Raw genomic sequence first — 55,714 nt, forward strand, 5'->3', positions numbered from 1 at the left:
CCTCGCCCGCGACGGCGCCTTCACGCTGACCGTCACGGCCGCGACGCAGCGCCCCTCCGTCCTGCGCTTCGACGCCCTGCCCACCGAGGCCGAGCTGCGCGACGCGATCGGCGCGATCGACGACTGGTACGACGATCCACACGGGACCCCGGACTGGCGGGAGCACGTCTCGACGCTGTTCGCGGGCGAGATCCTGCGCGAGCTCAGCGACTCAGAGCTCAGCGACCCGGAGGAGGCACGATGAGGTTCGAGATCAACGGCGAGCAGGTCGAGGCGGAGGCTGCTCCGGGTCAGGTGCTGCGGACGATCCTGCGCCAGAACGACCACTTCGAGGTGAAGAAGGGCTGCGACGCGGGCGACTGCGGGGCCTGCTCGGTGCTGGTCGACGGCGATGCCGTCCACTCCTGCATCTATCCGGCGCACCGCCTCGACGGCAAGCGCGTCACCACCGTCGCCGGGCTCGGCACCCCCGAAGCGCCGCACCCCCTGCAGCAGGGCTTCGTCGACGCGGCCGGCCTGCAGTGCGGCTTCTGCACGGCGGGAATGGTCGTCACCGCCTCCACCTTCGGCGACGAGGAGCTCGCCGACCTGCCGCGCGCACTCAAGGGCAATCTCTGCCGCTGCACCGGCTACCGCGCCATCCGCGACGCGATCCAGGGCGTCAGCAACACGGTGACCGCCGAGGCCGGGGATGCCGCGGGCCGCTCCGTGAAGGCCCCGGCCGGGATGCGCGTCGTGACCGGCCGCGAGGAGTACACCCTCGACTTCCGGTCGCCGACGAGGCTGCTGCACCTCGCCGTGCTGAAGAGCCCGCACGCGCACGCCAGGATCACGGCCATCGACACCTCCGAGGCCGAGGCCCTGCCCGGCGTCGAGTGCGTCTTCACCCACCGCGAATCGCCCGCGACCCTGTTCTCGACCGGGCGCCACGAGAACCGCGAGGACGACCCCGACGACACGCTGGTGCTCGATCCGGTGCTACGGTTCCGCGGCCAGCGGGTGGCCGCGGTCGTCGCCGACAGCGTGCGCACGGCCCAGCTCGCGCTCGACCTCATCCGCGTGGAGTACGAGATCCTGCCTGCCGTCTTCGACCCCGACCTCGCCCGGTCGACCGCCGACGACGTGCCGCGGCTGCACGCGGAGAAGGGCCCCGCGTCGCGGATCTCCGACCCGTCGCGCAACGTGGTCGCGCAGATGCACGGCGAGATGGGGGACGTCGACGCGGCCCTGGCCGAGGCCGCCGTCACCGTCGAGGGCGCCTGGCAGACGCAGCGCATCTCGCACGCCGCGCTCGAGACGCACGCGACGCGCGGCTGGATCGACGACGACGGGCGGCTGGTCCTGCGGACCAGCACGCAGGTGCCGTACCTCGTGCGCCACGAGATCTGCCACGTGTTCGGTCTGCCCGAAGACCGGGTGCGCGTCTACGCCGCGCGGGTCGGCGGCGGGTTCGGGGGCAAGCAGGAGCTCCTCACCGAGGACCTCGTCACGCTCGCCGTGCTGCGGACCGGCGCGTCGGTCCAGTACGAGTACGCGCGCGAGGACGAGTTCGTCATCGCGCCGCTCCGCCACCCGATGCGCGTCGGCGTGAAGCTCGGCGCCACCGCCGACGGCCTCCTCACCGCCATCGCGGTCGACGAGCTGATGGACACCGGCGCCTACGGCAACCACGGGATCGGCGTCATGTTCCACAGCGTGCACGAGTCGATCTCGGTCTACCGTGCGCCGAACAAGCGGGTCGACGCCGAGTCGGTCTACACGAACAACCCGCCGTCGGGCGCGTTCCGCGGCTACGGGCTCGGACAGGTCATCTTCGCCGTCGAGTCGGCGATGGACGAGCTCGCCCGGAAGCTCGGGATCACGCCGTTTGAACTGCGGCGCCGCAACGTCGTCGTGCCCGGCGACCACATGACCGTCGTCGACCCCGACGAGGAGAGCGACCTCCTGTTCGGCAGCTACGGACTCGACCAGTGCCTCGACCTCGTCGAGCAGGCGCTCGAGGGGCCGCCGCCCGCCGACTCCGGGTCGCTGACCGGTCCGACCGAGGTGCCCACCGGCGACTCGTGGACCTTCGGCACCGGCATGGCGCTCGCGATGATCGCCACGATGCCGCCCCGGGGCCACTTCGCCGACACCACCGTCTCGCTCGGAACCTCCGGCGACTACACGATCAGCGTCGGCACGGCGGAGTTCGGCAACGGCACGACCACCGTCCACGCGCAGCTCACCGCCACCGCGCTCGGCACGACCACCGACCGCGTGGTCATCCGGCAGTCCGACACCGACGTCGCGCGCTACGACACCGGAGCCTTCGGGTCGGCCGGGGTCGTGGTGGCGGGCAAGGCCCTGCACGCGGCGGCGCTCAAGCTCAAGGCCGCGATGCTGGCGCGAGCGAGCGCGATCGTGACCGGCGCGGGTGACGAGGCGCAGGATCCTGCGGTCCCCTCGTCGACCGCCATCGCCGTGGGCACGCTCACTCCCGACGGGGTGCTGGTGCCCTCGGGCACGTGGGGAGACGGCCGGCTGGTGACCGCGGCCGAACTCCTGGCGCACGGACCGCTCGAGGCCGACGGCAGCCACGACGGCACACCGCGGTCGGTGGCGTTCAATGTGCACGCCTTCTCGGTCGCGGTCGATCGCGAGACCGGGGAGGTGCGGATCCTGCGCTCCATCCAGGCCGCCGACGCCGGAACCGTGCTCAACCCGGAGCAGCTGCGCGGCCAGATCGAGGGCGGCACGGCGCAGGCCATCGGCACGGCGCTCTACGAGGAGGTCATGCTCGACGGCGAGGGCGGCGTGACGACGGCGGCTTTCCGGAACTACCGCCTGCCGAAGTTCTCCGACCTGCCGGTCACCGAGGTGCTGTTCGCGTCGACGCACGACGACCTCGGGCCCCTCGGCGCCAAGAGCATGAGCGAGGCGCCGTACAACCCCGTGGCGCCCGCGCTCGCGAACGCGGTGCGCGACGCGCTCGGGGTGCGGCCGCACGAGCTGCCGATGTCGCGGGACCGGGTGTGGCGGATGGCGCGCGGGTAGGACTGCGGGGGGCGGGCTGGCGGCGGGTCGGCAGGTCGGCGGGGCTCCGGGGGCCCGCCCACTGCTGCTCGAGCCCGCCCACGCGCCTCAGGCCCGAGGCACAGCGGGCGCAGCAGGCGCAGCAGGCGCAGCCACAGCACGCCGATGCACGGGCCCAGACATCGCGGCGAGCGGCACGGCCGTGGCAGCGGAGCGCGAAGCGAGCACCTCGGCCAGGATCGAGACCGCGGTCTCTTCGGGCGTGGAGGCGCCGAGGTCGAGGCCGATCGGCGAGTGGAGCCTGGCGATCGAGGCCGCGGGGACGCCGCGTTCGCGGAGGGACGCGATCCTGCGCTCGTGGGTCCGCCTCGAGCCCATCGCACCGACGTAGAACGCCGGCGACGCGAGGGCCAGGTCGAGTGCGACCGCGTCGAAGCGGGCGTCGTGCGACAGGACGCAGAAGACGCTCCGCTGGTCGAGGTCGAGGTTCGGCAGGATCCGCTGCGGCCAGCCGACCACGACGGAGGCGCCGGGGAAGCGCTCGGCCGTGGTGAAGAGCTCCCGCGGGTCGGTCACGGTGACGCGGTAACCGAGCACCTGCGCGGCGGCGGCGAGGGCGGTGGAGAACTCCATCGCGCCGATGATCACGAAGTGGGGCCGGGTGCCCTTCACCTCGAAGAAGACGTCGACGAGCGAGCCGCCGCAGTCGACGGTGCCGAGGGCCGACTCGCCGAGACCGACTCGGGCGAGACGCTCGGCTTCGATGCGGGGTTCCCACTCGGGGCGGACGGGCCCGAGCGCGATCGCGGCGCCGGCCGCGCGACCGGCGGCAGCCTCGCGGAGCTGCGCGACGACGGGGTGCGACGAGTCGACCCGCTCGACTCGAATGCGCAGCTGCCCGCCGCAGGTGAGCCCCACCGAGAACGCGGTCTCGTCGTCGACGCCGTACTCGACCGTGCGGGCGACGCCGTCAGCGAGGACCTCCTCGGCGACCCCGACCACGGCAGCCTCGACGCAGCCGCCGGCGATCGAGCCGAGTACGACCGAGCCGTCGTAGGCCATCGAGGTGCCGACGGTGCGCGGGGCGCTGCCCTCGATCGACACGGCCGTCGCGACCGCCAGGACCGCGCCCGCGTCGAGCGCGGCGAGCAGGCGGTCGGCGATCTCGAACATGCTCCTAGGGTCGCACGCCCGGATGACACCGGTGTTACGGGGCGGCGACCGGCGCGACACACGCCCGTCACACGCGACTGACACGATTGCAGGATGCTCCAGATCACCGGCGCCGCGCGCCTCCTCGTCGACGAGACCACCGAGATCGACGGCGGGGCGGTGGTCGTCGACGGCGGGCGCGTGGTCGCGTCGGGCACCGGCGGCCGCGAGCTCCTCGACAGCCCCGAGACCCGCGAGCCCCTCGAGACCCTCGAGACCCTCGAGACCCTCGACGCCACCGGCTGCATCGTCACGCCGGGCCTCGTCAACGCCCATCACCACCTGCTGCAGAGCGTGTTCCGCACCCTGCCCGGGACCCGCGGCGTGCCGATGGCCGAGTGGCTGCCGACCATGGCCAGGGCGTACGGCGAAGCCAGGATCGACGCCTCCCTCTTGGCCGCATCGGCCGCGGTCGGCATCGCCGAGGGCCTCCTCTGCGGCGTGACGACGGTCGCCGACCACCAGCTGAACTGGCCGGCCGACGCCTCGGTCGCCGACCGCACGGCCATCGCCGAGGCGACCGCCGCCGCGGCCTCCCGGCTCGGAGGCCGGCTGGTCTTTGTGCGCGGCTCGGCCCGTGACGCGCCCGAGGACGCCGCCGAGTCGGCCGAGGCCATCGTGCAGGCGCTCGTCCCGAGAGCACCGGGCGGAGTCAGCGCCGACGGGATGCTGCAGGTCGCCGTCGGCCCGGCCGGCGTCCACAGCGACAGCCGCGAGACGTTCGAGCTGCTCGGGGAGGTCGCCGCGCGGCACGGCCTCCGCCGCCGGACGCAGGCCAACGAGCAGGTCGACACCGCGATCGCTCTCGAGCGCTACGGGAAGCGGCCCCTCGACCTGCTCGAGGAGTGGGGCTGGCTCGCCCCCGACGTGACGATCGCGCACCTGTGCGACGTCACCCCTGACGAGATCGACCGGCTGGCCGCCGCAGGAGTGACGGCGACGCACGCCCCCGGCTGCGACCTGCCGATGGGCTGGGGCATCTCGCCGATCGCTGCCCTCCGCGCGGCCGGCATCACGGTCGGGCTGGGCACCTCGGGCGGCGGCTCGAACGACGCTGGGCACCTGCTCGCCGACGCCCGGCTGGCGATGCAGGTGGCGCCGCTGGTCGGTCCGCCGGTGTCGGCGCGCGCGATCCTGGGCATGAGCACGAGGGGTGGAGCGACGGGACTCGGACGCGACGAGCTCGGGCACCTGCGGCCGGGGGCGGCGGGCGACCTGTGCGTCTGGGACGTGTCGGGGGTGGCCGACGCCGGAGTCGCCGACCCCGTGGCCGGGCTCCTCTGGGCTGCGCCCGGGCGGCGGCCGAAGCACGTCGTCGTGGCCGGGCAGGTCGTCGTGCGCGACTACGAGCTGGTCGCCGCCGACGAGCGCGAGCTGGTGGCGGCGGCGCGGGCGCGGGTCGGGCGGTAGCGCGAGACCCGGGCGGCAGCGGGCCATCGGCGCCGCCTATCGGCGCAGGCACCAGTCCGCGGACTGGCGCCGCTGCCGACGCGACCCGCCGGAGCCCCCGCGCCTACAGGTCGAGCACCAGCCGCGGGCACGCCGCCCGCGACACGCACACGTACATCACGTCGTTCGCGGCCTGCTCGTCGGGCGTCAGGATCGAGTCGCGGTGGTCGACCTCGCCCTCGAGCACGACGGTCTCGCAGGTGCCGCAGGTGCCCTCGCGGCAGCTCGACAGCACGAGCGCCCCGGCCTCCTCGGCGACCTCCAGGATGCTCCGGTCGGGCGGCACGGTGACCGTGACGCCGGTCGCGGCGAGCTCGACCTCGAACGGCGCCTGCAGGACGGGCGCCCCGACGGCCTTCGGCTCGAAGCGCTCGACGACCAGCTGGCGCCCGGACGCGGCGGCCTCGATGGCCTCGATCAGCTTCGCGGGCCCGCAGCAGTAGGTCGTCGTGAACGGCTTCATGCCGGCGAAGAGCCCGTCGAGGTCGAGCCGGGCCCCCTCGTCGGCCGCGTAGACCGACAGCGCGCCGGCGAGCGCCGAGACCTCGTCGAGCAGCGCCATCGACCGCCGCGAACGGCCCGCGTAGTGCACCTCGAACGGGACGCCCGCGCGGACGGCCGCGGCCGCCATCGACGAGATGGGCGTGATGCCGATACCGCCGGCGACGAGTACGTAGGAGGTGCCGTGCACAGGCTCGAACTCGAAGTGGTTGCGGGGCCCGGCGACCGTCAGGACGTCGCCCTCGCGGAGCTCGTCGTGCAGCCAGACCGAGCCGCCGCGTCCCGACGGCTCGCGGAGCACGCCGATCCGCCAGGTCTCGCTCGACCCGGGCTGGGGCGGGCCGGACAGCGAGTACTGCCGGATCTCGGCGTCGGGCAGGACGACGTCGATGTGCGATCCTGCGCTCCATCCGGGCAGGGGGCGGTCGCCGATCGGGCCGAGCTCGATCAGCACGACGCCCTCGGCGCCGGGGGTCCGCGAGACGACGCGCACGTCGAACTGGGTCTCGTGGAGGCCGGCGGCCTCGGCGTGGGCGGCGCTCATGTCGTCTCCGGCTTCTCTTTGACGACGAAGACTCGGTAGCCGTCGTCGTCGGCGGCCCACCACCGGTGCGGGGTGCCGCCGACGAAGTAGACCGAGTCGCCGACGCCGAGGTGCCGGTGCTCCCCGTCGCCGAGGTCGACGACGGCGGTCCCGTCGAGCACGTGCAGGAACTCGTCTTCGGCGTGGGTGAAGTAGTCGCCGGGGTCGGCGCTGGTGCCGACCAGGATCATGGGGTGGAACGGTCGATCGCCGTTCACCAGGAGGCGCCCCTCGGCCTGGCCGTACGGGCCCCTCGGCCCGTCGGAGGCGCGCACGATCTCGATTCCGGGCCGCGCGCGGGAGGCTCCAGAACCGTCGGTGGGCGCCAGGAGCTCGACCTGCGACGAGCCGAGCGCGCGGGCGATCCGCTCGAGCGAGACCATGCTCGGCCTCGCGAGTCCGCGCTCCAGCTGTGACAGGAACGGGTGCGACAGCTGCGCTTCGCCGGCGAGCTGCACGAGCGTCAGCCCACGAGCGCGGCGCAGCGCGCGGATGCGGCGACCGACCGACAGCGCCTGCTGGTCGATCGCGGTCTCGAGCGATGTGACGGGGTCCTCCTGATCGAAAGGGACTGTGATTGTGTACCACGTCGCCCGCCTGCGGCCCCCCGCAATTAACACGTCGAAACGACCGCGTCACATGTCGGAAACGCAAGCTCCGTAGATTCAATCATGTTGAACCCATCAACATTTCGCGCGCCGGGCCGCTTCAGGCTCCCCGCTCCCGATCGAGAGATCCAGGTCGTGACTTCCCTCCCCCAGAGCCTCGTACTCCTGCTCGGTGCGACCCTCCCCGACGGCTCCGTCGTCGACGTCGCGATCGAGGGCGACACGGTCGTGGCCGTGGGGCCCGCAGGATCCCTCGGCATCACGGCGGAGCCCGCCGAGACGCTCGATCTCGCCGGCCACCTCCTCCTCACGGCACCCGCGGAGCCGCACGGGCACCTCGACAAGGCACTGTCGTGGGACGCGATCCGGCCGCCGATGGGCGACCTCGGCCTCGCGATCGCGTCGTGGCGCGAGTACGCCCGCACCATGTCGGTCGAGGACATCCGGACGAGGGCCCGGACGCAGGCGCTCCGCATGCTGCAGCAGGGCACGACCTCGATCCGCACGCACGTCGACATCCTGCTCGGCGACGAGCCCCTCCGCGGTGCCCGCGCTCTCGTCGAGGTGCGCGAGGAGCTCCGGGGCCTCGTCGACCTCGAGCTCGTCGCCCTCGCCGGCCCGGACGTCCCCGACGCCGACATCGAGGCCGCGATCGACCTGGGCGTCGACCTGGTCGGCGGGTCGCCGCACCTGGCGCCGGACCCGAGCGCCGACCTCCAGCGCCTCCTCGCGATCGCGGCCCGCCGCGGCGTCGGCGTCGACCTGCACACCGACGAGAGCCTCGCCGGCGCCGTCACGCTCGGCGAGTTCGCCGCCACCGTCACCGACTGGACCGTGCCCGTGAGCGCCGGCCACTGCGTCCGCCTCGGCACGCTGGACGAGAGCGCCCGCGACGAGCTCATCGCGGCAGCGAAGGCCGCCGACATCGGCATGATCGCCAACCCGATCACGAACCTCTACCTGCAGGGCTGGGAGCACCCGGTCTCGACGCCGCGCGGCCTGACCGCAGCGCGCGCCCTGCTCGACGCCGGCGCCCGCTTCGCCGCGGGAGCCGACAACGTCCGCGACCCCTTCAACCCCCTCGGCCGGAGCGACGCGCTCGAGACGGCCATGCTCCTCGTCACCGCCGGGCACCTCACCATCGACGAGGCGTACGCCGCCGTGTCGACGGGGGCGCGCGACGTCATGGCGCTGCCCGTCGCCGGCGTGATCGTCGGCGCGAAGGCCGAGCTCCTGGCGATCCGCGGCACCAGCCTCGCGGACGTCACCGCCAACGCCCCGGCAGACCGCCTCGTCATCCACGCCGGGCGACTCGTCGCCCGGAGCCGCACCGTGTCCGAGGTCGCCGACCCCGCCCTCCTGCCGACCCTGACCGAAACCAGGTGATGTCCTCCATGACCACGACCGCACCCGCCTCTCCGGCCTCGACGACCTCGTCGCCGGGTGACACCCTGCTCGACTTCCGCGGGGTCGAGATGAGGTTCCCCAACGGCACGGTCGCCCTCCACGACGTCGACCTCACCGTCGACCGCGGCGAGTTCGTCACCGTCGTCGGCCCCTCGGGCTGCGGCAAGTCGACCCTGCTCAGGATCGCGTCCGGTCTCGAGCACGCGTCGCAGGGCACCACCGACATCAAGACCGACCGCATCGGCTACGTGTTCCAGGACGCGACCCTCCTGCCCTGGCGGAGCGTCGAGGCCAACGTCGAGCTGCTCGCCGAGCTGAACGGCCGCTCGCCCGCCGAGCGGAAGCGCGCGGCCCAGGAGGCGATCGACCTGGTCGGCCTGTCCGGCTTCGAGAAGAACCTGCCCAAGCAGCTGTCGGGCGGCATGAAGATGCGCGCGTCGCTGGCGAGGTCGCTCACGCTCGAGCCGGAGCTGTTCCTGTTCGACGAGCCGTTCGGCGCCCTCGACGAGATCACCCGCGAGCGTCTCAACGACGAACTCCTGCGCCTCTTCGTCGAGAAGCAGTTCGCCGGCCTCTTCATCACGCACTCGGTGTCGGAGGCGGTCTACCTCTCGACCCGGGTCATCGTCATGTCGGGTCGCCCCGGCTCCATCGTCGAGACGTTCGACGTGCCGTTCCCGATGCCGCGGAGCCCCGAGATCCGCTTCGAGGCGGAGTTCGCGAAACTCGTCGGCGAAGTCTCCCACGCGCTCCGAGAGGGGCACCACTGATGGCCTTCGACACCGCCGGCACGACCACCACCGGCCAGGGCGCCGCCGGGATCTCGCAGCGCCGCCGCCGCTCCTCGAACTCGCGCGCCATGAACATCGGCCTGCCGATCGTCGTCTTCTTCGTGCTCGTCGGCCTCTTCTACGTCGCCGCGTTCTACTACGACAAGGTCAAGCAGCTGCCGTTCCTGGTGCCGTACCCGCACCTGATCCTGAAGGCCGCCTTCGACGAGCCCGCGTTCCAGACGCAGCTCCTGCAGGCGCTCGGCAACACGCTGCTCGTCGCCGTCGTCGGACTCGTCATCGCCGTCGTGATCGGGATGCTCTGGGCCGTCATCATGGCGCAGGCGAAGTGGCTGGAGAGCGCGCTCTTCCCCTACGCGGTGGTGCTGCTGTGCATCCCGATCCTGGCGCTCGTGCCCCTGATCGGCTCGCTCTTCGGGTACGAGTTCAAGTCGCGCGTGATCGTGACGGTGCTGTTCTGCCTGTTCCCGATGATCGCGTCGACCCTCTTCGGGCTGCAGTCGATCGACAAGGGCCAGCGCGAGCTGTTCCAGCTGCAGGGCGCCGGCCGCTTCACGCTGCTGATGAAGCTGCGGTTCCCGGCCGCGCTGCCGTCGATCTTCGTCGGCCTCCGGAACGCCGCCGGCCTCGCGGTCATCGGCGCGGTCGTCGCCGACCAGTTCTTCCAGCGCGGCAACGGCGGCCTGGGCGTGCTCATCTCCGTCGAGAACCAGCGCCTCAACGGGGCCGAGATGTACGCGGCGATCTTCACCGCGTCGATCCTGGGCGTCCTCGTCTTCGTCCTCTTCAACATCCTCCGCCGACTCGCGATCGGCAAGTGGTACGACCAGAACTGAGTTCCGGCGCACCCCCGAGACCGTCCCTCCCGCACCACAGCACTGCACAGCACTGCACAGCACTGCATTCCTTCCCCCATCCCCAAGGAGAACCATGCGCCTCAACACACGCGCCACGATGGCCGTCGGCCTGACGCTGGCTGCCGCTGCCGCCCTCACCGCCTGCTCGTCGGGCGGCTCCGGCGGCACGACCAGCCCCAAGGCGACGACCGCGTCGGCCGCGGTCGACCTGTCGGGCGTCTGCCCGGCGAACGTCGTCATCCAGACCGACTGGAACCCGGAGGCCGACCACGGCCACGCGTACCAGCTGCTCGGTGACGACTACAAGGTCGACGCCAGCAAGAAGTCGGTCTCGGGCACCCTGATGTCGGGCGGCAAGTCGACCGGCGTGCAGGTCGAGATCCGCTCCGGCGGACCGGCGATCGGCTACGCCTCGGTGTCGTCGCAGATGTACCAGGACAAGTCCATCACCCTCGGCTACGTCACCACCGACGAGGCCGTGCAGGACTCGCAGAAGCTCCCCACCACCGCAGTCATGGCCGAGAACGACATCTCGCCGCAGATGATCATGTGGGACCCGAAGACGTACCCGAAGGTCAAGACCATCAAGGAGCTCGGCACCGCGCTCGAGAAGTCGGGCGGGGTCGTCCGCTACTTCGGCGGAGCGGCCTACATGAACTACCTCATCGGCAACGACATCCTCCCCAAGTCGGTCACCGACGGCAGCTATGACGGCACCCCGGCGAAGTTCGTCGTCGGCAAGGGCAAGGACGCGCAGCAGGGCTTCGCCACCGCCGAGCCGTACATCTACAAGAACCAGGTGTCGGCCTGGGGCAAGGACGTGAAGTTCCAGCTCGTCAACGACACCGGCTACCCGATCTACCCGGAGGCCATGTCGGTCCGGACCGGCGACCTGACGAAGCTCAGCCCCTGCCTCAAGAAGCTCGTGCCCGTGCTGCAGCAGGCGGACGTCGACTACTTCAAGTCGCCGTCGACGACCAACAAGCTCATCGCGAACCTGGTCACGCAGTACAACAACGGCTGGGTCTACGACGAGGGCGTGGCGGACTACGCCGTCAAGGAGATGAAGAAGCTGAAGATCGCGTCGAACGGCGACAACTCGTACGTCGGCGACATGGACTCCAGCAGGATCCAGAAGGTCATCGACATCGACACGCCGATCTACAAGTCGTCGGGCACGACCCTCAAGGCCGACCTCAAGCCGGACGACCTGTTCACCAACGAGTTCATCGACAAGTCGATCGGATTCTGATCCCCTCATGAGCGACTCCCCGGTGACGACACCCGTCCTCTCGCGCGGCTCCGGCCGCCTCGAGGGCAAGCGGGTCGTCGTCACCGGGGGCGCCCGTGGCATCGGCGGCGAGATCGCCCGCCGCTTCGCCGCCGAGGGGGCGGACGTCGCCATCCTCGACCTGCTCACCGATCGAGGCGCCGAACTCAGCGACTCGATCGGCGGCACGTTCCACCCCGTCGACCTCGGCGACACCGCACAGACCGTGGCGGCGATGGAGGCCGCACTCGGGGCCCTCGGCGGCGTCGACGTGCTGGTGAACTCGGCCGGGATCCTGCGCTTCGCTCCCCTGCTCGACGTCGGCGTCGACGACTGGGACACCCTCTTCGCGGTCAACACCCGCGCGATGCTCACGACCATGCAGGCTGCCGCCCGCGCCATGATCGCTGCCGGTGCTGCTGCCGGGGCCGACGGCGGGCAGGATCGCGGCGGCTCGATCATCAACCTGGCCTCCATGGCCGCCAAGACGGGCGGTGCCGGCGAGGGCGCCTACGCCGCCTCGAAGGCCGCCGTCGTCGCTCTGACCCGCGTCGCCGCCCTCGAGTGGGGCGAGCACGGGATCCGGGTCAACTGCCTCTGCCCCGGCTACGTCCTCACCGAGATGGGCGCCGCGACCCGCACCGACGAGATGGTGGCCTCGTGGTCGGCGATGTCGCCGCTCGGTCGCTGCGCCAGCCCCGCCGACGTCGCGGGCGTCGCGCTCTTCCTCGCCTCGCCCGACGCGGGCTACCTCACCGGCCAGGCCGTCAACGTCACCGGCGGCATGCTCATGAGCTAGCTGCGCCCTTCCCCTCTCCCTCCCCCATCCACCCCGGCATCGACCACACCAGGCAGCGACCACGATCCAGAGAGCACGATCATGACCACTTCCACCACCGCCCCCGCGGCCCCGTCGCCGGAGGCGCTGTCGGCGCTCGTCGTCGACCTGCGCGAGCTCCTCGGCGAGCGCGGCGTCTCCGTCGAGCTGGCAGCCCGCGAGAAGGCCTCCGTCGACGGGTCGCGCCTGTCGCCGGTCATCAGCCAGCAGCTGCCGCTCGGTCTCGCCGACCTGGTCGCCTACCCGACGAGCGCCGAGGAGATCGGCGCCGTCGTCGGTCTCGCCACGCGGCACGGCGTGCCGATCACTCCGCGCGGCAAGGGCACCGGCAACTACGGCCAGGCGATCCCGATGTCGGGCGGCCTCGTGCTCGACATGACCCGCGCCCGGGCGGTCACCGAGGTCGGCGACGGCTTCCTGACCGCCGAGGCGGGCGCGACGATGGTCTCGCTCGAGCAGGCCGCGAACAAGCAGGATCAGCAGATCCTGATGTACCCGTCGACGGCCCAGTCGTCGCTCGGCGGCTTCCTGTCGGGCGGCTCCGGTGGCACCGGCTCCATCAAGCACGGCTCCAACCACCAGGGCTTCGTGCTGGCGCTCGACGTCGTCCACCCCGCCTCCGACGGCACGCTCGTGCACGTCGAGGGCGACGAGGCGCAGACCTACGTGCACAACTACGGCACGGCCGGGATCATCGCCCGGGCGACGATCCGCCTCGAACCGCTGCAGGACTGGCGCGGCTTCTTCGCCAGCTTCGACACCTTCGAGCAGCTGCTGCCGCTGATCCGGGCCTTCGGCGAGCTCGACCCGCTGCCGCGCCTGGCGTCGGGCGACCTCCCGACGCTCGCGGACGCTCTGCCCGACGACCCGGCGATCCCCGCGGGCCGCGCCTCGCTCCGCGCGATCCTGGACGCCTCGACCGTCGCCCGCGCCACCGAGCTCGTGGAGGCCGCCGGCGGCCGCGTCGAAGACGTGCGCGAGGGTCCCCAGACGTCGATGAAGATCAGCATGATGTCGTACAACCACCCCATCGAGTGGCTGCAGAAGGCCTACCCCGACACGTATTTCCACGTGGAGGTGTCGGGCGACGCGCTCATCGACCGGATCGACGAGGTGCACGCCGTCTACCCCGGCGGCATGCTCCACATCGAGACCGCCCACAAGCGCCCGATCGGGATGCTCGCCGGCCGCTACACCTCGGCGGAGGACGTCTACGCAGGATTCGCGCGCCTCACCGAGCTGGGCGTCGGCTACCACAACCCGCACCAGTGGTACGTCGACTTCGAGCCCGCCCGCACCCGCGAGCTCGCCGCGACGACCGACCCGGCGGGTCTGCTGAACCCCGGCAAGCTCGTCGAGGCGCCGATGGCGACGGGGGCGAAGGTCTCGTGACCGCTGCCGACTCGACCCGCGATCTCGTCCACCTGTCCGGTCCGGCACTCGCCTCGACGCTGACCTCGTCGTCGATCCTGGTGCTCCCCACCGGCGCCATCGAGCACCACGGCCCGCACCTGCCGCTGTCGACCGACTGGCTGATGGCCGACCTGATCTCGCGCGGGGTCGTCGAGGCGGCCGCCGGGGAGGGGCAGGATGTCTGGCTGCTCCCGTCGCTGGCCTACACGAAGTCCGACGAGCACCACTGGGCGCCCGGCACGATGTGGCTGAACGCCGACACCCTGCTGCAGACCGTCGTCGACATCGGCCGCTCGATCGCCAACACCCCGGCGCGCACGATCGTCTTCTACAACGGCCACGGCGGCAACATCGCGCTGCTGCAGGTGGCGCTGCGGGAGCTCCGGCGCCGGTTCGGGCTGCGCACCTTCCTGATGGGGTCGAACATGGCCGGCGGCGACGGGACGAACGGGCCGGACGAGCACGGGTTCGGAGTCCACGGTGGCCACAGCGAGACGTCGATGATCCTGCACCTGCGTCCTGACCTGGTCGACATGACCAAGGCGGAGCGCTGGATCCCGGAGCACATGCTCGACCTCGAGTACGTCAAGTTCAACGGCGGCCCCGTGCACTTCGGCTGGCTGTCGAACGACTTCGGCGAGGCCGGGGTCGTCGGCGACGCCTCCGAGGCGAACGCGGCCTGGGGCGCCGAGCTCTACCAGCGGGCCATCACGGCCGGGGTCGCGTCGCTGGCCGAGATCGCGCGGTTCGAGCACCCGATCCTGGAGCCCGGGACGCTGTCGTGACCTCCGCGCTCCCCGACGAGGCGTGGCGGCTGCTCACCGAGTGGCTGCCCGGGAACGACGACCCGGAGCGGCCGCAGATCACCCTGTCGACGGTCGACGAGGACGGGGATCCTGATGCGCGGACGGTGCTCCTGACGTCGTTCGGGCCCGACGGGTTCCTCTTCAACACCGACGGCGCCTCCCGCAAGGCGGCCCACATCGCGGCGCACCCGGCGGTGGCGATGACCGTGCTCTGGCCGGGATTCACGCACCAGCTCGTGATCCGCGGGACCGCCGCCCCCGCCCCCGCCGACCGCGTCGCCGCCGCCTACCGGTCGCGGTCGCCGTACCTGCAGCAGCTCGCCTGGCTGAACACGCACGAGTTCGCGGAGCTCCCCCGCGAGGAGCGCGTCGCCGCGTGGGCAGCGTTCGAGGAGGCGCACGCGGGCGTCTTCGAGCAGCCCGAGTCGTGGGTCGGCTACCTCGTGACGCCGACGCGGCTGACGTTCTGGTCGTCGAACGGCGACACCGCATCGCAGCGTGTGGAGTTCGCGCGTGCTGCCGACGGTTCGGCGTGGTCGCGGCGGTATCTCGCGGGCTGAGGCGTCGGGCCTGAGGTGCTCGCGCACTTGCGTAAGCCGAGATCGCAGTAGGCGTCGGGTCGGGGCACTCCCGGGCGACGACTACTGCGATCTCGGCGAGCCCGCGCGCGGCGCGCGGGCCGAGCTACGGCCGCGAGGCGACGAGCACGGCGTCGAGCGCGGTGCCGGCAGCGGTCTCGCGCTCGACCAGGCGACACTCCGCGACGTCGAGCCCGGCGGCGCGAGCGGTCGCCGAGAGGTGGTCGACCCGGTGCAGGAGCGCAGGATCCTGCGGGCCCCCGACCCCGTCCGCCAGATTCTCGAGCGCGTGCCCGACGAGGGCGAGCGTGCCCCCGGGCGCGAGCGACGCGGCGGCGTTCCCGAGGGCGTCGGAAAGGACACCCTCGGGCAGCTGGAGGTAGGCGATCACGACGAGGTCGACGAGCGACGGGGCGACCCAGGATGTGGCGTCGGCCTCCACCCACTCCACCTCGACGCCCAGCTGGGCGGCGCGCGCTCGTCCGATCGCAAGGCCGGCGGGGGCGAAGTCCACCGCGCTCACCGTCCAGCCCAGGGAGGCGAGCCAGAGGGCGTTGCGTCCTTCGCCGGCTCCGAGGTCGACGGCGTCGCCGATCGGCAGGTGCGCCACGGTCTGCTCGATCCACGCGTTCGGGCCCGCCGACCAGAGCTGCTCACCGGCCTCGGCGGCCCGGCCGTACCGGTCTTCCCAGAAGGAGTTGTCGCTCATCGCCCCAGCTTGGCCCACGATCGCGACACGAAACCACTGCAGGTGGTGGTTTCATGTCGCGATCGTGGGTGCGAGCTCCGTGCCGATGGCGGCGAGGGCCTCGGCGAAGCGCTCGGCTCCGTCGGGGCCGGCGCCGCCGGAGAGGTTCACGCCGCGCACCCCGTGAAGAGCGAGCAGCTCCTGCGAGAGCTCCACGGCGGCCGCGACCCCCTCGGCGAACGGGTCGCGAGCGCGCAGGATCCGACCCAGGTACCCCGGCGGCAGCACCAGCGTGGTGAACGACTCGAGCAGCCGGGCGCTGGCCGCGTCGACCACCACGGGGACGCACGGGAGGAACGCGAGGGCCGCCCCGTGATCCTGCGCCTCCCGGATGAACGCGGCGACCGGAGCCGCACCGCCCGCGTGGTTCACGAAACACACCTCCGCCCCCGCCTTCGCCTTCTCGGCCAGACGGGCGGCCCGGCGGGAGACCGGCGGCGCGCACGGCGACTCGGCGACGGACACGAGGTGTCCGGCCTCCCGGGCGAGGGCGGCGAGACGGGTCGAGTCGAGGTCGAAGACGGGCTGCGCGTCGGGCCGCGACCCGGTGTCGGTGTGGTCGCCGGTGACGCAGTGGACCGCCGCGACCCCCGCGTCGGCGAGGGCGGCGAGCTCGCCCTCGAGCGCGACGCGGTTGCGGTCGCGGCAGTTCAGGCCGGTCCAGACCCGGAGTCCGGCCCGCTGCACAAGACTCGCGCGGTAGGCCGGCGAGAACTGCACGCGCTCGGCACCCGAGTCGCCCGCCAGGACCGCGTCGACCGTTCCGCGCAGGATCCCGCCCACCGCCTCGATCGACGCCGAGCTGAGGGCGCGCGCGGGCAGGTCGGCCACCACGATCTGCCGCTGTCGCAGAAGCCCGCGCATGTCGGACCCGGGCTCAGGCACCGAGGGCACGGCCGGCGCCCCCGGTGAGACCGGCCCGCCCGCCCACCGCACGGTCGGCGTGTCGAGGAACACGCAGGCGTGCTCGGCCACCTCGCAGCGCCCGTCGAACTCGACGCCGCCGCAGGGTCCGTACTGCATGCGCTTGGGGCAGACGGCGACGGAGCTCTCCATGGTGACACCCTCGCATGCCGCTGTTTCGGCCGCGGTGTCGCGCCGTTTCGGGCTCGTTAAGCCCCGTAAAATCAGGGAATGCCCCTCTCTGACATGCCCGTGCCCGACCTCGTGATCCGCTCCCGGGCGGTCCTCGTCGACGGGGCGTTCCGGCCGGCGGCGGTCGTCGTGCACGACGGTGTCGTCGTCGCGGTCGAGGAGCTCGACGCAGCTGTCGAGGCTGCCGCCGAGGTGATCCTGCCGCCCGAGCAGGTGCTGATCCCGGGCATCGTCGACTCGCACGTGCACGTCAACGAGCCGGGCCGGACCGACTGGGAGGGCTTCGCGAGCGCCACCCGCGCGGCGGCCCGGGGCGGTGTCACGACGATCATCGACATGCCGCTCAACAGCATCCCTCCGACCACCACCCCGGAAGCGCTCGACCTCAAGCGCGAGGCCGCGGCACCGCAGGCTGTGATCGACGTCGGGTTCTGGGGCGGCGCGATCCCGTCGTCGCTCGGGCACCTCCGCGAGCTGCACGACGCGGGCGTCTTCGGGTTCAAGGCGTTCCTGTCGCCGTCGGGGGTCGACGAGTTCCCGCACCTGTCGACCGCGCAGCTGCACGAGGCCATGGCCGAGATCGCGGCGTTCGACGGTCTGCTCATCGTGCACGCGGAAGATCCCGAGCGGCTCGACGACGCCCCGGAGCCCGAAGGCGCTTCGTACTCGGCGTTCGTCCGCTCGCGCCCGGATGCCAGCGAGCTGTCGGCGATCGAGCACGTCATCGACGCCGTGTCGCAGACGGGCGGGCGCGCCCACATCCTGCACCTGTCGTCGGCCCGCGCCCTGCCGGCCATCCGCGACGCGAAGGCGCGGGGCCTCCGGCTCACCGTCGAGACCTGCCCGCACTACCTGTCGTTCGACGAAGAGCACATCCCCGACGGCGGCACGCAGTACAAATGCTGCCCGCCGATCCGCGACGCCGCGAACCAGGAGCTCCTCTGGGAGGCCCTCGTCGACGGCACCATCGACCTCGTCGCCTCCGACCACTCCCCCTCGACCGCCGAGCTGAAGTTCGCGGGCGACGGCGACTTCGACCAGGCCTGGGGCGGCATCTCGGGCCTCGAGCTGAGCTTCCGGGCGGTCTGGACGGGGGCTTGCGAGCGCAGGATCCCGCTCGAGTCCGTCGTGGGCTGGATGTCGGGGGCGACCGCGGGCCTCGTCGGCCTCGCCGACCGGGGCAGGATCGCGGTCGGCGCCCGTGCCGACCTCGTCGCGTTCGATCCCGAGGCGGAGGTCACCGTGTCGGCCGCGGCTCTCGCGCACAAGAACCCGGTGAGCGCCTTCGACGGCAGCCGCCTGCGCGGCTCGGTCGAGCGGGTGTGGCTGCGCGGCGAGCCGGTCGACGAGACCGCCGCCGCGGGGCAGCTGCTGTCGCGCGGCTAGGGCCGGCTACTCCAGCTCGCCGAGCTCGGAGTACAGCGCCGTGATGCCGCCGATCCTGGCGCGCCCGGCCCCCGGCGCGACGGCCAGCACCGCCGCGGCGAGCAGGTTGGCGAGGCTCATCGCGGCCGCGTACGAGTCGAACGCCGCCACGCTGTCCACCGGGCAGACGAGCACCCGCGTCGAGTCGGCGGATGGGAGCCGAGCCGCAGGATCGACGACCAGCACGACCGGGACATCCTGCGCCTCCAGACTCGCGAGGACGCCTGCGAAGCCGGCGGGTCGTCGGCGGAACCCGACCAGCACCACCGCGTCGCGGGGCCCGAGCCCGGCCAGCTTCTCGCCGACCGACTGCCCCGGGGCCGGCGCGATCCGCACGTCGGGTCGCGCCTGCGCGAGCTGCTGGCGGAGGTGCAGGGCGACGGGGTAGCTGTTCCGGAAGCCGATGACGACCACCTCTCGCGCCGCGGCGACCAGGGCCGCGGCCTCCTCGAGGCGCCCGTCGCCGAGGCCGGCGAGGAGCGCGTCGAGATTCGCGCGCTCGACGGCGAGGTGCTGCGCGAGCCCGCCGGAGGCGGCGGAGGTCGGGCCCACGGGGACGCCGCGGCGGCGGAGGGAGCGGGCGTGCTCCCGGACATCCTGCGCGTCGGCGAACCCGAGCCGTCGGAACAGCCGCGAGACGGTGGCCTTGGAGACCCCGCTGGCGGTCGCGATCTCGGTTGCGGAGTAGACGGCGAGGTCGTCGAGGTGGTCGAGGATGAAGTCGGCGGCGCGCTGCTCCTGCGGCCGGAGCTCGCCGTAGCCGGAGTCGATCCGGGTGCGGATGTCGCCGCCCGTGCTCGCCGTCACGAGTCGTGCGTCGCCGCGAGGGCGAGCACCGCCGCCTCGAACGCGTCGAGCGCGGTGGCCACGTCGGCCTCGGTGACCGTCTCGTCGGGGTGGTGGCTGATCCCGCCGAGGCCGTTCCGCACGAAGAGCATCGCCCAGTCGGTCAGGTCGGCGATCGCCATGGCGTCGTGGCCGGCCTTCGAGAACAGCACCGTCGGATCGGTGTCGCCGGTGCGCAGGATCCCGGAGCGCACGACATCCTGCAGTCTCGACGCCGCTCTGACAGCCGGCGCGCTGTGCGTCTCGTCGACCTCGAACATGAGTCCGCGGCGCTTGCACACGTCGTCGGCCACCGCTTGGATCTCGGCCCAGACGGCATCGCGGGCCTCGTCGGTCTCGCCGCGGAGGTCGAGGCTGAAGTCGACCCGGCCGGGGATCACGTTGACCCCGCCGGGGAACGCCTGCAGCCGCCCGACCGTGGCGATGCAGCCCGCGTCGCGCGCGAGACGCTCGACGGCGAGCACGATCTCGCTGGCGCCGGCGAGGGCGTCGTGCCGCCGGTGGAACGGGACGCCGCCCGCGTGCCCGGCCTCGCCGGTGAGCGTCAGGGCGAAGCGGCGGGCTCCGGCGATCGACGAGACGACCGCGAGCGCGCGGTCGGCCTCCTCGAGGTACGGGCCCTGCTCGATGTGAACCTCGAGGTAGCCGACGACGTCGGCCGGGTCGAGCGCGGCCTCGCCGACGAGGTCGGGGTCGAGGCCGAACTCGACGAAGGCCTCGCGGAGGCTCGTGCCCGAGGCGTCGGCGAGGCTCCACCACTCGGGCAGCCAGGTGCCGGCGACCGCGCGCGACCCGAGGAGCGCTGTGCCGAAGCGGGTGCCCTCCTCGTCGCCGAAGGCCAGCACCTCGATCGCGAAGGGCAGCTCGTCGCCCCGATCGCGGATGCGGTCGACGGCCGCGATGGCGATCATGACGCCGAGGATCCCGTCGAAGCGTCCGGCGTTCGGCACCGTGTCGAGGTGCGATCCGAGGAGCAGGGCGGGCAGCGCAGGATCCCGGCCCTCGAACCTCCCAAGGAGGTTACCGACCGCATCCACCCGGGGCACAAGGCCTGCCGACCGCATCCAGCCGGCCGTCGCGCGGTTCACGGCCGCGTGCTCGGGCGAGAGGTAGACGCGCTCGATGCCGTCGGGCGAGGAGGTCTCGCGGGCGAGCGCGTCGCAGCGTTCGAGGATGGTGCGGGCGTCGACCGTCACGCGGCGCCCGCATCCTGGTAGACGTCGTAGGCGGCCCCGACGCCGCCACCGCCGGTGACGGCGACTCCCCCGCGGCGGAGCACGGCCTCGAGGGAGGCGAGCGTCGTCAGGACGGCGTCCTTTCGGGCGTTGTAGCCCATGGTGCCGATCCGCCACACTTTGCCGTGCAGCGGACCGAACGACGTGCCGATCTCGATGCCGAAGTCGTCGAGCATGGCGGCGCGGGCTCCGTCGCCGTCGATGCCGTCGGGGATCATCACGGCGGTGACGTTGTTCATCTTGTGCGAGACGTCGCCGAAGATCTCGAGGCCGAGACCGCGGAGCCCGGCCAGCATGGCGCCGCCGTGCAGCGCGTGCCGAGCGACCGCCTCGTCGATGCCCTCCTCGACGAGGAGCCGGGCGCACTCACGGGCGCCGTAGAGCATGGTCGTCGCCTCGGTGTGGTGATTGAGGCGCTGAGGTCCCCAGTAGTCGAAGATCATGGCGAGGTCGAAGTAGTTCGAGCGGATCGGGTGCGCGCTGACGGCGTCGCCCTCGCGACGGATGCCCGCCTCCACCGACTTGCGGGCCGTGATGACCTCGACGGCGCGCGGGGAGAAGGTGGCGGGAGCGGATCCTGACGGGCCGGCCAGGCACTTCTGGAGCCCCGCGGTCACGGCGTCGAGGCCGAGCTCGTCGGTGTGGAAGGCGTTCCCGGCCAGGGACGCGGTGACGTCGGTGTAGAAGAGGACTCCTTCGCGCTCACAGATGGCGCCGAGCTCCTCGAGGGGCTGGGCGACGGTGGTCGAGGTGTCTCCGTGCACGACCGCGAGGAGCTTCGGCTTCACCTCGCGGATGGCCGCCTCGATCGCGCTCGGCGTGAAGACCTGCCCCCAGGGCACCTCGATGGTGTGCACCTCGGCGCCGCAGCGCTCGGAGATCTCCTTCAGGAGGTGCCCGAAGCGGCCGAAGACCGGCACCAGCACGCGGTCGCCCGGCTCGATCAGCGACACCAGCGCCGCCTCGATGCCGGCGCGCGACGTGCCGTCGACGAGGACCGTCTGCTCGTTCTGCGTCTGGAAGACCTGGCGGTAGAGCACCTGGGTCTCGTCCATCGTGGCGGTCATCCACGGGTCGTACTGGCCGACCAGCTGCGCCGACATCGCGCGCGTCACGCGCGGGTCGGCGTTGATCGGGCCGGGGCCCATCAGGAGTCGCGCGGGCGGGTCGATCGGCTGAAAGGACTGTTTCACGCGGTCAGTCTACGGAACCGGTGTTTCAGGGGTGTGACGGGTATGTCGATCCTGCGGTCGGGTCGCTCGGGGCACGCATTCCGGCGGCAGACACCGGTTGTACGGCGTGTGTCGGGCCGGGATGCGTGTCGCGAACGCCACCACACCCGACCCCGGATCGGCTCAGCCCGCCCGCGATGCCAGCCGCAGGTCGCGCCAGGTGAAGCCGCCTCGGGGCGGTAGCGCACCACGGATCTGCTCGTCGTCGAACGGGAGACGGGGCCGGAGGTCGTCGGGGAGCTCACCGGCCGGCTGCGTCGCCTCGGTCACGCCCTCGGACAGCATCTGCACCTGCGCCTTGGCGACGAGTGGCACTCGCATCGTCCACTCGGTGACCTGGCCCAGGATCCTGTGCGCCCAGACCGGCGCCGGGAAGATGGTCACCGGACGCTCGACGATCCGGGCGATCCGACGCACGGCCTCGCTGAGCAGGAGGGTCTCGCCGCCGCGCACCGCCACCGTCTGCCGGGACAGGCGCCCGTCGAGCGCTGCCACGATGACGTCCACGAGCTCGGCGACGGGGATCGGGCTGATCGTCTTCTCGCGCAGGCCGACCGAGGCGAAGAGCGGGACCGTCTGCACGGTGTGACTGATGTGGTCGACGAGGTGGTCGCCGTGGCCGTAGATCATTCCGGCCTTCAGGATCGTGTAGTCGAGGCCCGACGATCGGATCATCTCCTCGGCCGTCCACTTCGACTCGTGGTACGGCGATCCTGAACCGGGACGCGCCCGCAAGAAGCTGAGCAGCACCACCTTCGACACACCGGCGCGACGGGCGGCCTCGAGAACGGCGGCAGTGCCACGGACGTGGACGCGATCGAACGTCTGGTCGCCGATCTCGCGGTTGATCCCGGCGCAGTGCGCCACGGCGTCGACTCCGCGGAACGCCTCGGTGAGCGCGTCGACGTCGTCGATCTGCACGCCGGCGCTCCGGGAGACGCTCACGACGTCGACCGGGTCGTACCGCTCCGCCAGGTGTCGTCCGACGAACCCCGACGCTCCTGTGATCCCCACGCGCATGTGCTGACCCTACGGGATGCGTGCCGGAGTGCGCGGGGCGGGGCGGGGCGACCGCCGCGGGCACGCATTCCGGCGGCAGTCACCGGTTGTACGGCGTGTGTCGGGCCGGGATACGGGTCGCGAACAGCGAGCACGCCGCCGCCAGGGACGACGAAGGGCCCGCCCCTCGCAGGACGGGCCCCTCCGAGCAGCAGGACTAGACGCGCGCCGGTCCGCCGGCGACACCGCCGCCGTTGCCGTACTTGCGGGCCTTGACGGCCTGGAAGTACTCGCTCGACGGACGCAGGAACATCAGGACGGTCGCCACGACGGCAGCGACGACGCCGACCGCTCCGGTGCCATAGCCGCCCACGATCCCGGTGAGCGACAGGATCGTGATGATGAGGAGGACGATGCGGGCCCAGCCGGCTCCGCGTCGCATGAAGAGGTCGAAGACGACGAAGGCGATGAGGAACAGGGCCCCGAGCACGATCGCGATCGCGACGCCGGCGCCCACGAAGCTCTGCGCCTGCTGGGTCGCGGCCGCCGATCCACCCGCCTTCGCGAGCTGGCTCTTCGCAGCAGCCGTCGTGCTGCCGGAGGTGGCAGCGGAGATGATGAGGCCGACGAGGTGCGCGAGGGCGGTGAGGAGGAACAGCCAGAACGCGATCTGGATGGTCCGCGGGGGTGCGGTGGGCGAGGTGGTGGACATGGTGGGGTTTCCCTTCGGGTGGGTGGAGGAGGCCGACCGTCGGGTCGGGCCTCGGGCGCCGGAGCCCGATCGGGCGCGCTCCGGGGTCTGTGGGGCGGTCGTCAGTCGGGGATGAGGGACGGGTCGATGACGAGGTCGCCGGTGGCCTGGATGGGGAACTGGTCGGTCGTGAGGATCCCGGCGACCATGACCAGCGCGATGAGGGCCGGGACGTTGCCGGCGTGCAGCTTCTGCTGCAGTCGCCCTACGTGGTAGCCGATCGTCGACGTGCTCAGCGAGAGGCGCTTCGCCACGGTGCTGTAGGTCTCGCCGGCGCCGATGCCCGCGAGGATCTCCGCCTGCTGCGCCGAGAGGACCACACCCTCCTGCACCGGCTTCTTCCGCGTCATGATCCCCCGTTCCTCGGTGATTATGCACCTGGACGGGCCCCGGGAGCAGTCCCGCGACCGATCTGCCCCGGGATCCTGTGGGATTTCCAGTGATCCGGGGCGTCCTGTCCGGAAACCGCACCGGCAGGATCGCGGGGCGGCCCGCGAGAGGGAGGGCGGACCCGCTCACCGCAGGAGACTCAGGCGGGCCAGGCTCCCCGGCGATCCTGCGCGTCGCGCCAGATCGTCTCGGCCTGCTCCCGGTCGAGTCGCATGCCCCGGCTCATGAGGTCGTGGACGATGTCGCCCTTCGTCGCACCGCACCAGTCGGGACGCCGGCAGCTGCAGCGCTCGTCGTCGCCCGACACGAACTCGTCGGCGGGCTGCGGGCGGAGGCCGGGGTGCGGGGCCGCCTGCGGCGACTCGATCGCCTGCGCCTCGGGGGGCCTGGAGATCGCCTCGGTCACGGCGGCGCGGGCGACGCGGCGGTAGAAGAGGAGGCTCTCCTTGACCTGCATGCCGAGGGGCGTGCGGGAGGCGGCGCGGACCGTCCGGGCGGAGATCCTGGCCGCGGCGTCGAGTCGTTCTCCCACGGGCATTCCTCTCGATCGGTCGGTCCGTCAAGACTACGGACGCGGCGGGCGACCCGCCATGGGCGTCCGCCGAGAAACGACGCGGGCGCAGGATCGGGGAAACCGGGCCGGATCCTGTCGGGGGCGTGTGCGGTCCCCTCGACCTGCACTAGCCTGCGGCCATGCCGAACGCCGGACGACTCGTCGTCGCCGTCTCCACCGTCCTCGCCGTCGCCCTGGGAATCGGGTTCGTGGTGGTCACGACGAACCGCCCCGACATCCGAGTCGACGAGGGGGGCAGCTCGTGCATGGCCAGCACCGGCAGCGGCGACACCGTCTTCGGGATGTACGTCATCAACGACGGCGATCAGCCGGCGACTCTCGACTCCATCGACGCCGGAACCGTCAACGACCTGTCGTCGGTCGGCTACACAGCCCTGCCGGCGCGGGGGCTCCACGATGATGCAATCGGGGTCGGCACGGAGAGCTACCGCGACGTGGCCGACTGGTCGAAGCGCCGCGCGGTCGCCGGCGCGCCCGTCCCTGCGCACTCGAGCGTTCAGATCGTCATCTTCCCGCGGCTGGCCCGCGGCGCTCACTCCGGGAACGTCCGCGACTTCACGATCAGGATCACGGCGGCAGGCGGCGTCCAGCACACGTTCTTCTCGGAGACGAACGACGGCTTCTATCCGGCGAGCGCCAAGAACATGCCCGACTGCGATCGCTGCGCGCGCCTCCGGCCCGGCGGGCACGTCAGGCTGTCGCCGCGGCCAGATCGCGGGCCCTCGCCTGCGGTACGCCCAGCACCAGGAGACTCGTGACGACCGCGGCGGCGACCCCCGCGCGGGCATCGTCGAGCCCGGCGTCCGCGACGCTGAACACGGACGAGAACGCGATCTGGCTGAGCACGCGGGAGGGCAGGTGCCGGGAGAACGAGCCGTCGTCCTGGCCGCGCAGGACGAGAGCCGCGAGCGATGCGTCGACGGGTTCGAGCAGGGCGTGGATCTCGTGGCCGAACTCGCCACGACGGAGAGCGATCAGGACGCGATAGCGGTGGGCGAGAGGCCAGAGACGCGACACGAAGTCGGCCCAGGCGACGTCGGGTGATCCTGCTGAGGCGTCGACCTCTGCGAGCACCGCGGACATCTCGTCGACCGCCTGCCGAGCCAGAGTCCGGACGAGGTCGGCCCTCGTCGGGAAGTAGCCGTAGACCGTGCGGCGGACCACGGCGGCTGCGGCGGCGACCTCTGCCATGCCGGCGTCAGGATCGCGGCCCAGCGTCTCGAGGGCGACGTCGAGGATGCGGCGCCGGGTCTGCTCCATGGCCAGCGCCCGCGGCGAGAGGTCACTCATGAATCCATCATTGCACGTTCGTGTGCAGCGATGTAGGGTGCACAGCAGTGTGCAATGCACACGAGTGTGCAGCAGAGTGCCGCACCAGGATGACGAGATGGAGACCCCGTGTCCCGAGACGAAGCACCCCACGACACTGCGATCCGCCCCTTCGCTGTCCACGTGCCCCAGTCGGAGATCGACGACCTCCGCGATCGCCTCGCCAACGTGCGGTGGCCGGATGCGGAGACCGTCGACGACTGGTCGCAGGGCGTCCGGGTCGACAGCGCCAGGTCCCTGGTCGACCACTGGCAGCATCACTACGACTGGCGTCGCTTCGAGAGCCGGGTCAACGGCCTGCCCCAGTTCACGGCGACGATCGACGGTCTCGACATCCACTTCGTCCACGTCCGGTCCGCGAACCCCGGCGCGATGCCCCTCCTCCTCACGCACGGCTGGCCCGGGTCGTTCATCGACTTCCTCGCGCTGATCGACCCGCTGACCGACCCGGTCGCGCACGGCGGATCGGTCGAGGACTCGTTCGACGTCGTCATCCCGTCACTGCCCGGCTTCGGCTTCTCGGGCAAGCCGACGGAGACCGGATGGACCGTCCCGCGGGTCGCAGCCGCCTGGGCGGAGCTCATGGCTCGTCTCGGCTACGAGAGATGGACGGCCCACGGCGGCGACTGGGGAGCCGTCGTCACCACGGCCCTGGGCATCCTGCGACCGGAGGGCCTCGCCGGCATCCACCTGAGCTCGCAGTACGTCTTCCCGACGACCATCCCCGACGAGTTGTCGCCGGAGGAGGAGCACGCCGTCGCCACCCTCGCCCTCTACACGGGCTACCTCGGCGGGTCGAACCACCTCCAGGCCACGAAGCCGCAGACCGTCGGGTTCGCGCTGGCCGACTCCCCGGTCGGGCAGGCCGCGTGGATCTACGAGAAGTTCCAGTCGAAGAGCGACAACGACGGGCGAGCCGAGGACGCCCTCGCCATAGACGAAATCCTCGACACCATCTCGCTGTACTGGTTCACGAACAGTGCGGCCTCCTCGGCCCGCATCTACTGGGAGAACAGCTCCGGGGGCCTCGCGGGCCCTCGCCTGTCACTGCCGGTGGCGGTCACGGTGTTCCCGAAGGACATCCCCCTTCCGCCGCGTTCGTGGATCGAGGACGCCTACAGCGACCTGATCCACTACGGCGAAGCGGAGCGGGGCGGCCACTTCGGGGCGTTGGAGCAGCCCGGGTTCCTGGTCCGGGAGCTCCGGGACGGGCTCCGGACCCTGCGCCGCTGACGGCCGTCGACAGCCGCGGTCGCCGCCGACGGCCACCGTCACCCGGCTACCCGCAGAACTCGTACGGCGGCTTCGGGTTCGCGCCGACCCAGACCAAGCCGACCCGCGTTCCGCTGCCGTCGAACTGGAAGGTGATCGAGTTCGCACCCGCCTTGACGCTCCAGAGGCTGAAGACCTCCGAGCTCGGGTCGGGGCCGTACGTCCCGATCCTGGTGAGCTGCGGATAGTCGGCCTTGAGCTGCTCGAGCGTCGTCCCGATGCCTGCTCCGGTCGAAGTCGTCGGCGACGTCTTCAGGTAAGCAGGATCGGACGGGGCGACGAGCCCGAGAGACACCCCCGACACGACCCCGCCCTCCTTCACGACGATGAGCGTGATCGAGCCCTTCCGGTCCCAGAACGAGGCGTCCGGATTCGGGCAGTTCTCGTTGCCCGTCGTGTACGCCGACGTCAGGTCGTCCACCTCGCCGTCGTAGGGGGCACCGAGCGCGACCGGCCCGACCTCCGTCGAGGAGATCGTCCAGGTGGCGGGGTCGTCGAGCGTGAAGACCTTCGACGGCGTCGGGGTCGGCGTCGGCTCGGGAGCCGGGGCGGCGCTCGACGGCGACGGCTGCGGTGCGGGAGCCTGGACCACAGGGCTCGGGGCGGGCGTGTCCGTGGCGACCGGGGCCGGGGCCGAGAAGAGGTCCTTGGGGACGAGACCCGCGGCGTACGCACCGCTCGCGGTCCCGGCAGCGAGGAGGACGACCAGCCCGACCACGGGCCACGCGTGCCGGCGGCGGACCGGGCGAGGACGCACCTCGTCCGCGCGCTCCAGGACGGACTGCTTCATGTCGACGAGCATCCGCTGGAGATCGTCTCCGGTGGGAGGTTCAGTGTTCATCGTGCATCACAGCCTTCTTCAGTCGGGCACGCGAGCGGGAGACCCGCTTGGTGACGGCGCCGGCGCTCAGGCCGAGCAGCGCGGCGGCCTCCGAGTAGGAGTGCCCCTCGAGGAGGCAGAGTTCGCAGATCCTGCGATCCAGGGGCGCGAGAGCGTCGATCTCGTCGCGGACCCAGCGGAGGCGCTCACGGGCGTCCTCCTCCTGGGGAGGAGCCGCGAGGTCGTCGGGAAGCGGATCGCCCTGGGTGCGCAGCTGGCGGCGCAGCAGGTTCCGCGAGTGATTCCGGCAGACCACGAGCAGCCACGGCAGAAGCGAGCCCGTGGGCAGCTCGATCGAGGCGGCCTTCTGCCACAGCGTGAGCAGGGTGTCCTGGACGAGCTCCTCCACGTCCATCCTGCTCGGCGCGACGGCCCAGGCGTACCGCGTCAGAGTCGGCGCGAACCGGTCGAACGCGGCGGCGAGCGCGGCGCGGTCTCCGATCGCCAGGCGCGTCAGCAGCGCGTGGTCGTCGTCGGTGTCTTCGGAATCGGTCATCGTTCCCCCTTCACTAGAGGAGTGTCGGGAAACTGGCGATCCTGACGCGTCCAATCGCTTTTCTTCGGGGACGGATGTCGAGGCCGGGTCGGATGGGTTACGCGGGCTCAGGCGGAAGCAGCAGCAGCGAGCCCGGCAGCGACACCGACGAGCGCGAGGTCCGAGCCGCGCGGCCCGACGAGGCAGAGGCCGACCGGGCCGCCGGGCACCCGCAGCAGTGGCGCCGACACCGCGGGGTAGCCCCCGATGCCCGCGATGCAGGTGAGCCCGAGCGTCCTGGAGCGCAGGGCGTCGAACTCCGCGGGCGTGGCCGAGAGCGACGGGGCCGCCGACGAGGCGCTGGGGAGCAGCAGGATCCTGCCGTCCAGCATCCGGTCGAGGTGATCGCGCTGCACGGCGAGCTCGTTCCGCGCCTGGGCCTCCCGGTCGGGGTCGATGCTGCGTCCGAACGCGAACCTCGCCTCGACGTCGGGCGCGAGGGCTCCGGGGTGCGCGGTGATCCACTCGCCGTGCGACCGCCACGCCTCGGCAGCCTGCAGCACGCGGAACAGCTCGTAGAGGTGCGCGAGGTCGCCGAGCGCGATCGACTCCGGCGGGCGCAGGGCGCCGACGGCCGCGAGCTGGTCGAGCCGGTCGCGGAACGCCGCGGCGACGTCGGCCGAGACGGACGCGACGACGCCCGGGTCGAGGACGATCGACGGGGCGACGTCGTGCTGCAGCGGCGACGACGTGGCGGCCGGGCCGCTGAGGGTCGCGGCGGCGACGCGGGCCAGCAGGTCGGCGTCGCGGGTGAGCCAGCCGACCGTGTCGAAGGAGGGCGCGAGCGGCAGGAGGTCGGTCCGGCGCACGGCGCCGTGCGAGGTGCGGAGGCCCCAGAGGCCCTGGTACGAGGCCGGGACCCGGATCGAGCCGCCGGTGTCGGTGCCGAGGCCGATGCTGGCGTGACCGAGGGCGACCGCCGACGCGGGGCCGCTGGTCGAGCCGCCGGAGATCGCCCCGGGGACGGCCCCGTTGGGCGGCGTGCCGTAGGCGGAGTTCCGGCCGGCGATGCTGAAGGCGAACTCGTCGGTCTGCGCGATGCCGAGCACGGAGGCGCCCGCGTCGAGGAGGGCCTGCACGGCCGGGGCGTGGAACTCCTGGTCGGACTGCTCCTCGAGGTAGGCCGGGACCCCGGCGCCGACCCGGACCCCGGAGACGGCGAAGAGGTCTTTGACCGCGACGGTCTCGCCGAGGAGCGGCGCTGTCTCGCGGACCGCATCAGGATCGTCGTCGGGCGACACCTCGACCGTCGTGGCGACGAGCGGCGCCCCGACGACGCGCCAGATCCGCGTGTCGAAGATCGGGGCCGGAGCCTGCACCTGCGCCGACGCGATCCGCCAGACGCCGTAGACGTCGCCGTCGCCGGCCGTGCGGCGCCAGAGCTGGGTCACGACACCGCGGCCGCCGCCGACGGGCGCGTTCACCGACACGATCAGAGCGGTCGCAGGATCGACGACCCTCACGTGGAGCTGCTCGATCCGTCTCGCGGGCGCGGACTTCCGCCGCCCACGGAACGCCGTGATGGCCTCGTGCCCGACGAGCAGGCCGGCTCCGTCGGCGCGGAGCGTCAGGTGGCCGGGCTCGAACGCGTCGGCGAGCGCCTCCTGGTCGTTGTCGGCGAGGGCCCGCTCGTAGGCGTCGAACGCCTCCAGCAGCCGCTCGGGCAGGTCGCCCTCCACCGTCGTCACGCGGTCCGTCGTCACGCGGTCCGTCGTCACGCGGTCCGTCGTCCCGCGTCCGTCTGTCTCCGGCCCTCGCACAGCCTCACTCATCGAAGTCACTCACCCGGATGCGCGCGTGGACGCCCTTCACGAGGTCGACCACCTGCGAGATGTCGAAGTCGGTCGCGGCCGACAGGTACGCGTAGCCGAGGCTCTCCTCCATGCCGAAGCGGGCCTCGAGGAGGTCGAGCGCGGCGCGGACGCACTTCTGCACGGCGACGTCGAGGTCTTCGTCGAGCCCGGTCGGGACGAGGTAGTCGGCCGTCTCCGCGAGCGGGCCACTGATCTCTCCGAACAGGGCCCTGGCATCCTGCCGCTTCACGAGGTCGAAGCGGATGGTCGCGCGGAGCGACGCCTCCATCGCCGTGAGAGCGACCTCCCCGTCGCCCTGCGCGAAGTGCGGGTCGCCGACGTACGCCAGAGCGCCCGGCACCTGGACCGGCAGATGGAGCGAGGTCCCGGCCACCAGGAGGTTGATGTCGATGTTGCCGCCGTGGGAGCCGGGCGGCACCGAGTGCGGCCGCTCGGGGCCCGCGACGGCGACGCCCATGATGCCGAGGAACGGCCGCAGCGGGAAGCTGACCGAGACCGGCCCGCCGGGCGTCCGCGGCAGACGGCCGACGAGCCCTCCGCCCGACGGGTCGTCCTCGACGCTCGCGAAGACGCTGACGCTCAGCCCGAGCTCGCCGCGCGGCAGCTCTCCGGCGAGCGCACCCCTCCCGTGGCGGTTCGAGATGACCCCGTACGGCACCCGGGGCGTCGCCTCGAGGACGGTCATGGTGAGGACGTCGCCGGGCTCGGCTCCGCGGACGGCGATCGGCCCGGTGACGCCGTGAGGGCCGTCGACGGCAGGATCGCGGCGCCCCTCCGAGGCCGCGATCGCGACGGCGTCGTCGAGCACGGCCTCTGCCGGGACCCCGTGCCGCGCGAAGTAGGCGACCGGGTCGCGCCCCTGGTCGTCGAGGATCCCCTCGTGGCTGACCGTGTCGATCGTGACGACGTCGCCCGGGTCGATGGTCAGGACGGCCCGGTCGGTCTCGCAGGGCAGCCAGCCCCAGAGCGTGTTGGCCTCGCTCGCGGGCAGGTAGAGAGGAGCCGGGATGGGGCCGCTCCCCGGCTGCAGGACGGTTCCCGTCTCGAGGATCATGACGCCACCCTAGCGACGCCGCGTTTCGGGCTCGTGTCTGGACGACGGCTCGCGAGACGCCCTCGATCCGCTGAATCCATGGCGGCTCGAGACCGGCGCGTGACGATTCCGCACCGGGATGCGTCTGGTCGGAGAGGGCCGCTCTGCGAAGCCCCTCGGACACCCGGCAGAAAAGAACGGCAGACTCCACACATGAGATTCCCCGGATTCAAGAACAGCGACGCGGCGGGCGCAGGCCGCGCCGCCGGAGCAGGTCGGCCTGCGGCCGGCCAGGCGGGCTCCCCGCAGACCGTGGCACCGGCGGGCGGCACGGCCGTCGCCGATCCGCGCGCGGCAGCGGGTGCGGGCGTGCTCCGCGCCGACGACACCGTGACCAACGGCATGAAGATCGCGGGAGCGTGGGGCTGGCGGATCCTGGTCGTCGCCGGCTGCATCGCCCTCTTCATCTTCCTGATCGAGACGCTCGCCGAGATCGTCATCCCGTTCCTGATCGCGCTCCTCATCTCGGCGCTGCTCAAGCCCGCCGTGACGGCGCTCGAGAGGCACCGCTGGCCGAAGTGGCTCGCCATCGTCGTGACGCTCCTCGGCGCGATCGTGATCTTCGGCGGGCTGATCCTGCTCGTCGTCGCGCAGGTCCGGGCCGGGCTCCCCGCGCTCGAGAAGGAGTCGGTGTCGTCGTTCAAGTCGGTGCAGGCGTTCCTCGCGGCGCCGCCGTTCAACCTGACCACGACCGACTACCAGTCGTACATCGACCAGGCCACCAAGGCCCTTCAGGACAGCAGCAAGTCGCTCCTCTCGGGCGCCGCCGCGGTCGGCCTCGGCAGCGTGCACTTCGTCGCCGACGGCCTGCTGACGATCTTCGCGACCATCTTCATGATGATCGACGGCGAGGGCGTCTGGAAGTGGGTCGTCCGGCTGTTCCCGCGCCGCGCCCGTCGCGCCGTCGACGGAGCCGGTCAGGCAGGATGGCACACGCTCACCACCTTCGTCCGGGTCCAGATCTTCGTGGCCGCGGTCGACGGCCTCGGCGTCGGGCTGTTCGCGTTCTTCCTCGGGCTCCCGCTGGCCGTGCCGATCGGCGTGCTCGTCTTCCTCGCGTCGTTCATCCCCGTCGTCGGAGCCATCGTGTCCGGCGCCTTCGCGGTCGTCATCGCGCTCGTCTTCATCGGACCGATCCAGGCGCTGATCATGCTCGGCGGCGTCATCATCGTGCACCTACTCGAGGCGCATGTGCTGCAGCCGCTCGTCATGGGCAACGCCGTGAAGGTCCACCCGCTCGCGGTCGTCTTCGCCGTGGCCGGCGGCTCCTACATCGCCGGCATCCCCGGTGCGCTTTTCGCCGTTCCGACGATCGCCGTCATCAACGTGATGGTCACCTTCGTGGCCCGCGGCAGGTGGCGGACCGAGTCGAAGGCCGCCGCGGAGGACGACGCCGAGGACGAGGTGGTCCCGGACACGAAGCCCGCCCGCGCCTGAGCGGCCTCGGGCGGCGGGGCCGCGCCTGAGCGGTCGCAGCTGGCCGGGCTACGCCTGAGCGGTCGCAGCTGGCCGGACCCCGCCTGAGGGGTCGCGATCAGCCGCGTCTGCGACGGGCGGCCCGGCTCGCCTTCGCGGCCCGCGCCTGGCGGCGACGCTCCCGCCGGGTCGGCGGCTGCTGGGCTGCGATCTCGGCGGCGGCGCGCTCGGCCTCGGCTCGGCGCACCGCCCGCCGATCCTGCCATCGCCGCACCTCGACGTCGGGGTCGCGCGTCGGCGTCACCACCGGCGGTCCGCCGGTCAGCTGCCGGCGGGCCTCGATGATGCGGCCGTTGAAGTCGGCGACCGTGGCGCGGACCGACGCCTCGGTCGTCATCGTGTCGAGGAGGGCGTCGAGGCGCTCGTTCTCGGTGCGCAGCGACAGGGCGGGCGGCGCGACGCCGGAGAGGCCCTCGCGCTCGATCTTCGCCTTGATCCACCAGTCGGGGTCGTGCGTGCCGGATGTGAGGTTCGGGAGCGGCTTGCCCGCCAGTGGGAGGTTGTCGAAGTCGCCCCGCTCGATGGCGAGGTCGAGCTGCGTCTTGGCGATCGAGCGGAGCTCCGCTGCGGTCGGTGCGCGCCGCTCCTCCTGCGCCTCGGCGTGACGGTCGGCCGCGTTCTCGCGGTCGAGCCGGTAGCGCGCGGCAGCGAGGGACGGGTCGCGGCGCGCGGTGTCGCGGACGACCTCCTCGCGGCGTGCGGGAGCGGGTCGGCGAGGGGCTCGGTCGGTGCCGTCGCTGTCGGCCATGCCTCCACGGTACGCCGGGACCGCTCGGAGGCGCCCGGGTCAGGCGGGCTGGTCGAGCGGCTTGAGCCTCGCGCGCAGGAGGCAGAACTCGTTGCCCTCGGGATCCTGGAGCACATGCCACTGCTCGTCGCCGGACTGTCCGATGTCGGCCGGGCGCGCACCGAGCGCGAGGAGCCGCTCGAGCTCGTCGGCCTGGTCGCGGTCGACCGGGTTCACGTCGATGTGGAGCCTCGATTTGCCGGGCTCGGGGACTTCGCGCCGGCTCAGGATGATGGTCGCCTGCGCGCCCCCGAAGCCCGACGGCGGCCCGATCTCGAGGCTGCCGTCGTCTTCGCGGTCGAGGACGACGAAGTCGAGCACCTCGCACCAGAAGCGGGCGAGGAGCTCGGGATCGCGGCAGCCGAGGACGAGTTCACCGATGCGGGAGGCCATGATTCGACGCTACCGCTGCCGCGTTCGCCCCGTGCTGCGCGGTGCGCGTCGGCGGGTGCTCGCAGGTTTCGGCGGGGCTCCGGAGGCCCGCCAACTGCTACCACCACCTGCCCATCCGCGCGGCGCAGGATCCACCCCACCCTGGACGCCAGAAGTCGGCGGGTGCTCGCAGGTTTCGGCGGGGCTCCGGAGACCCGCCCACTGCTACTACCACCCGCCCATCCGCGCGGCGCAGGATCCAGCCCACCCCGCACACCAGATGTCGGCCGGTGCTCGCAGGCTTCGGCGGGCCCCCGGAGGCCCGCCCACGGCTACTACCACCGGCCCACCCGCGCGACCAGCAGTCGCGAACCCGAGCTAGGCAAAGAGCGACAGCGGCGCCGCACCCGACGACACCACACCACCCCGCAGGGCGCCCTCCAGCCGGAGCAGGTACTCCTTGCGCTCGACACCTCCGCCGAAGCCCGTCATCGCGCCGCTGGCTCCGATGACGCGGTGGCACGGCACCACGATGCTGAGCGGGTTGCGGCCGTTGGCGAGGCCCACGGCGCGCACGGCCTTCGGGTTGCCGAGCCCCGCGGCGATCTCGCCGTAGGTGCGGGTCTGCCCGAACGGGATCGCGCGCAGCTGCTGCCAGACGGCGAGCTGGAAGGCGGTGCCGACCGGGGCGAGCGGCAGGTCGAACGCCTCGCGGTCGCCGGCGAAGTACTCGTCGAGCTGGCGGGTGACCTGGCCGAAGACCCGTCGGGCCCCCGATCCTGCGAGCCGCTCGGCGAAGGTCTCGACCCCGGGCGCGTGCCGGTGCTCGACCATGTAGAGGGCGCGGAGGGCCGAGGTGTCGTCGTCGGCGACGAGGGTGAGATCGCCGATGGGCGACTCGATGACGGTGTAGCTCATGGGCGTGCTCCTGAGTCGGGGGCGACGGGCAGCACCACGTCGCCGTCGGGGATCGAGTTGACCGCGTGCGGGCTCTCGGCCCAGAGGTACTGCACGGCGTAGGCGCGCCACGGCGACCACGCGCCGGTCACCCGCTCGAGCGCCGGGTGCGTCGACGGGAGCCCGAGGGCGCCTGCCGCCTTGAGGACCCCGAGGTCGCTGCCGACGAAGGCGTCGGGATCGCCGAGGGCGCGCATGGCGATGGTCTCGACGGTCCACGGGCCGATGCCGGGCAGAGCCAGCAGCGAACGGCGCACGTCGGCCCAGTCGGCTCCGGCGTCGAGCCGGACGGTGTCGTCGGCGAGCGCGGTCGCCATGGTGAGCACCGTGCGGCGCCGGGAGGCGGGCATGCGCAGGATCTCGTCGAGCCGGGTCGAGCCGGGAGCCGCACCGGGCAGCACGGCCGGCTCCGACGCGGCGGCGACCACGGCCTCGGCGGTCGGGAACAGGTGCGTCAGGCCGCCGTCGGGGTCGACGACCGGTTCGCCGAGCGCCGCGACGAGCCGCGCGGCGTGGGTGCGCGCCGCCGCCGTGGAGACCTGCTGCCCGAGGACGGCACGGAGGGCGAACGCTGCAGGATCGAGGATCCGGGGCACGCGCCGCCCGGGGGCCCGCTCGATCAGCGGCCGGAGGTGCTCGTCGCGACCGAGGCCCTCGCCGACGGCCACGGGGTCGGCGTCGAGGTCGAGCAGGCGCCGGACCCTGCTGACCGCGGCGGAGAGGTCGCGGACGTCGGTGAGCCGCAGGGTGACGGGGAACGCCGAGCCGACGGGCCGCCGCACGGCGACGATCCCCCAGCCGCGCGGGAGGGCCAGGGTGGCGCGGTAGGCGCCGTCGCGGAACTCCTCGACGCCGGGGACGCCCGTCGCGATGAGGTGGCCGAGCAGGTTGGAGGGCTCGAGCGGCTGGCGGAAGGCGAGGCGGAGCGAGATGACTCCGGAGCGGGGGACGCCGCCGTCGCGGGGGTCGCCGCTCGATCCTGCGCTCGCCCTCAGCTCGCTCGGCGACGCCGCGTAGGTGGCCCGGATCACATCGTTGAAGGCGCGGATCGACGAGAATCCGGCGGCGTACGCGACGTCGCTCATCGGCATCGCCGTGGCCTCGATCAGGGTGCGGGCCGACTGGGCGCGCTGCACCTGGGCCAGAGCGAGCGGGCCGGCACCGAGCTCGTCGCACAGGAGGCGCTCGACCTGGCGGACGCTGTAGCCGAGGGTGGCGGCGAGGCTCGGCACGCCCTCGCGGTCGACCACGCCGTCGCCGATGAGGCGCATCGCCCGGGCCACCGTGTCGGAGCGGACGTTCCACTCGGGCGAGCCCGGCGTCGCGTCGGGCCGGCACCGCTTGCAGGCCCGGAAGCCCGCCGCCTGAGCCGAGGCCGCCGACCGGTGGAAGACCATGTTCTCTTCGCGCGGAGTGCGGGCCGGGCAGCTAGGCCGGCAGTAGATGCCGGTCGACAGGACGGCCGTGTAGAAGATGCCGTCGAAGCGCGCGTCGCGGCTCCTGACCGCCCCGCGGCACTGCGTCTCGTCGAGCTCCATGGGTCCATCCTCACATCGACCCCCGACAGGCACTAGCGAGAAAGCGACATCGCAGTGGGGCGGCTCAAAGGAGCGTCAGGCCCACTCGACGAGACGGTCGAGCACCTCCGGAAGCAGCCGCAGGATCGAGATGTGGCCGGCGTCGGGGCGCTCCCAGAACTCCGAGCCGGGCACGTGGTCGTGCAGCCAGATGCCGTGCGAGGCCGGCACCACGCGGTCGAGGCCGCCCTGGGCGACGATCGCGGGGGCGGTGACTCGGCCGAGGTCGAACCCCCACGGCGCGACGAAGGCGACGTCGTCGTCGATCAGGCCGCGGGATCCTGCTGCCCCTGCCCTGCCGGAGTCCTCCCCGAGCGACGCCCACTCCTCCCGGAGGGTGTCGTAGTCGACGGGCAGGAAGCACTCGGGGTCGAAGTCGTCGACCTTCGCGAACTCCTCGCGGGCCTCCGGGCTCACGAGGGCGGCGCGGAGGGCGCTCGGCGCCTGCATGCCGGCGAACCAGTCGTACTCGTCGGTGAACGGGGCGATCCCGGCGAGGGTCGCGACGCCCGTGACCCGGTCGGGCAGGAGGGCGGCGCAGGCGAGGGCGTGCGGGCCGCCGCCGGACGCACCGACGCTGAAGAAGTGGCGGATGCCGAGCGCGTCGACGATCGCCTCGACGTCGGGGGCCGCGGAGGCGACGTTCCGGCGGAGGTTCGCGGTCGAGCCGCCGTAGCCAGGGCGGCCGTACGAGACGAGCCGGAGCCCCCGTGCGGCGCAGGCCTCGAGCACGGGTGTGAGCAGCGCGCCCGTCTGCGGCGACCCGGTGTGCCAGACGACGGTGCCGGCCCCCGCGGGCAGCTCGCCGCTGTCGTGGACCCGCAGGATCCGTCCGTCGGCCGTCACCACGTCGTGCGTCTCGCTCATGCGGGGAGCGTACCGCCCGGAGTGGCGGACACCCTCTGTTTCGCCGTGTGAGGATGTCCGCTGGTCGATGCCCATCAGGCGGTCTGACTGAGTCGCTGGGTGCCTCATTCACGGTAAGGACTGGGACGACGGGCAGGCCGCGTCGTTCGTATCCCGAGAGAGTCTGGGCCGACTTGACTGAAGGCTACGCCTCGCATCGCCTCACGGATAGACCACTCGGCCCTCTGGGCGCTAGCGGTCAGGCTGCGGAGGCTTCTCCCCCGTCCAGGATCGGAGGGCGCCGACCATCTCCTCGTCGCTCGACCAGGTGAACGCCGACACGACCATGCGCTGCGGCGACGGCGCCAGCACGTACGGCCCGGTGAGCGGAAGGAGCGTCACCGTCCGGAGCCCCCTCCGCCACGCGCCCACGAGCGCGGGGAGCACGCCGGGCCGGATGTCGAGGTCGGTGCGACGGCAGGCGCTGTCGACCCAGTCGACGTATCCGCTCGAGTCGAGCCACTCCTGCATGCGGTCGCTCCAGGGTACGGGGAGGGCGTCCTGAGCCGCCTGCCAGGCAGCGAAGTACGCGTCGAGCCCTCGTCCTTCGATGTCGAAGTCGTCGAGATCGTCGAGATGCTCCAGCCGCAGGGCCCAGGCGGCGTCCCACTCCGCGGACAGGCCGGAAGGAGGGTCGCCCGGAGTCCCGCCGAGGGGCGGAGGATCGCTCGTGAGACCCGTGGGAACGGCCGCGCCCGCCCGCAGGCCCCGGACGGCTCTCGAGAACAGCAGCGCGAGCAGTTCCGGGTCGCGATCCTCGATCATGATGGTCATGCCTTCCGGCCAGCCGCCTGTGCTTCCTGATCCGATCATGAGGACACGATATCTCACACCCGACATGTCGGTGCCACCTGCCAGAGCGTCCCTGATCGAGCGTCCCACCGGTCGCCGCTGCACGACGTGACGGCACCTACAACGACCGGGCACGCCAGGCTGCGGTCGCACTGCCGAGTCGCACAACGGGTGTGGCGCTCCGGCGCCGCGTCTCTAGGCTGACGCTCGGCCGGGTGAGCGCCCGCGCCGGACGAACGACGAAGGAGTCCCGCCGATGAGCGACGAGAGCGCAGGATCGACCCCCGCCCGCACGAAGACCGTCACCTGGAGTGATCCTGCGATCTCGGCGGAGGCTGCCCGCAGCATGTCGGGGCTCGACTTCATGCACGCGCTGGTCGACGGGACGCTGCCGCCGCCGCCGATCCTGGCGCTCATGAACCTCGAGGCCGCTACGGCCGAGACCGGCGAGGTGACGTTCTACTGCACGCCCGACGAGTCGCACTACAACCCGATCGGGACGGTCCACGGCGGCTTCGTGTGCACGGTGCTCGACTCCGTCCTGGGCTGCGCGGTCCAGACGACACTGCCGGCCGGGACCGGCTACACGTCGCTCGAGATCAAGGTCAACTACCTCCGGCCGCTCTCCACGTCGAGCGGAAGGCTGACAGCGATCGGACGCGTCACGAAGCCCGGACGTCGGGCGGCCTTCGCGGAGGGCGAGGTCCGCGACGCCGAGGGTCGCCTCGTCGCCACCGCGTCGAGCACGCTGCTCGTCTTCGCCGTCTGACGCGGCCGGTCCTGGCAGGATCGTGGCATGCCCGACGCCGTCCCCACGCCCCGCCCGCGCCTCCTCGTCGTCGACGTCAGCGACCGGGAGCGCGCCGACCCCGCCTACGGGGCCGAGCTCCGCGAGCTGAGCGCGAGCGTGGTCCGGGCGGCGGCCGAGGCCGGCTTCGACGTCGCTCGCACCGCGTCGGACGTCGGGCCGCTGACCGGAGCCACGGACGACGCCGACGTCATCGTGCTGACCGGGGGCGAGGACGTCGATCCTGCGCTCTACGGCGGCGCAGCCGACTACCCGGGCCGCGAGGAGCTGTTCACCGACGCCGACCAAGCGCAGGCCGCCCTCGTTCGCGATGCCGTGGAGTCGGGCACCCCGCTGATCGGCATCTGCCGCGGCATGCAGCTGATCAACGTGGCGCTCGGCGGCGACCTCGTGCAGCACCTCCACGACGGCGGACACGTGCCCGAGGGGGCCGGGATGCTCGCGCACGAGGTCGCGATCGAGCCTGACAGCCGCCTTGCCGCGAGCCTCGATGCGACCCGGATCACCGTACAGAGCTCTCACCACCAGGCCGTCGACCGGCCGGGCCGCGGGCTCCGGGTCGTCGCTCGCGCCGACGACGGCACGGTCGAGGCGGTCGAGCACGAGACGGCGCCGCTGTGGGCGGTGCAGTGGCACCCGGAAGCCGCAGGATCCCGCGGCAGCGTCCTCGCCGACCTGCTCCGCGCGGCCGCCGATGCCGTGGCCCCCGCCTCGGCGGGTCAGCCTGCGAGCGTGGTGCGGGGGTATTCGCCGAAGCGGGCGACGTAGGCCGACGAGAAGCGGCCGAGGTTGCCGAAGCCCCACTGGCGGGCGACCTCGGAGACCCGCGCCGACGCGGGCGTCGCCGACAGGAGATCCTGCCGGACCCGGTCGAGGCGGACATCGCGGAGGTACGTCGTCGGGCTGGAGCCGAGGTTGTCGCTCATCACCTGCTGGAGGGTCCGGACGCTCATGTCCGCAGCTCCGGCGATGTCGGCGGCGGTGAGCTGCTGGTCGGCGTGCTCGTGGACGAACTCGACCGCGAGGCGGAGCCGCCTCGTCCGCTCGGTCCGGACGGCATCGGGGACGTCGACCGCGCGCCACGGGAACAGATCGAGGACCGCCCGCACCAGCGCGGCCTGAGCGGAGCGCCGTTCGACGGGCGGCGTCGCCGGGTTGACGATCACCGGCGTGACGTCGCCGAGGGTGGCGCGCCAGTCGACCAGCTGGTCGTCCGTGGGCACCGCCGTGTGGTCGAAGACGATGCGCTGCGGGTGCCGGCCGTGGCGCTCGGCGGCGATCCGCTCGAAGAACGACGCCTCCATGACGACGATGCCGTGGCGGTGGGGAGTCATGGAGAAGGAGTACGAGGTCTCGTTCGGGAGGAGGAACGGACGCGCGCCAACGCTGGTGAACTGCCCGAGCGGGTGGTCGACCGTGACCGAGCCCGACCGGAACCAGGTGAGGACGTAGTCGCGCGACCACGGGATGACACCCTGGATGTGCCCGAGGAATGACCCGGTCTGCAGGCTCATGCTCTCGTCGCCGGCGGCCGCGAAGCGGAACGCGAACGTCTCCGGCCCCGCCTTGGCGCGGAACTGCCGGCCGTCGTACACGGCCTCGAGACGCGCCCGCGCCTCCTCCATGTCGTCGGTGGTCCACTCTGCTCGCGCGAAGCCGGCCGCGACCGCGACATCATCAGCGACGGGTCTGCCGAGCTCTCTGTCGAGGTCGGCGTAGGAGGTACTGGTCACGCTGTCTCTTCTCTCTCCCCCCTCTATCGTGGCGCACGCCGCGGCGTGCACGGAACAGGTCGGTCAGACCGAGGCCGTCTCCTGGGCGCGGAGCTGGAACCAGCCGATGAGCTGGCGGAGAGCGACGCCTGTGCCGGTGGAGTCGGTCGGCGCCTTGAACGTCTCGCGGAATCCGGGGATGGACGACACCAGGGAGTCGTCGACGGGCTCGAAGCCCATCGTCCACTGGGGGAACTGGCGCTTCGCGGGCTGGTCCTCGAGCAGGATCGCGACGTTGCGGTGCCTGGGGTCGGCGCCGATGACGGCCATGCGCTCCCGCACCGACTCCTCCGGACCCTCGAGGAACTGGAAGAAGCGCCCGGCCTTGTAGAGGAGAAACCCGGTGATGTGAGCCCGGCGGTTCTGCGCACGGCTGCGGACGAGCAGCTCGGCCAGTTCGGCGTCGGTCATCGGATCGGTCGCGGTGCTGATGTAGGCCAGCGAAAGCATGGTGTTCCTCGTCTCGTTCGTCCCCCCGCCCCCGGGTGCGAAGTCGTTGACACACTATCGGTCGGCATAACGGGGGACAAAAGAGCCGATGACCCCCAGTTCGGGGGCCACCGACGCGCGTGATCCTGAGCGAAGGTCGGTTTTTACCGGCGCAGGATCGGCCCGTGACCGGGCAGGAGCGTCCGCCCCGACCACTCCCGATCGAGCTCGTGAAAGAGCGCCAGGGCGGCCGGCCTGTCGTGGTGGAACATCGGGTGCAGCGACTGCGGACCCCGGACCGTCGACACCGCGTGGCCGGTCACGAGAGCGTCGCCGGTCGCGACAGCGCCGGCGTCGAGGAGCTCGTAGACGGTGTGGCCCGGCGTGTGACCCGGCGTCACTCGGACCCGGACCGGGTGCCCGCTGAGGTCGAGCTCCTGCCCGTCGGCGAGCCCGACCGGATCGGCGACCGCGACGTCGGTCAGCCCGCCGGCGCGGATGGCGTGGCGCAGCCAGCGGGCGAACCGGGGCTTGACGAGATGCGGCAGGATCGCGCCCGCGGTCACCTGGTGTGTGACGTCGCGGCGGATGTTCGGGAGCTCGGCCTCCGACGACACGACCCGCGCTCCGGGGTGGTCGCCGAGGAGCTCGCGGATGCCGCCCGTGTGGTCGGAGTGCCCGTGGGTCACGGCGATCGTCGAGAGCGGGAGCCCGTCGGCCACCTGGCGGAGGCTGCCGCGCACCAGATCGATGTCGCCCGGGTACCCCGCGTCGATCAGGCTGGCCGTGCCGTCGCCGGTCAGGACGACCCAGTTCGAGGCCGGCCCCTCGACGAAGTGGATGCCGGGTGCGACGAGATCGATCGTGACGGCGACGTGAGCGGGCACGGCGGCCTCCTCGGAACGGGGCCCTGACGCCCGGAGAACGGTTGTCGTCTCAGCGTAGCGACCGCGACTTCAGAGCATGGATCCGAGGGCCGGCGCCGCAGATGCTGCGGCATGCTTCGCTGCGGCGGCCTGCAGCTCCTTGGCGTAGGACTCGATCGTCGAACCGTAGCCCCCGGCCAGAGCCTCGGCCTCGATCTTGGCGAGCTCCGCCGTCCTGTGCGTGCGGTCCAGGCCCCGGAGTGACTTCAGGTCCTCCTTCAGAGCCGCCGGCTCCGACTTCGACACCGCCTTCGCCCTGCTGGCGATCTCCTCGATGTCGGATCCGTAGCCTCCCGCGAGCGCTCTCGTCTCGATCGACTCGACGGCCTGTCGGCGGTCGGCCCCCTTCTTGCCCCTGAGCGCCTTCAGGTCCGCCGTGAGCGTCGCCGGCAGCTTGCCCACCAGGTGACGGAGCCCAGCGGGGCGCAGAGAACGGAACGGCAGGACGAGAGTCGCCTTCGCCGCGTGCGGAGTCGGCGCGGCGGTCGACGGAACGGCGGAGGACGGCGTGGTCGTCGCAGCGTCGGCGGCGGTTATCCCGACGAGCGATGCTCCGGCGACGAGAGCGCAGCTCGTGGCAGCCACGGTGATGGTACGGGCGGTGATCGAGAGGGGGCGGAACGGGCTCATGAGTCCTCCTGTGCGGTGGTGCGCCGTCGGTCGGCGTCGAGAACATCGTGCGAGGCCTCTGTCCGTGCACCGTCAAGCGCGTGTTCGGATCGTGTAAGGCCTCCGCAGCCGTGACGGGCGTCCGCTTGAATGGGGTCATGAGCGACAGCCGCGGTCTCGTCGTCATCGTCGAGGACGAGCCGGCGATCGTCGATGTCGAGCGCATCTACCTGGTGGACGCGGGGTTCACTGTCCACGTCTCCCGAGACGCCGAGACGGGGCTCGACTCCATCCGACGCCTCCGACCGGTCGCCGCGATCATCGACGTCGGCCTTCCCGGGATGAGCGGCATCGACCTGTGCCGAACCCTGCGGGACGCCGACGACTGGACGCCGATCGTGTTCGTCACCGCTCGCGACTCGGAGGTCGACCGGATCCTGGGACTCGAGCTCGGCGCGGACGACTACCTGACCAAGCCCTTCTCCGCCCGCGAGCTCGCATCCCGCGTCAAGGGACTCGTCCGTCGAAGCGCCCTCGCCGGCCGGTCGTCGACGCTCGAGTCGGGCGAGCTGCGCCTGGACCAGCGCGAACGCCGGGTGACCGTCGGCGGCGCCCCGGTCGAGTTGACCGCGACCGAGTTCGACCTGCTTGCCCATCTGCTGGCGAGCCCCGGCCAGGTGTTCGACCGGAGCCAGCTGCTCTCCGCGGTCTGGGGCGTGGCCGACTACCGCGGCAGCCGCACCGTCGACGTGCACATCGCCCAGCTCCGGTCGAAGCTCGGCGAGGCATTCCGGCTCCGGACGGTGAGGGGCGTGGGCTACGCGCTCGACGGCTCTCCGGCAGGCCGCTGACGTGGCGCGTCGTCGTTCGTCACTCGCATCCAGGATCGTGCTCGCCACGGTCAGCGTCGCTCTCCTGGCCGCAGTCGCGACCGGAGTGGTCGCCTTCCAGCTGGTACGCCAGGTCGCGGTCGCACAGACGCGCGAGGTGCTCCGGTCGACGATCCAGGTCGTGGCGGCGGCTCCGGCGGGCGATCGCGCCGCTCTCGTGCGGAACCTCGACCGCGACCGTGTCCGCGGCATCCGAGTCGTGCTCGTCCGCCCCGGCGGCCGACTCACTCCCGCCTCCGGCGGCGGCGTTCCGTCGTCCGCGTTCACGCGCCTCGAACGGACCGGGTCGGTGTCCGAGCGCGTCACCGCCCGCGGTCGCACCCTGCTCGTCGAGGGTGCGACCATCTCGGGTTCGCAGGCGGTCGTCGCGACGCAGGACTTCTCCCTCGTCAGAGCGGCCAATCGCCGACTCGTCGAGCGTCTCGCCGTCGCGGTCGCGCTCGGTGTCCTCGTGGCCGTGGCCGTCGGGATCCTGGTCGCCCGACTCGTCTCGCGTCCGCTGCGGCGGGCGGCCGCGTCGGCGCGCGAGCTCGCCGGCGGCCGGCGCGGCCTGACGGCCGCCCGCCGAGCAGCAGGAGACGACGAGACCAGGATCGCGGAGGTCGCAGACATCGAGCAGGCGCTCGCCTCGCTCGACACTGCGCTGGCCTCCTCGGAGGGCCGGCAGCACGAGTTCCTCCTGTCGATCTCGCATGAGATCCGGACGCCGCTGACTGCGATCCGGGGCTACGCCGACGCACTGGCCGACGGCCTCGTGCCCCAGGCTGCACTCCCAACGATCGGCCGCACGCTGGTAGCCGAGACAGGACGTCTCGAGGCATTCACCCGCGACCTGCTCGAACTCGCGCGCCTCGAGGCCGACGACTTCGCGATCCGGCCCGAGCCGCTCGATCTGGTGTCGGTGGTCGTCTCGGCCGCCGAGGCCTGGCGGGCCCGCGCCGACGCGCTCGATGTCCGCATCGACGTTCACGCGCCGATGCCGGTTCCCGTCTCCACCGATCCGATGCGAGTCCGTCAGCTCGTCGACGGCCTCCTCGAGAACGCTCTCCGCGCGTCACCGACGGGTTCCGTCGTCTCCGTCGATGTCACGTCGGTGAAGGATGCTCCTGAGCCGGATCCCGCAGGCGAGGGCGCGCAGATCACGGTCAGCGACCAGGGACCGGGTCTCACCGCCGACGACACGGTCGACGCCTTCGAGCGCGGTGTCCTGCACGACCGCTACCTCGGCGGTCGGAAGGTCGGCACGGGGCTCGGGCTCTCCATCGCCGCGCGGCTCGTCGCTCGTCTCGGCGGGACTATCAGCGCGGGGAGAGCCGACGACGGCGGCGCTCTCTTCACGGTGCGCCTGCCCGGATACCGCTCCGGTCTCGAACACGACCGAGTCGCCCGCTGACGGCCTGGGAGACGACTCAGGGACGACCCTCGCGCAGCCGCTCGGCCGCCGTCGTCGCGGCAGCCACCATCCGGTTCAGGAACGCCTCGACGGCGGCGAGATCCTGAGCCGGCGTCTCGTGGAGGGTGGCGCCGATCTCCGCGACCGAGGTCTCGGTGAATGCCCGGGCGCGCTGCTTGGCGGCCTCCGTGGGACGCAGGGTCACCCGACGGCGGTCGGCGTGCTCGCGACTGCGCTCGAGGAGGCCGGCCGACTCGAGGCGATTCACCAGGACGGCGACCGATCCCGAGGTCATCCCGATGCGCTGCCCCAGCCGACCCGGAGAGAGGGGCTCTCCGTCCGAGTCCGCCCAGAGCACCTGCCCGAGCGCCTGAGCGTCCGTGGTCGGGAGATCCATCCACTCGGCCATGTGCTGATTCAGCTCCGCGAAGGCCACGGACCACCCCCGCAGCGCCTCCATCACCCCGACCTCGGACCTCTCCCACGAGGCTTCGAACACGTCCGCCATCATTTACCTTTACTCTGTAGTAACTGTAATCTGTAGTTTATTCACCGAGGAGAGCCATGTCGAACCGAACAGCAGTCATCTCAGGAGCCAGTATCGCGGGCCTGTCCACCGCCTGGTGGCTCAGCCGGACGGGCTGGGAGGTCACCGTCATCGAGCGGGCCGCCCAGTTCCGTGACGGCGGTCAGAACGTCGACATCCGCGGCGTCGCCCGCGACGTCCTCCGGAGGATGGACCTCTTCGAGGCCGTCGCCGCTCGGAACACCACCGAGACCGGCACCGTCCTGGTCGACGCTCAGGGTGCCGTGACCGTCGAGCTCCCCTCGGACGGCGCCGGCGGAGCGACGGCCGAGCTCGAGATCCTGCGGGGCGACCTCGCCCGGACCCTGCTCGACCACCTCCCCGACGACGTCCACTTCGTCTACGGCGACTCGATCGCCGAGGTCGTCGACACCAGCGACGGCGTCGCCGTCCGGACCGCCGGGGGCCTCGACCTCCAGGCCGACCTGCTCGTCGTCGCCGAGGGCGTCCGATCGAGGACCCGGTCGCTCGTGTTCCGCGAAGACGAGGTCGACGTGCGCGACCTGGACGTGACGATGGTCTTCGGGACCATCCCGCGGACACCTGGCGACGACGACCGGTGGCGGTGGCACAACGCCGTCCGGGGCCGCCAGATCCACCTCCGCCCGGACCCGTACGGGACGATCCGCGCGATCCTGGCCTACTCCCCCGGCGACGACGTCCTCGAGGCCGGCCGCGAGCAGATGCTCGCGCTGGTGCGGGCGCGCTACGCCGACGCCGGCTGGGAGGCTCCGCGCATCCTCGACGCGTTCGAGACGTCGCCCGACGTGTACGTCGACCAGCTGCAGCAGATCCGGATGACCACGTGGCACCGCGGACACGTGGTGATGGCAGGCGACGCCGCGTGGTGCGTCACGCCGATGGGAGGCGGGGGTGCGTCCCTAGCGCTGACCGCCGGATACGTCCTCGCCGCCGAGCTGGCCGGATCCGACGAGACCGAGATGGCCCTGGCGGCCTTCGAGGCGTGGATGAGGCCGCTCGTCGAGGACGTGCAGGATCTGCCCCGCGGTCTCAAGGCCTTCGCCTACCCGCAGACCCGGCCCGGCCTCGCGGTCCGCGGAGTCGTCGACCGGCTGATGACCTCGCGCCCGTTCCGGCCCCTGACCGCGAAGCTCACGCAGGTCGCCGAGACAGACCGCGCTCTGCCGGAGATCCGGGCGTTCGGCGGCCGCAGCGGCTAGCGTCTTTCTTCACGGAACAAGGTCGAACGAGGCCGGTCGGGGGACGACATGGACACTGCATCGCCATCAGAGGCAGGCGCCAGAGCGGCAGGCCGGCCGGCGCCGGGCCGGACTGCGCCCGGCCGCCCCGCACCGGGCCGGCAGGCGCCAGGCCGCCCCGCGCCGGCACCGTTCTCGACGGGGAGCGAGCGCACCGTCCGGGTGGAGAGGCTCGTGGGCCGCGCGTTCGCAGCCGCGTGCCTCGTCTTCGGCGCCCAGACGCTCCCGTTCGCCCTCCGCTCCCCGGAGACGATGAACCCGACCTGGGCGTGGACGGTGGGGCTCGTGCTCTACGGAGTGCTCGCGCTCTGCGTGGTCACGGGCGCGCTCGCCCGGTACGTGCGCCCCGCGGCCATCGCCCTCAGCGCCGTGTTCCTCGTGATCGTCGCGACCTGGCCGTTCGCCGCCGTAGACCTGGGCGCGATCCTGCCGACCCAGCCCTGGCCCTGGTACCTCGTCAACGTGGCCACGGGCGCCGCGGCGATCGTTCTGTCGGCCGTCGTCGCCACGGGCTACGCGCTCGTGCTCACGACCGTCTACCTGCTGGTCCGGCTGACCCCTCCCGGCGGCGCCGCCACTGCCGAGGCGGCCGCCCTCGAGAGCGGCTACGCGTTGATCCTCGGGCTCGGGACGGTGCTCCTGATCGCCGTCGTCCGGAGGTCGGCCGCGTCGGTCGACGCGGCGGCGGCTGCGGCCGTCGACAAGTACGCCACCGCGACGAAGGACCACTCGCTGGAGGTCGAGCGCAACGAGGTGGACGCCCTTCTCCACGACAGCGTGATGGCGGCCCTCCTCGCGGGCAGCCGCGCCTTCACACCGACGGAGCGCCGGTACGCGGTCGGCCTCGCGCGGACCTCGCTCGACGTCATCGCCGACACCTCGGGCTCGTCGGGGACCGACAGCGTGCCGCTCACCGAGGTCGGAGCGCGCTTCTCCGCCATGTGCGTCGAGCTGGGCCTCGAGGCGTCGCTGTCGGCGACGGGGGTCGACGGGGCGACCGTGCCCCGAGCGGTCGCCGACGCGTTCTTCGCGGCCGCCCTGCAGGCCCTGATGAACAGCGCGCAGCACGCCGGGACGGACCGCGTCCGCCGCACCGTGACCGCCGCCTGGGACGACGCCCGGCTCACCGTGGTGCTCGCCGACGACGGCGTCGGCTTCGACCCGTCCCGGCCGACGGCACGGCTCGGCATCCAGAAGTCGATCGTCGGCCGTCTCGAGAGCATCGGCGGGACCGCCGCCGTCGACTCGGCGCCCGGGCGGGGCACTGTCGTCACGCTGACCTGGTCCGCGCAGGGCTCAGGACCTGCCGCTCCCGCCGATCCTGCCCCGCGCGGAGTCCGCGCCGAGGGGTGAGAATGGGTGGCTCCCGATTCTCGGAGGGGGCGGGGACGAGGAGATCGTGGAAGACCTGACGGGCGTGCGCGCCCTGGTGACCGGAGGGACCAGCGGCCTGGGTCGCGCGATGGCCGAGGCCCTCGCCGAGGCCGGCGCCGAGGTCGCTGTCACCAGCCGTTCCGCCGAGCGGGCCCGTGCGGCAGCCGAGAGGATCTCGGGCGCCGTCGGCATCGGCATGGACACGCGCGACGAGGAGGCGGTCGCGCAGGGGGTCGACGGACTCCTGGAGGCCTGGGGTCGGATCGACCTCCTGGTGAACAACGCCGGCATCGGCATGCGCACGGTCAACCCCCGCTTCACCACCGAGCCGCAGGGCTTCTGGACCGTCCCCGTCGACGGCTTCCGGGACGTGATCGAGACGAACCTGACGGGCTACTTCCTGGTGGCCCGGGCGGTCACGCCGTCCATGCTCGCCGCCGGCCGCGGCCGCATCGTCAACATCAGCATGAACCACAGCACGATGAACCGGCGCGGCTTCACCCCGTACGGGCCGTCGCGCGCGGGGGCAGAGGCCCTGTCGCGGATCATGGCTGCCGACCTCGCCGACACCCCGGTCCGGGTCAACGTCCTCCTCCCCGGAGGCATCACCGAGACCGGGATGCTCGACGGCGTCGACCTGCCCGCGGGCGCCTCGATACTCCCGGCCTCGGTCATGGCCGCGCCCATCCGCTGGCTCGCCTCGCCCGCAGCCGCCGACGTCCACGACCGGCGCATCGTGGCCTCGGAGTTCGACCCGGAGGCCCCCCGCCGCTGAGTCGAGACGCGACGCGACGCGACGGGCAGCATCCGGGCCGAGCTCACACCCGCCTCACGCCGACGCCCACGGCTCCTCCGAGATCGTCACGGCCTCTCCGGACGCCGCGGCCTCGTTCAGGGCGAGTCCGACGTGGTGGTCGTGCAGGCCCTCGGCGAGCGGGTACGGAGCCGGGCCCTCGTCGCGGGTCCAGGCTCCGACGCGGTCGAGCAGCACCGCGACGCCGATGTCGTCGTCCATGAGGCGTCCGCCCTCGAACTCGTTGCGGAAGGCGACGCGGCCCTCGAAGGTCAGGTGCTGCAGGTCGGCGCCCTCGTAGTTCATCCCGTGTCCGCTGACGACGCGCTCGATGCGGGAGACGACCGGGGTGACCGGATCGGCCATCCTGACCACCGTCTCGTCGTCGATCTCGCCCTTCGACCCGCGGATGCGCAGGTGGTCGGGGCGGAGCGGGTTCCACCACTGGTTGTCGGTGAAGTCGTAGAGGCCCGACCTGCCCTGACCGAAGTCGAGCGTCGACAGGATCGTCGTCGCCTCCTTCTCGTCGGTGGCGCCCGTCCAGCCGTCGGGCGTGATCGGATCGATCAGCGGTGCCCCGAAGGTCCGGCTCGTGACGGTGACGGGCCCCGGGGCGACGTCGAGGAACGACCGCATCATGGCGACCGCGTGATAGAGGTGCGTCGAGCTCACGTGGACCGAGGTCGGCGTCCCGATGACGCCCTCGCGCACGAGATTCAGTCGCGCGGCGTGCAGGGGCATCAGGGCGTACTGCTCGGCGACCTGCACGAGTCCCGCCGATCCGATGTCGGCCCAGAGGGAGCGCATGGCGTCGAGGTCGGGAGCCGGCGGGGTCTCGGTGAGCACCGGGATCCTGCGGTCCACGAGCGTGCGGATCAGCTCGGGCGTCACGCCCCACGGGACGCTCACGATGACGAAGTCGGGGCGCTCCGCGGCGAGGGTCTCGTCGAGGGTGCGGAACGTGGGCACGGCGAAGTCCCGCTCGATATCCGCGCCCGCCTCCGGGCGGCGGGCGAGGACGCCGGTGACCCGGAAGCGCTGGGGCAGGTCGCGGGCGAGTCGGAGGAACACGCCGGCGCGCCAGCCGTTGCCCAGGATCGCGTAGGTGGTCGGGCGGCCGGGCTCGAGCCCCTTGGTGCGGACCGCGGCGGGGGCGGCGCCGAGGCCGCCGGGGGTGTCTGTCGTCATGGGAGGCCCTTCCTGGCTGTCCTCCCTGCTTACCGGGTCGGACGGGGGCCCGCACCCCGGAGAGGCAGCGGAACCCCCGAGCGCCGGGATTCGAGAGACGCTCGGGGGTTCCGCAGTCGGCAGAAGACGGCAGCAGGATCTCAGGCGGTCGGCGCCCCGAAGCCGTTCAGGCGGGCGAGCGTGGCGGGGTAGGCGCCGTTCGCCTCCGCGAATCGGAGCGGGTGCACGGCCTCGACCAGGATCTCCTGCGCGTCGGGCTGCGACTCGATCAGCGAGATCACCTCGTCGGCGAATGCGTCGAGCGGCATGCCGTGCGAGTCGGTCCCGGGCAGCAGGTCGGTCGCGACGGCCGGCGGCACCAGCTCGACGACGCGCACGGACGTGTCCTCGAGCTGCACGCGGATCGCCTCCGAGAGGTTGTGGATGCCGGCCTTGGTCGCGTCGTAGCTCGGCGTGATCGCCAGGGGGACGAAGGCGAGGCCGCTCGAGACCGTCATGATCGTCGCGGCGGGGCGGGTGCGGAGGTGGTCGACGAACTCGGCGATGAGGCGGATCGGGCCGAGCAGGTTCGTCGTGACGACCTCCTCGGCGTCGGCGAGGAAGCCCGCCGGCGAGTGCCAGTCCTCGCTCCGCATGATGCCCGCCATGGCGACCACCACGTTCAGCTCGGGGTGGGCGGCCAGCACGGTCGCGGAGGCCTCCCGGATGCTCTCGCGGTCGGCCATGTCGATGCGGACGGTGTCGAAGCCGTGCTCGGTCTCGAGCTGCGCGAGGAGCTCGGTGCGGCGACCGCCGATGACGACGGTGTTGCCGCGCTCCTGGAGGCGGATGGCGAGAGCGAGGCCGATGCCGCTCGTGGCGCCGGGGATGAAGACGGTGTTCCCTGTGATGTCCATGACTCGAGTCTCGGCTCGTGCGGCTGAGCGGACCAGGGCGCGGTCATCGGGGGATCCGCGGTCCCTGGTTGGGCCCTCAGCGGCGGACCATACTGACCAGGTGGACCGCACAGCCCTCGCCGACTTCCTCTCCCGGCACCGCGACGCCCTCCAGCCCGCCGACGTCGGGCTCTCCCCCGGCGCCCGTCGACGCGTGCCCGGGCTGAAACGCGAGGAGGTGGCGCTCCTCGCGGCGATGTCGACCGACTACTACGCGCGCCTCGAGCAGGGCCGCGGACCGCAGCCGAGCACGCAGATGCTCGCCGCGCTCGCCCGGGCCCTCCGGCTGACCGGCGTCGAGCGCGACTACCTCTACCGCATCGCCGGCCACTCGGCTCCCGACTCCGTCGCCGTGAGCGACCTCGTGTCGCCGTCGCTGCTGCGCGTGCTCGACCGGCTGAACGACACCCCGGCGCTGATCCTGTCGGCCCTCGGCGAGACCCTCGTGCAGAACGACTCGGCGCGCGCCCTGCTGGGCGACGTCAGCGGGTACTCCGGGCTCGAGCGCAGCAGCGTGCACCGGTGGTTCGTCCGGCCCGAGACCGAGCGGTGGCGCTACCCCGAGCAGGATCGCGACCGGGCCGGCCGCGCGCTGGTCTCGATCCTGCGCTCCGCGTACGGCTCTCTGGGGCCGCGGTCTCGCGCGGGCGAGATGGTCGGCGACCTCCTCGAGCGGAGCGCGGAGTTCCGGGAGATCTGGGAGCGGCACGAGGTGGCGCGCCGCTTCGAGGAGCACAAGACGCTGATCCACCCCGAGATCGGACCGATCGAGCTCGACTGCCAGGTGCTCTTCACGGAGGACCAGTCGCAGACGCTGCTCGTGCTCACGGCACCGCCTCGGAGCGAGTCCGACAGCAAGCTGCGGCTCCTCGCCGTGCTCGGGACGCAGACGATCGGCGAGGCGCGCTGACGCGGGCTGCTGCCCTGTTCGGCTAGCGGACGGCCAGCTCCGCCATCTCGGCGACGGTGCGGACGAGCCGCTCGGCGAGCTCGTCGCGCGAGGTGACGGACGGCCCGTGCAGGGCGACCATGAACGCGCTCATGACGAGGGCGACGGCGAGCCCGGCCGTCTCGGCGCCGATGCGGGCCTCGACGGCGGTGAGGATCTGGCCGCGGAACTCGTTCATCCACGCGTGCATCGTCGGGACGAGCTCGGGCCGGAGGTCCATGAGCTCCTTCATGCGGGCCCGGTCTTCCGGGAGGTCGATCGTCTGCGCGACGACCCGGCAGAGGTCGGGCACGATGCCGACGTCGCCCCGACGTGCGTGGAAGCTCTCGAGCACGTCGTCGCGGAGGACGGGCGAGGTCAGGCCGACGGCAGCGGCGGCCTTCGTCGAGAAGTAGTTGAAGAAGGTGCGGGTGGAGACGTCGGCCTCGGCGCAGATCTCCTCGACGGTGACGCCGGCGAGGCCGCGCTCGCGGACCAGCTCCATCGCCACCTCGTGGAGGAGCTGGCGGGTGCGCTGCTTCTTGCGCTCTCGGAGGGTCGAGGTGTCGGCGTCGGCGGTGACGCTCTCGTTCGAGATGTCTGGTGCGGTGGTGGTCACGGGGTTCTTCCGGGTGGGGGTGCGGTGGAAGCGCGGCCCGCCGCCGATGCGACGGGCCGCGCGCGACTCTACCGGCGCCGGGTCGGAACGGAGCCGGTGTTCGGGCCGGTCGGCGATCCTGCGACCGCTGCGGCACCCGCAGCCCGGGTCACGAGGTCGTCGTCGGCCGCGCTGCTGTCGGCCTGCTCCTGGAGCGCCGAGTTCTGGCGGAGCGGCGGCACCTTGAAGAACAGGGACAGGACGAAGGCGAGCAGGACCACGCCGAGGCCGACCCAGTAGATGCTCACGGCCGAGTCGTTGAACCCGGTCATGAACGGCTTGGTCAGACGAGCGTCGGCGCCGTTCAGGAACGACGTGTCGCTGGTGTCGCTCGCCGACGACGAGCCGGACGAGGTGCCCTTGTCGAGCTGCTTCACGAGCGACGGCACGACCTGGTCGACGTAGTGGCCGCGCTGAGCGGAGTCGGACCAGTCGACCGCGAGCCTGCCGTCGACGACGGAGGCGTCGGCCTGCTTCGCGGCGGCAGACAGAGCCTGCGCCTCGGCGTCCGGCTTGGCAGCGGCGACCTGCTGGTCGATGAGACCCTGCGCGGCGCTCGCGGGAACGGCACCGGCAGCGACCTGCGCCTGGATCGCCGCGGTGACCTTCTGGGTCACGGCCGTGTCGGCGGCCGTGGTCGCGGCGGCGGTGCCCTTGTCGAGGCCGGCCTGGACCTGGCTCTTGATCGGCTTCACGATCGGGTTCCAGATCTGCTTCATGACGCCGGCGTTCTGGCTCGACGACGCGACCGACGGGGTCAGCGCGGCGTCGAGGGCGCTGGTGAGGTCCTGCTTGTCGGCCATGGCGTGCAGGATGTTCGTGGGCATCAGCGAGAACAGGACCGACAGCAGCACCGCGGTGCCCAGGGTGCCGCCGATCTGCCGGAAGAACGTCGACGACGAGGTCGCCACGCCCATGTCGCGCGGCGAGACCGAGTTCTGCGAGGCGAGCGTGATGGTCTGCATCAGCTGACCGAGGCCCAGGCCGATGAAGAACATGCCGATCATCAGGAACCAGAGCGGCTTGTCGATCGTCATGAAGGTCAGGACGAAGAAGCCGATGGCCGTGAAGGCCGTGCCGATGACGGGGAAGATGCGGTAGCGGCCGGTCCGCGACACGATCTGGCCGGAGACGATCGAGGCGATCATGAGGCCGCCGATCATGGGCAGCGTGGCGAAGCCCGACTCGGTCGGGGTGAGGCCGGTGACGATCTGCAGGTAGAGCGGGATCGTGAGGAGCGCGCCGAACATGGCGAAGCCGACCAGGAAGCCGAGGAGCGTCGCCATCGAGAAGGTGCCCGAGCGGAACAGCTTCAGCGGGATGATCGCGTCGTCCTTCATCCGCGTCTCGGCGACGAGGAACGACACCAGGCCGGCGAGACCGATCACGTAGCAGGCGATCGCGAGCCCGGAGCCCCAGCCCCAGGTGCGGCCCTGCTCGGCGACGAGGAGGAGCGGAGCGAGCGTGACGATCACCGAGGTGGCGCCCCACCAGTCGATCCTGGGGGCCCGCTTCTCGCCGACCTTCGGGAGGTGCAGGAAGGCCAGGACCATCAGGAGGGCGGCGATGCCGATAGGAACGTTGACCAGGAACACCCAGCGCCACCCGGTGATGAACAGGATCTGGCTGGCTCCCGAGAAGAGTCCGCCGATCAGCGGCCCGATGACGCTCGAGATGCCGAAGACCGCCAGGAAGTAGCCCTGGTACTTGGCGCGCTCGCGCGGAGCGAGGATGTCGCCCATGATCGCCAGCGGCAGCGACATCAGGGCGCCGGCGCCGATGCCCTGGATCGCGCGGAAGCCGGCGAGCATGAGCATCGAGGTCGAGAACGACGACAGCAGCGAGCCGAGCACGAACACGACGATGCCGAAGATGTAGAGCGGGCGACGGCCGAAGAGGTCGGAAAGCTTCCCGTAGATCGGGGTCGCGATGGTCGACGTGATCAGGTAGGCGGTGGTGACCCAGGCCTGCTGGTCGAGACCGTGGAGGTCGTCGCCGATGGTGCGGATCGCGGTGCCGACGACGGTCTGGTCGAGGGCCGAGAGGAACATGCCGGCCATGAGGCCGTAGATGACCAGGAGGATCTGGCGGTGCGTCATGATCGGACGCTTCTCCCCCTCGGGAGCGGTCGCCGCGCGACCGGTGCGCACCTCGGTGGATGCCGTTGCTGTTGACATGGTGTTCTTTCTCGCGAGGACCGACAAGGGCCGAGCGCAGGATCACCTCGGGTGGCGACCGCGCGCGGCAAGATTGTGCAGGTCTGCAAGTTTACGCGATGCGCATGTCTGCATCAACGCAAAAGGACGACATTTTTCTCGAGGGTGACTTCCGTCCTTCGAGCGCTGGCTCAGGGACCCCACTGCTGCCAGGGTGGGCCCATGAGACATGCGCGGAGGATCGTCGCAGCAGCCGCCATGCTGGCGCTCGTCGTCGGGGCTCTCGCCGGATGCGCCACGCCAGCGGTCGACCGCGGAGGCTGCGTGCCGCGGTTCTCGATCGAGCCGGGGGTGGCACGCGTCGGCGACTCCCTCGAGTTCTCTTCCCGGGACGTCTGCGCGGTGGACGTGCCTCGCACTGGCTGGAGGGTTGCGATCCTCGTCCCCGGCAGCGCTGAGGCGCGGGCGACAGTCCGCTCGACAGAGACGTTCGACGGCTCCTGGACGGTGCGAATCGTCGTCCCGCCCGGCGTCCCGGCTGGTCAAGCGTCCGTCACGATCACCAACTGGGACTACTCGTCCTGCCCCGACGGCGCGAGCTGCGCGGGCCCGTCCGCGGAGTTCACCGTCGAGCGG

Annotated in this window: 56 protein-coding genes (2 of these 56 running past the window's edge); 24 read left to right on the plus strand and 32 right to left on the minus strand. The window is 72.1% G+C overall.

The annotated features are described in order from the left end of the window. Together ABD733_RS15545 and ABD733_RS15550 are read left to right on the plus strand one after the other, a co-directional pair. Positions 1–244 carry the end of an FAD binding domain-containing protein gene (locus ABD733_RS15545; protein ID WP_344797838.1) on the plus strand. Its footprint begins 590 nt before the window's first position, so only the last 244 of its 834 coding nucleotides appear in the window; the start codon falls outside the window, past its left edge; its stop codon occupies positions 242–244. Then, positions 241–3,036 carry a molybdopterin-dependent oxidoreductase gene (locus ABD733_RS15550; protein ID WP_344797840.1) on the plus strand — a complete coding sequence of 932 codons (2,796 nt, stop codon included), beginning with the start codon at positions 241–243 and terminating at the stop codon, positions 3,034–3,036. The genes ABD733_RS15545 and ABD733_RS15550 overlap by 4 nt, the downstream gene beginning before the upstream one ends. A gap of 87 nt (positions 3,037–3,123) precedes the next feature. On the opposite strand, the gene ABD733_RS15555 is transcribed toward ABD733_RS15550, so the two are convergent. Then, positions 3,124–4,188, minus strand: a complete 1,065-nt coding sequence (locus tag ABD733_RS15555; RefSeq protein ID WP_344797842.1) for an XdhC family protein — start codon at positions 4,186–4,188, stop codon at positions 3,124–3,126. Between the two features lie 93 nt (positions 4,189–4,281). On the opposite strand from ABD733_RS15555, the gene ABD733_RS15560 reads away from it, so the two are divergent. After that, the gene (locus ABD733_RS15560; RefSeq protein WP_344797844.1) at positions 4,282–5,637 is read left to right on the plus strand and encodes an amidohydrolase family protein; all 1,356 of its coding nucleotides are present in this window, start codon (positions 4,282–4,284) and stop codon (positions 5,635–5,637) included. 103 nt (positions 5,638–5,740) lie between these two features. Here the strand turns inward: ABD733_RS15560 and ABD733_RS15565 are convergent, their stop codons facing one another. Beyond that, on the minus strand, positions 5,741–6,721 hold the full coding sequence (locus ABD733_RS15565) for a PDR/VanB family oxidoreductase (protein WP_344797846.1): 981 nt from the start codon (positions 6,719–6,721) through the stop codon (positions 5,741–5,743). Further along, positions 6,718–7,380 carry a helix-turn-helix domain-containing protein gene (locus tag ABD733_RS15570; protein WP_344797848.1) on the minus strand — a complete coding sequence of 221 codons (663 nt, stop codon included), beginning with the start codon at positions 7,378–7,380 and terminating at the stop codon, positions 6,718–6,720. Before ABD733_RS15570 ends, ABD733_RS15565 begins: the two co-directional genes overlap by 4 nt. 123 nt (positions 7,381–7,503) lie before the next feature. Between ABD733_RS15570 and ABD733_RS15575 the strand changes: the two genes are divergently transcribed. From ABD733_RS15575 to ABD733_RS15610, 8 genes are all read left to right on the plus strand, one after another. Further along, a complete protein-coding gene (locus ABD733_RS15575; protein WP_344797850.1) occupies positions 7,504–8,754 on the plus strand; it encodes an amidohydrolase family protein in 1,251 nt (416 codons plus the stop codon). 8 nt (positions 8,755–8,762) lie between these two features. Beyond that, the gene (locus ABD733_RS15580) at positions 8,763–9,545 is read left to right on the plus strand and encodes an ABC transporter ATP-binding protein (protein ID WP_344797852.1); all 783 of its coding nucleotides are present in this window, start codon (positions 8,763–8,765) and stop codon (positions 9,543–9,545) included. Continuing rightward, positions 9,545–10,402: an ABC transporter permease gene (locus ABD733_RS15585; RefSeq protein WP_344797854.1), complete on the plus strand. Its 858-nt coding sequence runs from the start codon at positions 9,545–9,547 to the stop codon at positions 10,400–10,402. The genes ABD733_RS15580 and ABD733_RS15585 overlap by 1 nt, the downstream gene beginning before the upstream one ends. A 94-nt stretch (positions 10,403–10,496) precedes the next feature. Beyond that, entirely contained in the window at positions 10,497–11,675 is a 1,179-nt protein-coding gene (locus ABD733_RS15590; RefSeq protein ID WP_344797856.1) for an ABC transporter substrate-binding protein, read from the plus strand. A 7-nt stretch (positions 11,676–11,682) separates the two neighbouring features. Next, entirely contained in the window at positions 11,683–12,492 is an 810-nt protein-coding gene (locus ABD733_RS15595; RefSeq protein WP_344797857.1) for an SDR family NAD(P)-dependent oxidoreductase, read from the plus strand. 81 nt (positions 12,493–12,573) lie between these two features. Next, positions 12,574–13,923, plus strand: a complete 1,350-nt coding sequence (locus ABD733_RS15600; protein ID WP_344797859.1) for an FAD-binding oxidoreductase — start codon at positions 12,574–12,576, stop codon at positions 13,921–13,923. Continuing rightward, entirely contained in the window at positions 13,920–14,729 is an 810-nt protein-coding gene (locus tag ABD733_RS15605; RefSeq protein WP_344797861.1) for a creatininase family protein, read from the plus strand. The genes ABD733_RS15600 and ABD733_RS15605 overlap by 4 nt, the downstream gene beginning before the upstream one ends. Further along, on the plus strand, positions 14,726–15,310 hold the full coding sequence (locus ABD733_RS15610; protein WP_344797863.1) for a pyridoxine/pyridoxamine 5'-phosphate oxidase: 585 nt from the start codon (positions 14,726–14,728) through the stop codon (positions 15,308–15,310). The genes ABD733_RS15605 and ABD733_RS15610 overlap by 4 nt, the downstream gene beginning before the upstream one ends. Before the next feature lie 124 nt (positions 15,311–15,434). Here ABD733_RS15610 and ABD733_RS15615 read toward each other — a convergent pair whose 3' ends face one another. Continuing rightward, a complete protein-coding gene (locus ABD733_RS15615) occupies positions 15,435–16,037 on the minus strand; it encodes a class I SAM-dependent methyltransferase (protein WP_344797865.1) in 603 nt (200 codons plus the stop codon). A gap of 51 nt (positions 16,038–16,088) precedes the next feature. Continuing rightward, positions 16,089–17,132 carry a methylenetetrahydrofolate reductase C-terminal domain-containing protein gene (locus tag ABD733_RS15620; protein ID WP_344797867.1) on the minus strand — a complete coding sequence of 348 codons (1,044 nt, stop codon included), beginning with the start codon at positions 17,130–17,132 and terminating at the stop codon, positions 16,089–16,091. Between the two features lie 78 nt (positions 17,133–17,210). On the opposite strand from ABD733_RS15620, the gene allB reads away from it, so the two are divergent. Beyond that, entirely contained in the window at positions 17,211–18,557 is a 1,347-nt protein-coding gene (gene allB / locus ABD733_RS15625; RefSeq protein WP_344797869.1) for an allantoinase AllB, read from the plus strand. 6 nt (positions 18,558–18,563) lie between these two features. Here the strand turns inward: allB and ABD733_RS15630 are convergent, their stop codons facing one another. The 7 genes from ABD733_RS15630 to ABD733_RS15660 all read right to left on the minus strand — a co-directional run bounded on the left by ABD733_RS15630 (position 18,564) and on the right by ABD733_RS15660 (position 24,581). After that, a complete protein-coding gene (locus ABD733_RS15630) occupies positions 18,564–19,403 on the minus strand; it encodes a MurR/RpiR family transcriptional regulator (RefSeq protein WP_344797871.1) in 840 nt (279 codons plus the stop codon). Further along, on the minus strand, positions 19,400–20,638 hold the full coding sequence (locus ABD733_RS15635) for an allantoate amidohydrolase (protein ID WP_344797873.1): 1,239 nt from the start codon (positions 20,636–20,638) through the stop codon (positions 19,400–19,402). The genes ABD733_RS15630 and ABD733_RS15635 overlap by 4 nt, the downstream gene beginning before the upstream one ends. Next, positions 20,635–21,825, minus strand: a complete 1,191-nt coding sequence (locus tag ABD733_RS15640) for a pyridoxal-phosphate-dependent aminotransferase family protein (protein ID WP_344798026.1) — start codon at positions 21,823–21,825, stop codon at positions 20,635–20,637. The genes ABD733_RS15635 and ABD733_RS15640 overlap by 4 nt, the downstream gene beginning before the upstream one ends. Positions 21,826–22,032: 207 nt before the next feature. After that, positions 22,033–22,929, minus strand: coding sequence for an SDR family oxidoreductase (locus ABD733_RS15645; protein WP_344797875.1), 897 nt, complete (start codon positions 22,927–22,929; stop codon positions 22,033–22,035). A 196-nt stretch (positions 22,930–23,125) separates the two neighbouring features. After that, positions 23,126–23,620 carry a hypothetical protein gene (locus ABD733_RS15650; protein ID WP_344797877.1) on the minus strand — a complete coding sequence of 165 codons (495 nt, stop codon included), beginning with the start codon at positions 23,618–23,620 and terminating at the stop codon, positions 23,126–23,128. A gap of 101 nt (positions 23,621–23,721) precedes the next feature. Beyond that, positions 23,722–24,009 carry a helix-turn-helix transcriptional regulator gene (locus ABD733_RS15655; protein ID WP_344797879.1) on the minus strand — a complete coding sequence of 96 codons (288 nt, stop codon included), beginning with the start codon at positions 24,007–24,009 and terminating at the stop codon, positions 23,722–23,724. Positions 24,010–24,188: 179 nt separating this feature from the next. Next, positions 24,189–24,581: a hypothetical protein gene (locus ABD733_RS15660; RefSeq protein ID WP_344797881.1), complete on the minus strand. Its 393-nt coding sequence runs from the start codon at positions 24,579–24,581 to the stop codon at positions 24,189–24,191. A 161-nt stretch (positions 24,582–24,742) separates the two neighbouring features. On the opposite strand from ABD733_RS15660, the gene ABD733_RS15665 reads away from it, so the two are divergent. After that, positions 24,743–25,381 carry a hypothetical protein gene (locus ABD733_RS15665; protein ID WP_344797883.1) on the plus strand — a complete coding sequence of 213 codons (639 nt, stop codon included), beginning with the start codon at positions 24,743–24,745 and terminating at the stop codon, positions 25,379–25,381. Here ABD733_RS15665 and ABD733_RS15670 read toward each other — a convergent pair. Then, positions 25,314–25,913, minus strand: a complete 600-nt coding sequence (locus ABD733_RS15670; RefSeq protein WP_344797885.1) for a TetR/AcrR family transcriptional regulator — start codon at positions 25,911–25,913, stop codon at positions 25,314–25,316. The two genes, ABD733_RS15665 and ABD733_RS15670, sit on opposite strands and share 68 nt — an antisense overlap. Before the next feature lie 108 nt (positions 25,914–26,021). Here ABD733_RS15670 and ABD733_RS15675 point away from each other — a divergent pair, with 108 nt between their 5' ends. Continuing rightward, positions 26,022–27,185, plus strand: a complete 1,164-nt coding sequence (locus ABD733_RS15675; protein WP_344797887.1) for an epoxide hydrolase family protein — start codon at positions 26,022–26,024, stop codon at positions 27,183–27,185. A 46-nt stretch (positions 27,186–27,231) separates the two neighbouring features. Here ABD733_RS15675 and ABD733_RS15680 read toward each other — a convergent pair whose 3' ends face one another. The 4 genes from ABD733_RS15680 to ABD733_RS15695 form a co-directional block, all read right to left on the minus strand. After that, positions 27,232–28,065, minus strand: a complete 834-nt coding sequence (locus ABD733_RS15680; RefSeq protein ID WP_344797889.1) for a hypothetical protein — start codon at positions 28,063–28,065, stop codon at positions 27,232–27,234. Continuing rightward, entirely contained in the window at positions 28,055–28,600 is a 546-nt protein-coding gene (locus ABD733_RS15685; protein ID WP_344797891.1) for an RNA polymerase sigma factor, read from the minus strand. Before ABD733_RS15685 ends, ABD733_RS15680 begins: the two co-directional genes overlap by 11 nt. Before the next feature lie 107 nt (positions 28,601–28,707). After that, positions 28,708–30,357 carry an AtzH-like domain-containing protein gene (locus tag ABD733_RS15690; RefSeq protein WP_344797893.1) on the minus strand — a complete coding sequence of 550 codons (1,650 nt, stop codon included), beginning with the start codon at positions 30,355–30,357 and terminating at the stop codon, positions 28,708–28,710. Positions 30,358–30,403: 46 nt separating this feature from the next. Further along, entirely contained in the window at positions 30,404–31,507 is a 1,104-nt protein-coding gene (locus tag ABD733_RS15695) for an acetamidase/formamidase family protein (protein WP_344797895.1), read from the minus strand. A gap of 192 nt (positions 31,508–31,699) precedes the next feature. On the opposite strand from ABD733_RS15695, the gene ABD733_RS15700 reads away from it, so the two are divergent. Continuing rightward, positions 31,700–32,983, plus strand: a complete 1,284-nt coding sequence (locus tag ABD733_RS15700) for an AI-2E family transporter (RefSeq protein WP_344797897.1) — start codon at positions 31,700–31,702, stop codon at positions 32,981–32,983. Positions 32,984–33,080: 97 nt separating this feature from the next. Here ABD733_RS15700 and ABD733_RS15705 read toward each other — a convergent pair whose 3' ends face one another. The 6 genes from ABD733_RS15705 to ABD733_RS15730 all read right to left on the minus strand — a co-directional run bounded on the left by ABD733_RS15705 (position 33,081) and on the right by ABD733_RS15730 (position 38,434). Then, a complete protein-coding gene (locus ABD733_RS15705; protein ID WP_344797899.1) occupies positions 33,081–33,770 on the minus strand; it encodes a DnaJ family domain-containing protein in 690 nt (229 codons plus the stop codon). 39 nt (positions 33,771–33,809) lie between these two features. After that, positions 33,810–34,202, minus strand: a complete 393-nt coding sequence (locus tag ABD733_RS15710) for a VOC family protein (RefSeq protein WP_344797901.1) — start codon at positions 34,200–34,202, stop codon at positions 33,810–33,812. A 357-nt stretch (positions 34,203–34,559) separates the two neighbouring features. Next, positions 34,560–35,099, minus strand: a complete 540-nt coding sequence (locus ABD733_RS15715; protein ID WP_344797903.1) for a methylated-DNA--[protein]-cysteine S-methyltransferase — start codon at positions 35,097–35,099, stop codon at positions 34,560–34,562. Next, positions 35,096–36,676, minus strand: a complete 1,581-nt coding sequence (locus ABD733_RS15720; protein ID WP_344797905.1) for a DNA-3-methyladenine glycosylase 2 family protein — start codon at positions 36,674–36,676, stop codon at positions 35,096–35,098. Before ABD733_RS15720 ends, ABD733_RS15715 begins: the two co-directional genes overlap by 4 nt. Before the next feature lie 75 nt (positions 36,677–36,751). Further along, complete coding sequence (locus ABD733_RS15725; protein ID WP_344797907.1) at positions 36,752–37,582, minus strand: alpha/beta fold hydrolase; 831 nt, start codon at positions 37,580–37,582, stop codon at positions 36,752–36,754. Between the two features lie 231 nt (positions 37,583–37,813). Further along, positions 37,814–38,434 carry a hypothetical protein gene (locus tag ABD733_RS15730; RefSeq protein WP_344797909.1) on the minus strand — a complete coding sequence of 207 codons (621 nt, stop codon included), beginning with the start codon at positions 38,432–38,434 and terminating at the stop codon, positions 37,814–37,816. Positions 38,435–38,669: 235 nt separating this feature from the next. Here ABD733_RS15730 and ABD733_RS15735 point away from each other — a divergent pair, with 235 nt between their 5' ends. Both ABD733_RS15735 and ABD733_RS15740 read left to right on the plus strand, forming a co-directional pair. Next, on the plus strand, positions 38,670–39,182 hold the full coding sequence (locus ABD733_RS15735; protein WP_344797911.1) for a PaaI family thioesterase: 513 nt from the start codon (positions 38,670–38,672) through the stop codon (positions 39,180–39,182). 27 nt (positions 39,183–39,209) lie between these two features. Beyond that, positions 39,210–39,989: a gamma-glutamyl-gamma-aminobutyrate hydrolase family protein gene (locus tag ABD733_RS15740; protein WP_344797913.1), complete on the plus strand. Its 780-nt coding sequence runs from the start codon at positions 39,210–39,212 to the stop codon at positions 39,987–39,989. Here ABD733_RS15740 and ABD733_RS15745 read toward each other — a convergent pair. The 4 genes from ABD733_RS15745 to ABD733_RS15760 form a co-directional block, all read right to left on the minus strand. Further along, positions 39,941–40,954 carry an AraC family transcriptional regulator gene (locus ABD733_RS15745; RefSeq protein WP_344797915.1) on the minus strand — a complete coding sequence of 338 codons (1,014 nt, stop codon included), beginning with the start codon at positions 40,952–40,954 and terminating at the stop codon, positions 39,941–39,943. The two genes, ABD733_RS15740 and ABD733_RS15745, sit on opposite strands and share 49 nt — an antisense overlap. 63 nt (positions 40,955–41,017) lie before the next feature. Beyond that, a complete protein-coding gene (locus ABD733_RS15750; RefSeq protein WP_344797917.1) occupies positions 41,018–41,443 on the minus strand; it encodes a BLUF domain-containing protein in 426 nt (141 codons plus the stop codon). Between the two features lie 143 nt (positions 41,444–41,586). Further along, on the minus strand, positions 41,587–42,309 hold the full coding sequence (locus ABD733_RS15755; RefSeq protein ID WP_344797919.1) for an MBL fold metallo-hydrolase: 723 nt from the start codon (positions 42,307–42,309) through the stop codon (positions 41,587–41,589). A gap of 69 nt (positions 42,310–42,378) precedes the next feature. After that, positions 42,379–42,978, minus strand: coding sequence for a hypothetical protein (locus ABD733_RS15760; protein WP_344797921.1), 600 nt, complete (start codon positions 42,976–42,978; stop codon positions 42,379–42,381). 137 nt (positions 42,979–43,115) lie between these two features. Here ABD733_RS15760 and ABD733_RS15765 point away from each other — a divergent pair, with 137 nt between their 5' ends. Beyond that, positions 43,116–43,808 carry a response regulator transcription factor gene (locus ABD733_RS15765; RefSeq protein WP_344797923.1) on the plus strand — a complete coding sequence of 231 codons (693 nt, stop codon included), beginning with the start codon at positions 43,116–43,118 and terminating at the stop codon, positions 43,806–43,808. Between the two features lies 1 nt (position 43,809). Continuing rightward, entirely contained in the window at positions 43,810–45,240 is a 1,431-nt protein-coding gene (locus ABD733_RS15770; protein WP_344797925.1) for a sensor histidine kinase, read from the plus strand. Positions 45,241–45,256: 16 nt separating this feature from the next. On the opposite strand, the gene ABD733_RS15775 is transcribed toward ABD733_RS15770, so the two are convergent. Next, positions 45,257–45,748, minus strand: a complete 492-nt coding sequence (locus tag ABD733_RS15775; RefSeq protein ID WP_344798028.1) for a MarR family winged helix-turn-helix transcriptional regulator — start codon at positions 45,746–45,748, stop codon at positions 45,257–45,259. 56 nt (positions 45,749–45,804) lie between these two features. Here ABD733_RS15775 and ABD733_RS15780 point away from each other — a divergent pair, with 56 nt between their 5' ends. From ABD733_RS15780 to ABD733_RS15790, 3 genes are all read left to right on the plus strand, one after another. Further along, entirely contained in the window at positions 45,805–47,007 is a 1,203-nt protein-coding gene (locus ABD733_RS15780; RefSeq protein ID WP_344797927.1) for an FAD-dependent monooxygenase, read from the plus strand. A gap of 213 nt (positions 47,008–47,220) precedes the next feature. Beyond that, positions 47,221–48,399, plus strand: coding sequence for an ATP-binding protein (locus ABD733_RS15785; RefSeq protein WP_344797929.1), 1,179 nt, complete (start codon positions 47,221–47,223; stop codon positions 48,397–48,399). 46 nt (positions 48,400–48,445) lie between these two features. Then, positions 48,446–49,195 carry an SDR family NAD(P)-dependent oxidoreductase gene (locus ABD733_RS15790; RefSeq protein WP_344797931.1) on the plus strand — a complete coding sequence of 250 codons (750 nt, stop codon included), beginning with the start codon at positions 48,446–48,448 and terminating at the stop codon, positions 49,193–49,195. A gap of 54 nt (positions 49,196–49,249) precedes the next feature. Here ABD733_RS15790 and ABD733_RS15795 read toward each other — a convergent pair whose 3' ends face one another. Both ABD733_RS15795 and ABD733_RS15800 read right to left on the minus strand, forming a co-directional pair. Next, on the minus strand, positions 49,250–50,401 hold the full coding sequence (locus tag ABD733_RS15795; protein WP_344797933.1) for a Gfo/Idh/MocA family protein: 1,152 nt from the start codon (positions 50,399–50,401) through the stop codon (positions 49,250–49,252). A gap of 140 nt (positions 50,402–50,541) precedes the next feature. Next, positions 50,542–51,297 carry an SDR family oxidoreductase gene (locus ABD733_RS15800; RefSeq protein ID WP_344797937.1) on the minus strand — a complete coding sequence of 252 codons (756 nt, stop codon included), beginning with the start codon at positions 51,295–51,297 and terminating at the stop codon, positions 50,542–50,544. 100 nt (positions 51,298–51,397) lie between these two features. Between ABD733_RS15800 and ABD733_RS15805 the strand changes: the two genes are divergently transcribed. Continuing rightward, on the plus strand, positions 51,398–52,246 hold the full coding sequence (locus ABD733_RS15805; protein WP_344797939.1) for an MmyB family transcriptional regulator: 849 nt from the start codon (positions 51,398–51,400) through the stop codon (positions 52,244–52,246). A 22-nt stretch (positions 52,247–52,268) separates the two neighbouring features. On the opposite strand, the gene ABD733_RS15810 is transcribed toward ABD733_RS15805, so the two are convergent. After that, positions 52,269–52,883, minus strand: coding sequence for a TetR/AcrR family transcriptional regulator (locus ABD733_RS15810; RefSeq protein WP_344797941.1), 615 nt, complete (start codon positions 52,881–52,883; stop codon positions 52,269–52,271). Between the two features lie 68 nt (positions 52,884–52,951). Next, positions 52,952–55,099 carry an MDR family MFS transporter gene (locus tag ABD733_RS15815; RefSeq protein WP_425552936.1) on the minus strand — a complete coding sequence of 716 codons (2,148 nt, stop codon included), beginning with the start codon at positions 55,097–55,099 and terminating at the stop codon, positions 52,952–52,954. A 201-nt stretch (positions 55,100–55,300) separates the two neighbouring features. On the opposite strand from ABD733_RS15815, the gene ABD733_RS15820 reads away from it, so the two are divergent. After that, positions 55,301–55,714, plus strand: partial view of a hypothetical protein gene (locus ABD733_RS15820; RefSeq protein WP_344797943.1) — the 5' portion only. Its footprint extends 3 nt past the window's final position; the window shows 414 of its 417 coding nt (coding positions 1–414); its start codon is at positions 55,301–55,303; the stop codon falls past the right edge of the window.

Origin of the sequence: Frondihabitans peucedani, assembly GCF_039537585.1 — a bacterium.
GTDB lineage: Bacteria > Actinomycetota > Actinomycetes > Actinomycetales > Microbacteriaceae > Frondihabitans > Frondihabitans peucedani.

Bases quoted from the DNA above. Each gene is read 5' to 3' on its own strand.
- ABD733_RS15715 (WP_344797903.1), bottom strand. From the start codon at position 35,099: ATGAGCTACACCGTCATCGAGTCGCCCATCGGCGATCTCACCCTCGTC.
- ABD733_RS15695 (WP_344797895.1), bottom strand. From the start codon at position 31,507: ATGATCCTCGAGACGGGAACCGTCCTGCAGCCGGGGAGCGGCCCCATC.
- ABD733_RS15590 (WP_344797856.1), top strand. From the start codon at position 10,497: ATGCGCCTCAACACACGCGCCACGATGGCCGTCGGCCTGACGCTGGCT.
- ABD733_RS15585 (WP_344797854.1), top strand. From the start codon at position 9,545: ATGGCCTTCGACACCGCCGGCACGACCACCACCGGCCAGGGCGCCGCC.
- ABD733_RS15705 (WP_344797899.1), bottom strand. From the start codon at position 33,770: ATGGCCGACAGCGACGGCACCGACCGAGCCCCTCGCCGACCCGCTCCC.
- ABD733_RS15700 (WP_344797897.1), top strand. From the start codon at position 31,700: ATGAGATTCCCCGGATTCAAGAACAGCGACGCGGCGGGCGCAGGCCGC.
- ABD733_RS15685 (WP_344797891.1), bottom strand. From the start codon at position 28,600: ATGACCGATTCCGAAGACACCGACGACGACCACGCGCTGCTGACGCGC.
- ABD733_RS15730 (WP_344797909.1), bottom strand. From the start codon at position 38,434: ATGATCGGATCAGGAAGCACAGGCGGCTGGCCGGAAGGCATGACCATC.
- ABD733_RS15620 (WP_344797867.1), bottom strand. From the start codon at position 17,132: ATGGAGAGCTCCGTCGCCGTCTGCCCCAAGCGCATGCAGTACGGACCC.
- ABD733_RS15640 (WP_344798026.1), bottom strand. From the start codon at position 21,825: ATGGGCCCCGGCCCGATCAACGCCGACCCGCGCGTGACGCGCGCGATG.
- ABD733_RS15560 (WP_344797844.1), top strand. From the start codon at position 4,282: ATGCTCCAGATCACCGGCGCCGCGCGCCTCCTCGTCGACGAGACCACC.
- ABD733_RS15655 (WP_344797879.1), bottom strand. From the start codon at position 24,009: ATGACGCGGAAGAAGCCGGTGCAGGAGGGTGTGGTCCTCTCGGCGCAG.
- ABD733_RS15800 (WP_344797937.1), bottom strand. From the start codon at position 51,297: ATGGACATCACAGGGAACACCGTCTTCATCCCCGGCGCCACGAGCGGC.
- allB (WP_344797869.1), top strand. From the start codon at position 17,211: ATGCCCCTCTCTGACATGCCCGTGCCCGACCTCGTGATCCGCTCCCGG.
- ABD733_RS15565 (WP_344797846.1), bottom strand. From the start codon at position 6,721: ATGAGCGCCGCCCACGCCGAGGCCGCCGGCCTCCACGAGACCCAGTTC.
- ABD733_RS15725 (WP_344797907.1), bottom strand. From the start codon at position 37,582: ATGAGCGAGACGCACGACGTGGTGACGGCCGACGGACGGATCCTGCGG.
- ABD733_RS15815 (WP_425552936.1), bottom strand. From the start codon at position 55,099: ATGTCAACAGCAACGGCATCCACCGAGGTGCGCACCGGTCGCGCGGCG.
- ABD733_RS15775 (WP_344798028.1), bottom strand. From the start codon at position 45,748: ATGGCGGACGTGTTCGAAGCCTCGTGGGAGAGGTCCGAGGTCGGGGTG.
- ABD733_RS15600 (WP_344797859.1), top strand. From the start codon at position 12,574: ATGACCACTTCCACCACCGCCCCCGCGGCCCCGTCGCCGGAGGCGCTG.
- ABD733_RS15580 (WP_344797852.1), top strand. From the start codon at position 8,763: ATGACCACGACCGCACCCGCCTCTCCGGCCTCGACGACCTCGTCGCCG.
- ABD733_RS15595 (WP_344797857.1), top strand. From the start codon at position 11,683: ATGAGCGACTCCCCGGTGACGACACCCGTCCTCTCGCGCGGCTCCGGC.
- ABD733_RS15710 (WP_344797901.1), bottom strand. From the start codon at position 34,202: ATGGCCTCCCGCATCGGTGAACTCGTCCTCGGCTGCCGCGATCCCGAG.
- ABD733_RS15760 (WP_344797921.1), bottom strand. From the start codon at position 42,978: ATGAGCCCGTTCCGCCCCCTCTCGATCACCGCCCGTACCATCACCGTG.
- ABD733_RS15765 (WP_344797923.1), top strand. From the start codon at position 43,116: ATGAGCGACAGCCGCGGTCTCGTCGTCATCGTCGAGGACGAGCCGGCG.
- ABD733_RS15795 (WP_344797933.1), bottom strand. From the start codon at position 50,401: ATGACGACAGACACCCCCGGCGGCCTCGGCGCCGCCCCCGCCGCGGTC.
- ABD733_RS15740 (WP_344797913.1), top strand. From the start codon at position 39,210: ATGCCCGACGCCGTCCCCACGCCCCGCCCGCGCCTCCTCGTCGTCGAC.
- ABD733_RS15670 (WP_344797885.1), bottom strand. From the start codon at position 25,913: ATGAGTGACCTCTCGCCGCGGGCGCTGGCCATGGAGCAGACCCGGCGC.
- ABD733_RS15650 (WP_344797877.1), bottom strand. From the start codon at position 23,620: ATGTCCACCACCTCGCCCACCGCACCCCCGCGGACCATCCAGATCGCG.
- ABD733_RS15780 (WP_344797927.1), top strand. From the start codon at position 45,805: ATGTCGAACCGAACAGCAGTCATCTCAGGAGCCAGTATCGCGGGCCTG.
- ABD733_RS15615 (WP_344797865.1), bottom strand. From the start codon at position 16,037: ATGAGCGACAACTCCTTCTGGGAAGACCGGTACGGCCGGGCCGCCGAG.
- ABD733_RS15550 (WP_344797840.1), top strand. From the start codon at position 241: ATGAGGTTCGAGATCAACGGCGAGCAGGTCGAGGCGGAGGCTGCTCCG.
- ABD733_RS15720 (WP_344797905.1), bottom strand. From the start codon at position 36,676: ATGGAGCTCGACGAGACGCAGTGCCGCGGGGCGGTCAGGAGCCGCGAC.
- ABD733_RS15750 (WP_344797917.1), bottom strand. From the start codon at position 41,443: ATGCTTTCGCTGGCCTACATCAGCACCGCGACCGATCCGATGACCGAC.
- ABD733_RS15645 (WP_344797875.1), bottom strand. From the start codon at position 22,929: ATGCGCGTGGGGATCACAGGAGCGTCGGGGTTCGTCGGACGACACCTG.
- ABD733_RS15680 (WP_344797889.1), bottom strand. From the start codon at position 28,065: ATGAACACTGAACCTCCCACCGGAGACGATCTCCAGCGGATGCTCGTC.
- ABD733_RS15555 (WP_344797842.1), bottom strand. From the start codon at position 4,188: ATGTTCGAGATCGCCGACCGCCTGCTCGCCGCGCTCGACGCGGGCGCG.
- ABD733_RS15735 (WP_344797911.1), top strand. From the start codon at position 38,670: ATGAGCGACGAGAGCGCAGGATCGACCCCCGCCCGCACGAAGACCGTC.
- ABD733_RS15665 (WP_344797883.1), top strand. From the start codon at position 24,743: ATGCCGAACGCCGGACGACTCGTCGTCGCCGTCTCCACCGTCCTCGCC.